Source organism: Arthrobacter sp. alpha11c (assembly GCF_054149985.1).
In genome coordinates this window covers 4,229,847-4,285,482 of the sequence record NZ_CP196747.1, presented here as the reverse complement: position 1 = coordinate 4,285,482, position 55,636 = coordinate 4,229,847, and the positions used below count along the sequence as shown (strand labels likewise).

57 protein-coding genes (2 of these 57 only partly in view) are annotated in these 55,636 nt (G+C 62.8%); 32 read left to right on the top strand and 25 right to left on the bottom strand.

The annotated features are described in order from the left end of the window. The 4 genes in view from ACTAQJ_RS19945 to ACTAQJ_RS19930 are tightly spaced (at most 8 nt apart) and all read left to right on the top strand, a layout consistent with a single transcriptional unit that may run on beyond the window. On the top strand, positions 1-1,011 hold the 3' portion of the coding sequence (locus ACTAQJ_RS19945; protein ID WP_498698762.1) for an ABC transporter substrate-binding protein. Its footprint begins 270 nt before the window's first position; 1,011 of the gene's 1,281 nt are visible here — the last part of the coding sequence; its start codon lies beyond the left edge, outside the window; its stop codon occupies positions 1,009-1,011. A gap of 8 nt (positions 1,012-1,019) precedes the next feature. After that, a complete protein-coding gene (locus tag ACTAQJ_RS19940; RefSeq protein ID WP_498698760.1) occupies positions 1,020-1,946 on the top strand; it encodes a carbohydrate ABC transporter permease in 927 nt (308 codons plus the stop codon). Continuing rightward, positions 1,946-2,887 carry a carbohydrate ABC transporter permease gene (locus tag ACTAQJ_RS19935; protein ID WP_498698758.1) on the top strand — a complete coding sequence of 314 codons (942 nt, stop codon included), beginning with the start codon at positions 1,946-1,948 and terminating at the stop codon, positions 2,885-2,887. Before ACTAQJ_RS19940 ends, ACTAQJ_RS19935 begins: the two co-directional genes overlap by 1 nt. Beyond that, positions 2,884-3,582 (top strand): DUF624 domain-containing protein, encoded by a 699-nt coding sequence (locus ACTAQJ_RS19930; RefSeq protein WP_498698756.1) that lies wholly within the window; start codon positions 2,884-2,886, stop codon positions 3,580-3,582. Before ACTAQJ_RS19935 ends, ACTAQJ_RS19930 begins: the two co-directional genes overlap by 4 nt. A gap of 156 nt (positions 3,583-3,738) precedes the next feature. Here ACTAQJ_RS19930 and ACTAQJ_RS19925 read toward each other — a convergent pair whose 3' ends face one another. Then, a complete protein-coding gene (locus ACTAQJ_RS19925; RefSeq protein WP_224089164.1) occupies positions 3,739-4,077 on the bottom strand; it encodes a hypothetical protein in 339 nt (112 codons plus the stop codon). Between the two features lie 109 nt (positions 4,078-4,186). On the opposite strand from ACTAQJ_RS19925, the gene ACTAQJ_RS19920 reads away from it, so the two are divergent. Next, complete coding sequence (locus ACTAQJ_RS19920) at positions 4,187-4,837, top strand: CG0192-related protein (RefSeq protein ID WP_498698752.1); 651 nt, start codon at positions 4,187-4,189, stop codon at positions 4,835-4,837. 85 nt (positions 4,838-4,922) lie between these two features. Then, positions 4,923-5,399, top strand: coding sequence for a hypothetical protein (locus ACTAQJ_RS19915; protein ID WP_498698750.1), 477 nt, complete (start codon positions 4,923-4,925; stop codon positions 5,397-5,399). A 37-nt stretch (positions 5,400-5,436) separates the two neighbouring features. Here ACTAQJ_RS19915 and ACTAQJ_RS19910 read toward each other — a convergent pair whose 3' ends face one another. The 3 genes from ACTAQJ_RS19910 to ACTAQJ_RS19900 all read right to left on the bottom strand — a co-directional run bounded on the left by ACTAQJ_RS19910 (position 5,437) and on the right by ACTAQJ_RS19900 (position 8,062). After that, positions 5,437-5,739, bottom strand: a complete 303-nt coding sequence (locus ACTAQJ_RS19910) for a DUF3040 domain-containing protein (protein WP_431116792.1) — start codon at positions 5,737-5,739, stop codon at positions 5,437-5,439. Between the two features lie 135 nt (positions 5,740-5,874). After that, on the bottom strand, positions 5,875-6,642 hold the full coding sequence (locus ACTAQJ_RS19905) for a carboxymuconolactone decarboxylase family protein (protein WP_498698748.1): 768 nt from the start codon (positions 6,640-6,642) through the stop codon (positions 5,875-5,877). A gap of 25 nt (positions 6,643-6,667) precedes the next feature. Continuing rightward, positions 6,668-8,062 (bottom strand): MFS transporter, encoded by a 1,395-nt coding sequence (locus ACTAQJ_RS19900; RefSeq protein ID WP_498698745.1) that lies wholly within the window; start codon positions 8,060-8,062, stop codon positions 6,668-6,670. 94 nt (positions 8,063-8,156) lie between these two features. On the opposite strand from ACTAQJ_RS19900, the gene ACTAQJ_RS19895 reads away from it, so the two are divergent. Beyond that, positions 8,157-8,555 (top strand): YybH family protein, encoded by a 399-nt coding sequence (locus ACTAQJ_RS19895; RefSeq protein WP_498698742.1) that lies wholly within the window; start codon positions 8,157-8,159, stop codon positions 8,553-8,555. Positions 8,556-8,561: 6 nt separating this feature from the next. Here ACTAQJ_RS19895 and ACTAQJ_RS19890 read toward each other — a convergent pair whose 3' ends face one another. From ACTAQJ_RS19890 to ACTAQJ_RS19860, 7 genes are all read right to left on the bottom strand, one after another. Continuing rightward, positions 8,562-8,984, bottom strand: coding sequence for a heat shock protein transcriptional repressor HspR (locus tag ACTAQJ_RS19890; RefSeq protein ID WP_431116795.1), 423 nt, complete (start codon positions 8,982-8,984; stop codon positions 8,562-8,564). A 10-nt stretch (positions 8,985-8,994) separates the two neighbouring features. Next, a complete protein-coding gene (locus tag ACTAQJ_RS19885) occupies positions 8,995-9,969 on the bottom strand; it encodes a DnaJ C-terminal domain-containing protein (RefSeq protein WP_498698738.1) in 975 nt (324 codons plus the stop codon). A gap of 266 nt (positions 9,970-10,235) precedes the next feature. Next, on the bottom strand, positions 10,236-10,895 hold the full coding sequence (locus tag ACTAQJ_RS19880) for a nucleotide exchange factor GrpE (protein WP_223934639.1): 660 nt from the start codon (positions 10,893-10,895) through the stop codon (positions 10,236-10,238). Between the two features lie 2 nt (positions 10,896-10,897). Further along, positions 10,898-12,763, bottom strand: coding sequence for a molecular chaperone DnaK (gene dnaK / locus ACTAQJ_RS19875; protein WP_216926739.1), 1,866 nt, complete (start codon positions 12,761-12,763; stop codon positions 10,898-10,900). 310 nt (positions 12,764-13,073) lie between these two features. Then, entirely contained in the window at positions 13,074-14,009 is a 936-nt protein-coding gene (locus ACTAQJ_RS19870; RefSeq protein ID WP_498698735.1) for a DUF817 domain-containing protein, read from the bottom strand. After that, the gene (locus ACTAQJ_RS19865; RefSeq protein ID WP_498698733.1) at positions 14,002-14,808 is read right to left on the bottom strand and encodes an oxygenase MpaB family protein; all 807 of its coding nucleotides are present in this window, start codon (positions 14,806-14,808) and stop codon (positions 14,002-14,004) included. Before ACTAQJ_RS19865 ends, ACTAQJ_RS19870 begins: the two co-directional genes overlap by 8 nt. 26 nt (positions 14,809-14,834) lie before the next feature. After that, positions 14,835-15,587 carry a TetR/AcrR family transcriptional regulator gene (locus ACTAQJ_RS19860; protein WP_498698731.1) on the bottom strand — a complete coding sequence of 251 codons (753 nt, stop codon included), beginning with the start codon at positions 15,585-15,587 and terminating at the stop codon, positions 14,835-14,837. Between the two features lie 139 nt (positions 15,588-15,726). On the opposite strand from ACTAQJ_RS19860, the gene ACTAQJ_RS19855 reads away from it, so the two are divergent. Further along, on the top strand, positions 15,727-16,659 hold the full coding sequence (locus tag ACTAQJ_RS19855; RefSeq protein ID WP_498698729.1) for an NAD-dependent epimerase/dehydratase family protein: 933 nt from the start codon (positions 15,727-15,729) through the stop codon (positions 16,657-16,659). 73 nt (positions 16,660-16,732) lie between these two features. Here the strand turns inward: ACTAQJ_RS19855 and ACTAQJ_RS19850 are convergent, their stop codons facing one another. Both ACTAQJ_RS19850 and ACTAQJ_RS19845 read right to left on the bottom strand, forming a co-directional pair. Further along, the gene (locus ACTAQJ_RS19850) at positions 16,733-17,566 is read right to left on the bottom strand and encodes an alpha/beta fold hydrolase (protein ID WP_498698726.1); all 834 of its coding nucleotides are present in this window, start codon (positions 17,564-17,566) and stop codon (positions 16,733-16,735) included. Positions 17,567-17,662: 96 nt separating this feature from the next. Next, positions 17,663-18,733: a PDDEXK nuclease domain-containing protein gene (locus ACTAQJ_RS19845; RefSeq protein WP_498698725.1), complete on the bottom strand. Its 1,071-nt coding sequence runs from the start codon at positions 18,731-18,733 to the stop codon at positions 17,663-17,665. Between the two features lie 57 nt (positions 18,734-18,790). Here ACTAQJ_RS19845 and ACTAQJ_RS19840 point away from each other — a divergent pair, with 57 nt between their 5' ends. The 14 genes from ACTAQJ_RS19840 to ACTAQJ_RS19775 all read left to right on the top strand — a co-directional run bounded on the left by ACTAQJ_RS19840 (position 18,791) and on the right by ACTAQJ_RS19775 (position 32,849). After that, entirely contained in the window at positions 18,791-18,949 is a 159-nt protein-coding gene (locus tag ACTAQJ_RS19840) for a hypothetical protein (protein ID WP_498698722.1), read from the top strand. Then, on the top strand, positions 18,946-19,959 hold the full coding sequence (locus ACTAQJ_RS19835) for a hydroxyacid dehydrogenase (RefSeq protein WP_498698720.1): 1,014 nt from the start codon (positions 18,946-18,948) through the stop codon (positions 19,957-19,959). The genes ACTAQJ_RS19840 and ACTAQJ_RS19835 overlap by 4 nt, the downstream gene beginning before the upstream one ends. Before the next feature lie 55 nt (positions 19,960-20,014). Then, a complete protein-coding gene (locus ACTAQJ_RS19830; protein WP_498698718.1) occupies positions 20,015-20,752 on the top strand; it encodes a hypothetical protein in 738 nt (245 codons plus the stop codon). A gap of 37 nt (positions 20,753-20,789) precedes the next feature. Then, on the top strand, positions 20,790-22,223 hold the full coding sequence (locus tag ACTAQJ_RS19825; RefSeq protein WP_498698716.1) for a phage tail sheath family protein: 1,434 nt from the start codon (positions 20,790-20,792) through the stop codon (positions 22,221-22,223). 1 nt (position 22,224) lies between these two features. After that, the gene (locus tag ACTAQJ_RS19820) at positions 22,225-22,704 is read left to right on the top strand and encodes a phage tail protein (protein WP_159708998.1); all 480 of its coding nucleotides are present in this window, start codon (positions 22,225-22,227) and stop codon (positions 22,702-22,704) included. A gap of 1,175 nt (positions 22,705-23,879) precedes the next feature. Next, positions 23,880-24,638: a CIS tube protein gene (locus tag ACTAQJ_RS19815; RefSeq protein WP_431116825.1), complete on the top strand. Its 759-nt coding sequence runs from the start codon at positions 23,880-23,882 to the stop codon at positions 24,636-24,638. After that, a complete protein-coding gene (locus ACTAQJ_RS19810) occupies positions 24,635-26,155 on the top strand; it encodes a phage baseplate assembly protein V (protein ID WP_498698713.1) in 1,521 nt (506 codons plus the stop codon). Before ACTAQJ_RS19815 ends, ACTAQJ_RS19810 begins: the two co-directional genes overlap by 4 nt. A 3-nt stretch (positions 26,156-26,158) precedes the next feature. After that, positions 26,159-26,497 carry a hypothetical protein gene (locus ACTAQJ_RS19805; protein WP_498698711.1) on the top strand — a complete coding sequence of 113 codons (339 nt, stop codon included), beginning with the start codon at positions 26,159-26,161 and terminating at the stop codon, positions 26,495-26,497. A gap of 13 nt (positions 26,498-26,510) precedes the next feature. Further along, the gene (locus tag ACTAQJ_RS19800) at positions 26,511-26,945 is read left to right on the top strand and encodes a GPW/gp25 family protein (RefSeq protein WP_498698709.1); all 435 of its coding nucleotides are present in this window, start codon (positions 26,511-26,513) and stop codon (positions 26,943-26,945) included. Further along, positions 26,942-29,575 (top strand): baseplate J/gp47 family protein, encoded by a 2,634-nt coding sequence (locus tag ACTAQJ_RS19795; RefSeq protein WP_498698707.1) that lies wholly within the window; start codon positions 26,942-26,944, stop codon positions 29,573-29,575. Before ACTAQJ_RS19800 ends, ACTAQJ_RS19795 begins: the two co-directional genes overlap by 4 nt. Next, complete coding sequence (locus ACTAQJ_RS19790; RefSeq protein ID WP_498698705.1) at positions 29,562-30,113, top strand: hypothetical protein; 552 nt, start codon at positions 29,562-29,564, stop codon at positions 30,111-30,113. Before ACTAQJ_RS19795 ends, ACTAQJ_RS19790 begins: the two co-directional genes overlap by 14 nt. Then, positions 30,110-30,586, top strand: a complete 477-nt coding sequence (locus ACTAQJ_RS19785; RefSeq protein ID WP_431116831.1) for a hypothetical protein — start codon at positions 30,110-30,112, stop codon at positions 30,584-30,586. Before ACTAQJ_RS19790 ends, ACTAQJ_RS19785 begins: the two co-directional genes overlap by 4 nt. Before the next feature lie 54 nt (positions 30,587-30,640). After that, on the top strand, positions 30,641-31,570 hold the full coding sequence (locus ACTAQJ_RS19780; RefSeq protein ID WP_498698703.1) for a PASTA domain-containing protein: 930 nt from the start codon (positions 30,641-30,643) through the stop codon (positions 31,568-31,570). Between the two features lie 52 nt (positions 31,571-31,622). Continuing rightward, the gene (locus ACTAQJ_RS19775) at positions 31,623-32,849 is read left to right on the top strand and encodes a pyridoxal phosphate-dependent aminotransferase (protein ID WP_498702231.1); all 1,227 of its coding nucleotides are present in this window, start codon (positions 31,623-31,625) and stop codon (positions 32,847-32,849) included. A gap of 77 nt (positions 32,850-32,926) precedes the next feature. Here the strand turns inward: ACTAQJ_RS19775 and ACTAQJ_RS19770 are convergent, their stop codons facing one another. Continuing rightward, on the bottom strand, positions 32,927-33,964 hold the full coding sequence (locus ACTAQJ_RS19770; protein WP_498698701.1) for an alcohol dehydrogenase catalytic domain-containing protein: 1,038 nt from the start codon (positions 33,962-33,964) through the stop codon (positions 32,927-32,929). A 94-nt stretch (positions 33,965-34,058) separates the two neighbouring features. Here ACTAQJ_RS19770 and ACTAQJ_RS19765 point away from each other — a divergent pair, with 94 nt between their 5' ends. Next, on the top strand, positions 34,059-34,517 hold the full coding sequence (locus ACTAQJ_RS19765) for a carboxymuconolactone decarboxylase family protein (RefSeq protein WP_498698699.1): 459 nt from the start codon (positions 34,059-34,061) through the stop codon (positions 34,515-34,517). Positions 34,518-34,534: 17 nt separating this feature from the next. Beyond that, complete coding sequence (locus ACTAQJ_RS19760; RefSeq protein WP_498698698.1) at positions 34,535-35,428, top strand: sigma-70 family RNA polymerase sigma factor; 894 nt, start codon at positions 34,535-34,537, stop codon at positions 35,426-35,428. Positions 35,429-35,522: 94 nt separating this feature from the next. Here the strand turns inward: ACTAQJ_RS19760 and ACTAQJ_RS19755 are convergent, their stop codons facing one another. The 5 genes from ACTAQJ_RS19755 to ACTAQJ_RS19735 form a co-directional block, all read right to left on the bottom strand. Then, a complete protein-coding gene (locus ACTAQJ_RS19755; protein WP_498698696.1) occupies positions 35,523-36,335 on the bottom strand; it encodes a hypothetical protein in 813 nt (270 codons plus the stop codon). Next, complete coding sequence (locus tag ACTAQJ_RS19750) at positions 36,310-37,614, bottom strand: APC family permease (RefSeq protein WP_498698694.1); 1,305 nt, start codon at positions 37,612-37,614, stop codon at positions 36,310-36,312. The genes ACTAQJ_RS19755 and ACTAQJ_RS19750 overlap by 26 nt, the downstream gene beginning before the upstream one ends. 173 nt (positions 37,615-37,787) lie before the next feature. Then, positions 37,788-38,231, bottom strand: a complete 444-nt coding sequence (locus tag ACTAQJ_RS19745) for a hypothetical protein (protein WP_498702230.1) — start codon at positions 38,229-38,231, stop codon at positions 37,788-37,790. 13 nt (positions 38,232-38,244) lie between these two features. Further along, a complete protein-coding gene (locus tag ACTAQJ_RS19740; RefSeq protein ID WP_498698693.1) occupies positions 38,245-40,233 on the bottom strand; it encodes a primary-amine oxidase in 1,989 nt (662 codons plus the stop codon). Positions 40,234-40,340: 107 nt separating this feature from the next. After that, positions 40,341-40,973, bottom strand: a complete 633-nt coding sequence (locus ACTAQJ_RS19735; RefSeq protein ID WP_498698691.1) for an isochorismatase family protein — start codon at positions 40,971-40,973, stop codon at positions 40,341-40,343. Between the two features lie 134 nt (positions 40,974-41,107). Between ACTAQJ_RS19735 and ACTAQJ_RS19730 the strand changes: the two genes are divergently transcribed. Together ACTAQJ_RS19730 and ACTAQJ_RS19725 are read left to right on the top strand one after the other, a co-directional pair. Beyond that, on the top strand, positions 41,108-42,064 hold the full coding sequence (locus tag ACTAQJ_RS19730) for a GlxA family transcriptional regulator (RefSeq protein ID WP_498698688.1): 957 nt from the start codon (positions 41,108-41,110) through the stop codon (positions 42,062-42,064). 57 nt (positions 42,065-42,121) lie between these two features. Then, positions 42,122-42,712, top strand: coding sequence for a TetR/AcrR family transcriptional regulator (locus ACTAQJ_RS19725; protein WP_498698685.1), 591 nt, complete (start codon positions 42,122-42,124; stop codon positions 42,710-42,712). A 12-nt stretch (positions 42,713-42,724) separates the two neighbouring features. On the opposite strand, the gene ACTAQJ_RS19720 is transcribed toward ACTAQJ_RS19725, so the two are convergent. Next, positions 42,725-43,366 (bottom strand): LysE family translocator, encoded by a 642-nt coding sequence (locus ACTAQJ_RS19720; protein WP_498698682.1) that lies wholly within the window; start codon positions 43,364-43,366, stop codon positions 42,725-42,727. A 162-nt stretch (positions 43,367-43,528) separates the two neighbouring features. On the opposite strand from ACTAQJ_RS19720, the gene ACTAQJ_RS19715 reads away from it, so the two are divergent. Both ACTAQJ_RS19715 and ACTAQJ_RS19710 read left to right on the top strand, forming a co-directional pair. Then, positions 43,529-44,941 carry an aldehyde dehydrogenase family protein gene (locus tag ACTAQJ_RS19715; protein WP_498702229.1) on the top strand — a complete coding sequence of 471 codons (1,413 nt, stop codon included), beginning with the start codon at positions 43,529-43,531 and terminating at the stop codon, positions 44,939-44,941. Positions 44,942-45,054: 113 nt separating this feature from the next. Beyond that, positions 45,055-45,912 carry a prephenate dehydratase gene (locus ACTAQJ_RS19710; RefSeq protein ID WP_498698678.1) on the top strand — a complete coding sequence of 286 codons (858 nt, stop codon included), beginning with the start codon at positions 45,055-45,057 and terminating at the stop codon, positions 45,910-45,912. A 3-nt stretch (positions 45,913-45,915) separates the two neighbouring features. Here ACTAQJ_RS19710 and ACTAQJ_RS19705 read toward each other — a convergent pair whose 3' ends face one another. Genes ACTAQJ_RS19705 through arsB form a run of 4 tightly spaced genes read right to left on the bottom strand, consistent with a single transcriptional unit; the run spans position 45,916 to position 49,874 of the window. Then, positions 45,916-47,289, bottom strand: coding sequence for an FAD-dependent oxidoreductase (locus ACTAQJ_RS19705; protein ID WP_498702228.1), 1,374 nt, complete (start codon positions 47,287-47,289; stop codon positions 45,916-45,918). 27 nt (positions 47,290-47,316) lie between these two features. After that, positions 47,317-48,306, bottom strand: a complete 990-nt coding sequence (gene trxB / locus ACTAQJ_RS19700; protein ID WP_498698676.1) for a thioredoxin-disulfide reductase — start codon at positions 48,304-48,306, stop codon at positions 47,317-47,319. 28 nt (positions 48,307-48,334) lie between these two features. Next, positions 48,335-48,757: an arsenate reductase ArsC gene (locus ACTAQJ_RS19695; protein ID WP_498698673.1), complete on the bottom strand. Its 423-nt coding sequence runs from the start codon at positions 48,755-48,757 to the stop codon at positions 48,335-48,337. Beyond that, positions 48,747-49,874, bottom strand: a complete 1,128-nt coding sequence (gene arsB, locus ACTAQJ_RS19690; RefSeq protein WP_498698671.1) for an ACR3 family arsenite efflux transporter — start codon at positions 49,872-49,874, stop codon at positions 48,747-48,749. Before arsB ends, ACTAQJ_RS19695 begins: the two co-directional genes overlap by 11 nt. 110 nt (positions 49,875-49,984) lie before the next feature. Between arsB and ACTAQJ_RS19685 the strand changes: the two genes are divergently transcribed. The 3 genes from ACTAQJ_RS19685 (at position 49,985) to ACTAQJ_RS19675 (ending at position 53,242) form a co-directional block, all read left to right on the top strand. Continuing rightward, positions 49,985-50,377 (top strand): ArsR/SmtB family transcription factor, encoded by a 393-nt coding sequence (locus tag ACTAQJ_RS19685; RefSeq protein WP_431116846.1) that lies wholly within the window; start codon positions 49,985-49,987, stop codon positions 50,375-50,377. Positions 50,378-50,454: 77 nt separating this feature from the next. Then, positions 50,455-50,937: a GNAT family N-acetyltransferase gene (locus ACTAQJ_RS19680; RefSeq protein WP_498702227.1), complete on the top strand. Its 483-nt coding sequence runs from the start codon at positions 50,455-50,457 to the stop codon at positions 50,935-50,937. A gap of 46 nt (positions 50,938-50,983) precedes the next feature. Continuing rightward, positions 50,984-53,242, top strand: coding sequence for a PEP/pyruvate-binding domain-containing protein (locus ACTAQJ_RS19675; RefSeq protein WP_498698669.1), 2,259 nt, complete (start codon positions 50,984-50,986; stop codon positions 53,240-53,242). A 19-nt stretch (positions 53,243-53,261) separates the two neighbouring features. On the opposite strand, the gene ACTAQJ_RS19670 is transcribed toward ACTAQJ_RS19675, so the two are convergent. Beyond that, positions 53,262-55,433 (bottom strand): MMPL family transporter, encoded by a 2,172-nt coding sequence (locus ACTAQJ_RS19670; RefSeq protein ID WP_498698668.1) that lies wholly within the window; start codon positions 55,431-55,433, stop codon positions 53,262-53,264. 164 nt (positions 55,434-55,597) lie between these two features. On the opposite strand from ACTAQJ_RS19670, the gene ACTAQJ_RS19665 reads away from it, so the two are divergent. Next, positions 55,598-55,636, top strand: the 5' end (the start) of a protein-coding gene (locus tag ACTAQJ_RS19665) for a MarR family winged helix-turn-helix transcriptional regulator (RefSeq protein ID WP_498698666.1). Its footprint extends 471 nt past the window's final position; only the first 39 of its 510 coding nucleotides appear in the window; it begins with the start codon at positions 55,598-55,600; its stop codon lies beyond the right edge, outside the window.

Genomic DNA, 55,636 nt, shown 5'->3' with positions numbered 1-55,636 from the left:
GACACCACTGATGTGCTCACCATGAAGAACGTGATCGATTACTCCCGCTACGCCAACAACGGCCAGCTGCAGGAGATCAACAGCGTGGTGGACAAGGTGGGCAAGGACAACCTGGCCAGCATCGATGCCTTCGATATTGGCGGAAAGTACTTTGCAGCCCCCTACCGCCAGGACTTCTGGCTCTTGTACTACAACAAGGACCTGTTCAAGGCTGCCGGCATCGAAGAGCCCAAGAACCTGACCTGGGACAAGTACACCGAGATCGCCAAGAAACTCACCACCGAGGCCGGCGGCAAGAAGACTTACGGCACGTATCACCACGTCTGGCGTTCAGTGGTCCAGGCCATCGCAGCAGCCCAGAACGGTGCTGACCAGAACAGCGGCGACTACGGCTTCATGGAGGATCAGTACAACACCGCGCTGGACCTGCAGAAGTCCGGCGCGGTGTTGGACTTCGGCACTGCCAAGAGCCAGAAGACCAGCTACCGCACCATGTTCGAAACCGGCCAGGCCGCCATGATGCCCATGGGCACCTGGTACACCGCGGGCATCCTGCAGGCCAAGAAGGACGGCAAGACCACCGTCAACTGGGGCTTGGCTCCGCTGCCGCAGAAGAACGACGACGGCAAGGTCACCACGTTCGGTTCGCCCACGGCCTTCGCCGTGAACAAGAACGCCAGCCACTCCGATGAGGCCAAGAAGTTCATCGAGTGGGCTGCCGGAGAAGAAGGCGCCAAGGCCATCTCCAAGATCGGTGTTGTGCCGGCCCTGCAGAAGGAGTCCGTCACCGCTGAGTACTTCAAGCTGGAGGGCCTGCCCACGGACGAGCTCTCCAAGAAGGCCTTCGCTCCGGACGAGACCGCCCTGGAGATGCCCGTCAGCGACAAGTCTGCCGCTACGGACAAGATCCTCAACCAGGAGCACGACCTCATCATGGTCGGCGAGCGCACCGTCGCTGATGGCATCGCCGAGATGGGCAAGCGCGTCAAGAGTGAAGTCCTCGGCCAGTAAGAACCATCATGACTACAGAAACAATCACCCAGGCGCCTACACCCGTGCACAGCCGCGGCAACAGGAAGCAAGCCAGGCGTAACACGCTGATCGGCTGGACGTTCATCCTTCCGAACTTCCTTGGCTTCCTGGCCTTCACCCTCATTCCAGTCGTGGCCGCTTTTGCGCTCTCCTTCATGGAATGGACCTCGTTCAGCGCACCCAAGTGGGTGGGCCTGGCCAACTTCCAGCGCATGTTCGCCAGCGACTCCTTCTGGATCGCCCTGCGGAACACCGTTGTCTACGCACTCGGTCATGTCCCGCTCACCATGGCCCTCGCTCTCATCCTCGCGATGCTCCTGAACCGCAAGCTCAAGGGCATCGGTTTCTTCCGGGTAGCGATCTTCTTTCCCTACATCACGTCTCTGGTGGCTGTAGCGGTGGTCTGGAATATGCTCTTCAGCCCGGACAGCGGCCCCATCAACCAGTTCCTCGGCGCCATCGGCATCGCCAACCCGCCGGGCTGGACGTCCAGCTCCGACTGGGCCCTGCCAGCTGTAATCATCACCAGCGTGTGGCGCGACATGGGCTACTACATGGTCCTGTACTTGGCTGGCCTGCAGGCGATCCCCACCGAGCTTTACGAAGCCGCCGAAGTGGACGGCGCCAGCGCCTGGCAGCGTTTCTGGAACGTCACGATCCCGTCGCTGCGGCCCACCACGTTCTTTGTGGTGGTCATGCTGACTGTCTCCAGCTTCAAGGTGTTCGACCTGATCGTGGTCATGACCAACGGTGGCCCCGGACGCTCCACCACGGTGCTGTCCCAGCTGATCTACCAGGAGGGCATCGGCGAAGGTAAGTTCGGCTACTCCTCGGCCATTTCGCTGGTCCTGTTCATCATCGTGCTGACGGTTACCGTCCTGCAGTTCAAGATCCAGCAGCGGAGGGAACGCTGATGACCAACATGGCCGAAGACCTCAAAGCCACTCATTTAAGGGACGCCGCTCCGCTCCCGAACGGCGCAGCTACCGCGGAAGACCGCCGTCGTACTGACCGCAAGCGCTCCCCGCGCGAGCAGAAGAAGCGGACCGCGAACATCGTGATCTACGGCGTCCTGGTGGTCCTGGTGGCGGCGCTCATGGTGCCGTTCATCTGGATGCTTTCCTCGTCGTTGAAGGAGAACAACCAGGTCCTCACGGTCCCCATCCAATGGATTCCGCAGGAGTTCGTGTGGAGCAATTACACGGACATCTGGACCCGTATCCCCATGATGGGCTACCTGCAGAACTCGCTGTACCTTGCCGTGATCATCACCTGCCTGCAGGTCCTCACGGGCTCGCTGGCTGCCTACGGTTTCTCGAAGGTCCGCTTCCCGGGCCGCGACGTCCTGTTCCTTGCCTACATCGGCACAATCGCCGTTCCGTGGCAGGCCTACATGGTGCCGCAGTACATCATGATGCAGCAGCTGGGCCTGACGAACAGCTTCAACGCCCTCATTCTCTTGCAGGCGTTCGGTGCGTTCGGGGTGTTCCTGATGCGCCAGTACTACATGACCATCCCGGACGAGCTCTGTGAAGCCGCCCGCATCGATGGCCTCAGCGAATACGGCATCTGGGCACGCGTGATCTTGCCCCTGTCCAAGCCGGCCCTCGCAAGCCTGGCACTGCTGACCTTCGTCAACACGTGGAACGACTACATGGGCCCGTTCATCTACCTCACGTCCAACCGCCTCTGGACTGTCCAGCTGGGCCTGCGTTCCTTCGTTGGCCAGTTCGACGCCGAGTACGCCATGATCATGACCGGCTCGGTGATCTCCGTGATCCCGATCCTCATCATCTTCCTGATCGGCCAGCGCTACTTCATCCAGGGCATCGCGACGAGCGGGATGAAAGGATGAGTGCTGTGGCGGGGCACAAGCGACGCCGGTGGGCCGGGCTTGGATTCGAAACCTTCGGGAGCATCTTCGGGTTCATCTACACGTTCCTGGCCGGCAACATCCTGCTCGCCGTGGCCAACGCGCCGCTGGTGCTCAGCCTCGCCCTGGTGGCGGACCCCGCGGCCGCCTGGCCCTTCTTCCTGGCGCTTTCGGTCACTATTGCGCCATCCCTCGCCGGCATCTTCGCGTCCTTCCGCGCATTGAACGACGACGGCGGCGCGGTCAAGCCGGTGGCTGCTTTCCTTCAGGGATACAAGCGCAGTTTTGGCAGGACTGCCATGCTGGGCCTGGGCGCTGTTGCCATGCTGATGTTCCTCGGTGTGGATCTGGCCGTCGTCCAGAGCATGCCCGAAATGGGGATGCTCGTGCCGCTGATCGTCGTAGTAGCCGCCCTCACGGTGAGCCTTACCGCCACGGCGATTGCCGGCGTCGTGCTTCTGCCCGAGGCGAGGATGAAAAGCATCCTGAAGGCATCGCTCTATCTGGCCGTGCAGCGCTGGTATCTGAGCCTGGCCATGCTGGTCCTGCTGGGAATCATTGCCTCTGCAGCGGTGCTTCAGCCTGTTCTGGGGACGGCGTTGGCGCCTGCTCCGCTGCTGTTCGTGATCTGGAGCAACGCTTCATTCGCCTTCCACGCGGTGCTGCGCGAGGCGTAGCCCAGGGCGCGGCAGCGTGCCCGCCCTCCCGATGTTCTCTCACATCCTGACGTCTTTTCCCGAACCTTCTCTCACATCATGTGAGAGAAGGTTCCGGTTTAAGGGGTGTGATGTGAGAGAACATCCGGGGTTGTAGCCGTTAGGCCACGTGCGTCATCAGCCGCGGCAGAGCTCGCCGTACTTGGTGCCGGCTTCCTGGTAAGCGGCGGAGAGTTCGCCCATCTTCTTCTCGTCCGGGGATTCCTTCACGAGTTCATCCGAGTATTCAAGGATGGCAGTGACCACGGGCTTCATCTCATTGGAAGCAACCGGTTCAATCGGGCGGATGGCGTTTGCGACGCGAATGGTTGCGGTCTTGCTGGCGTTGCTCGGGAGGCTGGCAACGGCGACACCCACCCGGTCACACGTTTCTGCGGTGGTCAGCTGCGGCGAAGAGCAAGCTGAAGCCGTGGCAAGCAGCCCGGCAGCGATCAAGACAGTGGTGAGTTTCTTCATGATTCCCTCAATAGTCGGCGCGTCCCTTCGATTGTAAACAGTGCAAGGGCGAGGCCGCGCATCGGGACCCGTATCGAACCGGACCCTGCCCTGGCCTAGGCTGGAGAACATGGCGATTATTCACAAGGCAACCCTGTCCCCGTCCAAGCTCGAACTCATCGCTGGATACCTGCCGACGCAGCCCTGGTTCATCCAGGATGGCGCCCCGGAGCTCATTGGGGCCTACCGTTTTGATGACCCCGCCGGCGAGGTAGGGCTTGAGACGCATGTCGTCAGCGCCGGCGACCGCATCTACCAGGTGCCCCTTAGCTACAGGGGCTACGAACTGGCTGGCGCCCAAGAATGGCTCATCGGCACCATGGACCACTCCGTCCTTGGCAAGCGGTGGGTCTACGACGCCTGCGCCGACCCCGTTTACGTCAAGGCCCTCGCCACCGCCATCCTCACCGGCCAGGAAGAGGCGGCATTGATCGTCGACGGCGAGCCCGAGCCCCGGCCGAGCACGGTCAACGTGAAGGGAAGCGGAACGCTCGACGACGGTGTTCCCGCCTTGAGTGCCTCGGCCCCGGTATCTGGCAGTGGCGTGACCATCATTGACGCAGGTGAGCTTCGCTTGAAGGTTGCCCGGGTGGTGGATGTCGCCGCTGATTCTTCGGCCAGCTCCGCTGCATCTTCGGAGCTCCACAGCGAATTGACCCTCACCGGCAAGTGGGCCGGACTGGAGAAGCCCGTGGAGCTGGCCGCCGTGATCCCGGCCTGAAGGAACGGTGTGTTCGGGCACCTTTTGGTCCTGCAGCCCGCAGCGTAGTCTGGCAAAGGGGCCATCTACTCCGTGAGGGGTTCACATGTACAAAGCACAAAACATCATTCCCGCAGTGCAGGATCTCGCAGCCGAGTGGGTGAAGCACGCAGCGGAGGGCACGTCGTCTCAAGCTGACGCAGTTGTGGGGTGGGCGTTGTCCCGGATCAACCACGCCGATGTCCCGTCTGTGGTGCACGGCGTAATGCTCACGCTGACCGGGAACCGTAAAGCCGCAAAGAGGGCTCAGCGCACCGCGGCCAGAGCGGTCAAGAGGACAACGCAAACTTTGAGTCGTCGAACCAGCCAGCGGAACTCTCCGCGTGCCGGGTGGTTGGCTGCCTTGGCAATCGCTGGCGTCGGGGCAGGCCTCGTGCTCGCATGGCGAATGATGGTGCCTCCCGGAGAACCGGTCCCTGCCAAGCCGCCCACGCCGGCCACGCCGGCCACGCAGACAGCGAACCCTTCCACGCCGAATGACCTCGCGGCTTCGTCTACGGATGTGCCCCCCGAGACGTACTGAAGGCAGCCGGATTTCTGCAGACTAGCCCGCGGCCGGGCTAGTCTGGCTTGCCTTCATCGTGTCGTCGCGTCCTTCTCCTGAGGACCATCCTGCTGAACAGTAAGTAGGCGCCTGTTCCAGCGAGCAGGAATCCGACCACGCCCACAATGACGAGTTGCGTGATGATCCCGGCAATGACCATGGCAAAACCGGCCAAAACCGCGAGGACACCAAAAAATGAGCGCGCCACCGCACCTCGCGGGCGCCCCGACTTCAGCTGGAGGTCCAGGTCAGGATCCGATGAAGCGAGATCCCGCTCAAGCTCTTCCAAACTCCTGCGTTCTTCATCCGACAACGACATCGGAATCTTCCCTCACTACACGCGCGTGGGGCGCTTTCCAGCGCCTACACGCCAACCACTAGCACGTGCCCTTCTTGCCGTGCCATGACTTTATTATCGTCCTTTTATGGCTACTATCCACAGCTGAAGCCAGCCCTACTCTGCGTTGGATGCCGGCACTGTCTCGTTGAGTACGCGCAGGGCGTTGAGCGTACGGGGATACCCGATGTACGGCAGCAATTGCGTGATGACGTCGAGCATCCGCCCGCGGCTGTTACCCACGTTCAGATTGGCCAGAACGTGCCCCTTGACCTGTGGTTCGCAGCCGCCAAGGGAAACAAGCATGGCCAACGTGAGTAGTTCACGCCTTGGAACATCAATGCCGGTGCGTGTCAGATAATCGCCGAAGCAGTTGCCAGCGAGGTACTCCTGGAAGTGCATCTCATCAGCTGACGCAGCGGCGCGCATATCGTCGATGCGTTCTGCGCCTGCGATCTCCCTCTGGATAGCCAGGCCTTTCTCCCCTCGGTCTTTCGGCGTGGTGGTGGACTGGCCGGGAACAGGTAGCTCCACCCCGTACTCCTTGAGGATTTCATTGGTGGCGTGCAGGAAATCCGAAACCTTGCCCATGCCGACGTAGGGTACTGCTTGGTAGACAAGCTCCTTCACTTCCACCGGGGTCACCCCCACCGTAAGGGCCGCTCCGAGCAACGCACGGTACTCCCGCGTTCCTTGTGAAGCGATAAGAGAGGCGAGCTGAACCATGAGCCTCGTCCGTGTATCCAGTTTTCCGTGACTCAAAACCTCGTCGAAAGCGAAGTTGTTGAAAATCTCCACGAGCTCGGGGTCTGTAACCGCCAAGGCTGGAAGCTGACCGGGGAAAAGTTCGTCGTGATTCCGTCGTGCCGTTTCGCTGGGTGCCATCGGGGGCCTCTCTTTCACTGATTCGTTAGGCGATGTCATTATTGGTCCGGCGGATGAAAGCGCTGGCGATCGCCGTCACCAAGAGAAGCAGCGCAGCGATCAGCAGGCTCACTTGCAGACCGGGCACAAATCCGGCCGGGCCAGCGAGCAGCGCGCCGAAGACCGCAACTCCCAGGGCTCCGCCAAGTTGCCGAAACGTATTGAAGACCGCACTGGCCGTACCCGATCGGTGAGCCGGGACGCTATCCAGAACGTGCGCCGTCACGGGAGGCATGGCCAACGCTCCACCCACCCCAATCGGCACGAGCAATATGGTCACTGCCATCAACGATCCCAAAGGAACTGCCAGAAGCATTCCCAGAAGGCCTACCACCATCAACAGCTGCCCAATCATTGCCGGAACCCTTGGTCCAAACCTCGCGGCCATGCGCCCCGCAGCGACATTGCTGACGGCGATGAGGACGGATGCGGGAAGAAAAGCCATTCCAGCAAGCAAAGGGGACAGGCCTAGATGCTGTTGAAGGAACAGGCTGATGACGAACACCATTCCGTACCAACCAACCATGAAGCTGAAACCCACCGCCAGGGCGATTCGCAGCCCGGATGACTGGAACAGGTCCAAGGGCATCATGGGATGTTGGCCCCGGGCCTGGGCCAGGAGGAAAAGGGTGATCGCAAGTACTGCGCCGCCCAGGGAAAGCATGACCCCAGGGTCCGCGAACCCAAGAACCCCTCCCTCGATGAGCCCGAAAATGAGGGTGGCCACGCCTATGAGCGCGGCTATCTGTCCCAACCAGTCGAACGTTGCCGGCCGCACCGGGGACACAGGAACCTTGACCAGTAATGCGACGGCGACGATGCCCACTGGGACGTTGATCAGGAAGACGAGGCGCCAGTCCACGGTTGTGAGCAGACCACCTAGTGCTGGTCCGGCCGCAGCTGCTACCGCTCCCCCAAGCGCCCAGATTCCAATGGCCCGCGCGCGTTGGGTTGCGTCCGGGAACGCTTCCCGGATCAGGGCCATTGACGGCGGCAACATCAGTGAGGCTGCGGCACCCTGAACAAACCTGGCGACGATCAACACCCACAGAGCTGGGGCGACGGCGCAGGCAGCCGAGGCCAGAACGAAGAGCACCAGCCCGAACGTAAAGGCCCTTTTTGCGCCGATGCGGTCAGAAAGGTTGCCGGCAAACAGCAACAAGGACGCAAACATCAGCGTGTAGCCGTCCACGATCCACTGTTGCCCGGCGGTGCCTCCACCAAGTTGCGAACCGATCGTAGCCAACGCAACATTGACGATCAGTGCATCGAGGGTGATCACGAAGAACCCGAGCATCGATACGGCAAGGGCGAATCGACCGGATGTGGAAGTCTTCGGGGGCAAAGCCGTGATTTGGCTGGGATTGCTGGTTGAGGTCACCTATCAATGACACTCCTTTTGGTGGCGGCGCGGGAGTGTCCGCTGTTACGGGTTCTGGCAGTACCTCCTTATGGTGCGGGAGCATACTGAGGATATGACTGAGAGTGATGACTTCCTGGCTTGGATCAGGACTACGCTTTACCACGCTGAGGTGGCCCTCCTCAATGGAGACTCCGCCCCGCGTCGGGCCATTTGGTCCAGCCACGAGCCCGTGAGCGTCCTGGGCGCCTGGCGCAACGCCGTCGGGCAAGAAGAAGTCGGGCAGCTTTTCACAGACTTGGCCAACAGGTTCTCCGACTGCACCGCCTACTCATTCGAGCTGCAGTCCTACGACATCGTTGGCGACATGGCCTACACCGTTGGTTTGGAGCGGTCCTCAATCTCGGTCACCGGGCAGCCGGTGAGCCAGGTCCTGAGGGCCACCCAGGTCTACCGCCATGAGGATGGCGAGTGGAAAGTGGTCCACAGGCACGCTGACACGGTCCTGGAGTGAGGTGGCCTACTGCTCGGGCCGCGGCCGCCACACCACAACGGCTTGCGACCGCGCACGGGGACGTTGACCGCGGGCCAGACTGACGACGTCGCCAGCCGCTCCCGCCGCGAAGATTCGTGCGTCCAAGGGATTCCGGCGCCGGGTCAGTTCTTCTGTCAGTTCGGCCACCCGGTACTGCAACGCCGCCACCTGGTTTTCAAGGTCCAGGATGCGCTTGATGCCTTCAAGCGATACGCCGGACTGCGAGAGGCGCTGGACCTCCCGCAGCTTGTCGACGTCGTTCTGGGAGTACCGCCGGGACTTGCCGGGGGCACGGCTGGGCGAGACGATGCCCAATCGGTCGTATTGGCGCAACGTCTGCGGATGCATGTCGGCAAGCTCCGCGGCGACGGAGATGACAAAGATCGGCTGGTTGACGTCGATTGCCATGACCGTCTCCTTACAACCGGGCCTTCGCGGCCAGATCGTGACGCGGGTTGGCGTCGGTGGTCGCGGCAGCAAATGCCTTCACGGCCTCCTCCGCTTCCTTGTTCAGGTTCTGGGGGACGGCGACGTCGATAGTCACCAGCAGGTCACCGGTCGCCTTGGACGTTTTCACGCCTCGGCCCTTGACGCGGAGGGTACGACCCGACGGTGTCCCGGCCGGGACACGCACCTTGACGGTGTCGCCGTCGAGCGTTGGGACCTCAATGGTCGCGCCAAGCGCAGCTTCCGCGAACGTGACAGGCACGTGGATGCGGATGTTGTCGCCGTCGCGCTGGAAAAACTCGTGGGGCTTCACGTTCACCGTGATGATGAGGTCACCGTTTCCGGCAGGACCCGCGTTGCCCTTGCCACGTTGCCGGACCTTCTGCCCGTCCTTGATGCCTGCGGGGATCTTGACGTCGATCACGTGGCCGTTGCTTTCACGCAGGCTCACAGTAGTGCCCTTGATGGAACCAGCAAAGGAGATGGACGTCGTCGCAGTGCGATCCGAGCCCTTCTGCGGAGCACGCTGGAACCCTGTCTGGCCTCCACCAAAGCCGCCACCAAACAGGTCAGCAAACTCCGGAGGAATACCACCGGCACCCGAAGGCTGTCGCCCGCCGCCACCAAACAAACCACCGAACAGGTCCTCAAACCCACCGTTGGCGCCAGCACCACCACGCCCGGCGCCGGCACCCGGAGCGAACCGGGCACCACCCATGGCGCGGATAGCGTCATACTGCTGCCGGTCCTCAGGGTTCGACAACACCGAGTAAGCCTCGGAAATGTCCTTAAACTTCTTCTCCGCAGCTGCATTCCCCGAGTTCGTATCCGGGTGGTACTGCCGCGCCAGCTTGCGGTAAGCCTTCTTAATATCCGCGTCGGACGCGTCCTTGGCGATACCAAGGATCGCGTAAAAATCCTTTTCAACCCAGTCCTGGCTGGCCAAGAGCGTTTCCTTTCGTTGTATGTTGCGTTGTGCTACGTGGAATATGGGCCCCCGCCCCTACGCGTGGCGGCTCGGTCCTTTCGGACCAGAGCCGCCACGCTCCGGCAGGCCCGAAGCCACTCCCGGGGCCCATATTCCACTCCGCGCTGCGGTCAACTCACCTCAGGCGAGCTTACAGCGGGCGCGAAACCGGATATGGGGCGGCGGTGTGGAGGGCACCGCGAAGCGGGCACCGCCCCATATCCGGTGTAGCGGCAAGGTGAGACCTAAGCCGGTACAGCCACGATTACCTGGGCCGCACGCAGAACCCGCTCGCCTGAGCGGTATCCCGAGCGCAGCACCTGGCTGACCGTGTCCACCTCGATGTCCTCGCCGGGCTGCTGGATGAGTGCCTCGTGGATGGTGGGGTCGAATTCGACACCGGTTTCCGCGATGCGTTCCAGTCCGTACGTCTTCAGCGCATTCTCCAGTTTGGTGGCGATGGCGGCGAAGGGGCCGTCTTCGAGGTCACCGTGCTGGCGTGCGGCGTCGACGTCGTCCAGCACCGGGAGCAGGGAGTTCAGGACGCCGATGACGGCCATTTCCCCTGCTACGGCGCGGTCGCGTTCGACGCGCTTGCGGTAGTTGACGTATTCAGCCTGAAGGCGAAGGAGGTCGTTGCGGAGCTCCGCTGCCTGGGCTTCGGCCGCGGCGCCGGAGGCTACCGATTCCTCGGCAGGGACCTCAACCCCGTTGAGGATTTCCTCAGCCTGGGAGAGAGCGTCGCCTTCCGTGGGAGCGGCGTTGCCTTCGGTGGGAGCAGCAGCTTCGCCTTCGGGGTGGCGGGCAGCCCCGGTTTCCGGGTCAACCTTGCGGTTGTCCCGGATTACCGGCTTGCGCGGCTCGTTTCCTTCAGAGTGCTCTGCTTCGTTGCCGTGGTGGGGCATGGCTACTTCTTCGCTTCGTCTTCGTCGATGATTTCAGCGTCGACGATGTCTTCGTCGGCAGCAGTCTTCTCGCCGGCCGGAGCGCCTTCAGCACCGGCACCCGGAGCGTCAGCTGCGGCTGCCTGAGAGTAGATGGCTTCGCCGAGCTTGGTCTGGGAAGCCTGCAGCTTCTCGAACGCCGTCTTCACAGCGGCGTCGTCGGTGCCTTCCAGCGCGGACTTGAGGGCGTCGACGTCGGCCTTGACCTCGGTCTTGACCTCTTCGGGCAGCTTGTCGTCGTTGTCGGCGATCAGCTTGTCCACGGAGTAGGCGAGCTGCTCGGCGGAGTTGCGGGTGTCCGTAGCTTCGCGGCGGGCCTTGTCCTCTGCGGCGTGCTCCTCGGCTTCACGGACCATGCGGTCGATGTCTTCCTTGGACAGTGCCGTGCCACCGGTGATGGTCATGGACTGTTCCTTGCCGGTGCCCTTGTCCTTGGCGGACACGTGGACGATGCCGTTGGCGTCGATGTCGAAGGTGACCTCGACCTGCGGGACGCCGCGGGGTGCCGGAGCGATGCCGGTCAGTTCGAACGTGCCCAGCGGCTTGTTGTCGCGGGTGAATTCACGCTCGCCCTGGAAGACCTGGATGGCCACGGACGGCTGGTTGTCGTCTGCGGTGGTGAAGGTCTCGGAACGCTTGGTGGGGATAGCCGTGTTGCGCTCGATGAGGTGCGTCATGACGCCACCCTTGGTTTCGATGCCGAGGGACAGCGGCGTGACGTCGATGAGGAGGACGTCCTTGCGCTCACCCTTCAGGACACCGGCCTGGAGTGCAGCACCGACGGCTACAACTTCGTCCGGGTTGACGCCCTTGTTGGGCTCCTTGCCGCCAGCAAGTTCCTTGACGAGTTCGGAGACGGCGGGCATACGGGTGGAGCCACCGACGAGGACGATGTGATCGATGTCGGAGACCTTGATGCCGGCTTCAGCGATGACGTCGTGGAACGGCTTCTTGGTGCGGTCCAGCAGGTCCTTGGTGAGGTCCTGGAACTTGGCACGGGTCAGCTGCTCGTCCAGGTGGACCGGGCCGTCGGGGGTGACGGACAGGTACTGGAGGGAGATGTTGGTGCTGGTGGAGGAGGAGAGTTCCTTCTTTGCCTGCTCTGCAGCTTCACGGAGACGCTGGAGGGCGATCTTGTCCTTGGAGAGATCGATGCCCTTGATCTTGAGCTGGTTCAGCAGCCACTCGACGACGCGGTTGTCCCAGTCGTCGCCACCGAGGCGGTTGTCACCTGCGGTTGCGCGGACCTGGATGGTGGAGAAGTTGTCTTCGTCCTTGCCGACCTCGAGGAGGGAGACGTCGAAGGTACCGCCACCGAGGTCGAAGACCAGGATGAGTTCGTCTTCCTTGCCCTTGTCCAGACCGTAGGCCAGTGCGGCCGCGGTGGGCTCGTTGACGATGCGGAGGACGTTGAGGCCTGCGATTTCGCCGGCTTCCTTGGTGGACTGGCGCTCGGCGTCGTTGAAGTATGCCGGAACGGTGATGACAGCGTCGGTGACCTTTTCACCCAGGTAGCTCTCGGCGTCGTTCTTGAGCTTCATGAGGATACGCGCGGAGATTTCCTGCGGCGTGTACTTCTTGTCATCGATGGCGACTGACCAGTCGGTGCCCATGTGGCGCTTGACGGAGGCGATGGTGCGATCGATGTTGTTGACGGCCTGGCGCTTTGCGATCTCGCCAACCAGGACTTCGCCGGACTTGGAGAACGCAACGACCGACGGCGTGGTGCGGCCGCCTTCTGCGTTGGCGATGACGGTGGGCTCGCCACCTTCAAGGACAGAGACCACGGAGTTAGTGGTTCCGAGGTCGATACCTACTGCACGTGACATATCTTGTTTCCTTTCAATGGCCGATGTTCGAGATTGCCTCCGGCACCGGTCCGCTGGGCGGTTGGGTTTTCGGGAGCCCACTCAACAATCGGCTAGTTGAGCGTTCTGCACTCAACTGTACTCAGCCTCGTTTCAATGTCAATCCAAAGTTGAGTGAAGTACGCTCAAGTTTGGCTTTCGTGCTCAAATTTACCCCGGAAGTACGCGGCTCCGAAGGCTGGTTTCGCCCTGCGTGAACTGGCAGACTTGCGCGATGGAGTTCGCTGAGTGCGGCCCGGGGGAGGCGTGGTGACACGCTAACGGATGAGCGTCACTCCGGCGGTCGGGCGACACGGATATCCGGGTGTCCCTGACGAATTTGCGTGGCATCAGGGTTTTGGGTGGCGCCAGTGGAGCTGGCCAAGGGCGGCTCGGGTTTATACACCCACGCCACAAGCACCACGGAAATGATCATCAGCAGGAACCAGGCCAGGAGCTTATCGATCGAGACCGCCTGCCAGCCATTTACCTGGTTGGGGTAAAGCCACGCATGGGACCACGTGCCGATGTTCTCGGCGAACCAAATGAACAGCGCCACCAACAGGAAAGACACCAAGATGGGCATCCGGAAGCGCTTACGGAACACCCGGAAGTGCATTACACAACGTCCGTAGACAAGCACGACGGCGGCAAGCAGCACCCAGCGCGCGTCAAAGATGTAGTGGTGCGAAAAGAAATTGACGTAGATCCCGGCCGCCACGAGGGCGGTGATCCATCGCCAGGGGTAGTTGTCGAAGTGGAGGTCAAAAAGCCGGAACACACGAACCATGTACGAGCCCACAGCCGCATACATGAAGCCACTGAACAATGGGACAGCACCGATCCGGAGGAAGCCCTCGGCCTCGTACGACCACGAGCCCACATCCGTCTTGAACAGTTCCATGACCGTTCCCACCGCGTGGAACAGGAGGATCACCCGCAACTCGCGCAGTGTCTCCAACTTGAAGCTGATCATCAGGATCTGAATGGCGACTGCCGCGATGGTCAGGAAGTCATTCCGCGCCAGGCCGGCGTCGTCCGGATACCAGAGGCGGGCTGCGATGATCACCGCGAGCAGTGCTGCCCCGAAGACGCAGGCCCATGCCTGTTTCAGTCCGAACACTACGAACTCGGTCAGGCGCATGCGGAGTCGGCCGCCTTGGGCGTGCTGCAGATAACGGTGCGCGAGGTCGTCGATGTCTTGTTCCACCGAAGTCGAATTACGCATTGTGCGACCTACCATGGGTCTTCGCCGGGCTGGTTTCCAGCCGGCTCAGGTAGTAGTCCCTGGGCCAGTGCCGTATCCGCTGCGGAAGCCGGGGATAGACGCGTCCGAGCCACCGCATGGTCCGCTCGAAGCGGCGGTCATCACGGGGCGTCCATGCCAGGCCGAAGCCTTCGCGCAAGTGGTCCGGAAGCAGGCCGGCGGTCAGGAAGCGGGCAAGCGGCATAACCAGGCGCATGAGTGCCGGTCCACCCGCCGGATACAGCAGATCCTTGGCTATCTTGCGGGCTTTTTCATCAGCTCGAAGCAGGTCCACGTGCGATGACCAATACCTAGCGAAGGCCGCACGATCGGGCGGCCACATGTTCGCCGGAAGCTGCAGCGCCGTCCCAATGCGCGCATAGTCGCGGTACATGCGGTCGGCGGTCTCGTCGTCGAGCGGTCCGTGCACTTGCTCGTAAACGGTGACGGCGGTGTCATAAAGGGTGGCGACAACCCAAAGCTGCGACTCGGGGTCGAAAGCGTTGTAGCCCTTTGTTGCATCGTCAGGGTTCCGGCGCACCGGAGCGTGGGCGCGGTTAACGGCGCGACGAACCGCAGCAACTTGCTCGTCTGAACCATAAACAATCGCATAAACGTAAGTCAGCGTGGCCCGTAAACGATCCTGTGGCCTTTGGGCTAAGTCGCTGTGATCGGCGACGCCATGCCCCACCCTTGGATCAGCAATCTGAAGGAGGATGGCGCGACCGGCACCGGCGAGCAATATGCCCTCCGCGCCAATGTCAGCAAGCCCTCGAACCATCTTGATACTTTACCGTCTACTGCTGGTCACAGCCCCGCCATGCCCTGGAGCACGAGCAGTTGGTGCTCGAACAATTCCTCGCGCGCGGAAAACGTATCGCGCCCGTACTGGCCGAACACTTCGAAGCTCACAGCCCCGAAGACGGACGTCCACGCCAGGACGCCCCGCGCGAGCGCGGACTCGGGCACCTTGATCCCAAGTTCAGTCTGGATGTTCCCCATATCTGCTGCCAGAGCAGGTGGAATCACGACGGCGGGACTCACCGCAGTCTCCAAAGCACCCGCCCGATGGGCTGCGTCAAAGATGCTCACGAGGCGAAAGATGACACGTGTTCCGGGAACCGTGGTTCGCTCACCTGGTGCCTGATAGCCGGGAACCGGGCTGCCGAAAAGCAGGGCGTAGCTGGCTGGTTCCTTGAGCGCCCACGCACGAACAGCCTTACCCAGGGCACGGAACCGACCTGCGAAATCATTCTCAGGAACCGCCGCTACAGCTGTATCCACTTCGTCGCCGAGCTCGTTGTAGCCGTCGATGAGCAAGAGCGTGAGGAGTTCGTCCCGGCTTTCCACGTAGCGATAAACGGCCGAAGAAACGACGCCAAGGTCCCGGGCAACAGCCCGCAGCGACAGCCCCGCGGCGCCATGTAGCGCCAAGTGTTCCCTGCCAATTCGCACAATATCGGCGATGGTCTGTGCCCGTGCACGCTCGCGGGGAGTTGGCTGTTTGGCTTTCGGCTGGGCCTTAGGGGCAGCTTCGGCGCTGGGCGCTGTGGAAGGCATGAAACCAGCTTGCCACAAGAGAGAGCACCATCAACAAGTGAGAGCAGTGCTCTTGACTTTGCCATTGTTGAGGGTCATTCTGAATTTAGAGAGCAGTGCTCTCGCTTTCGTTCAATGGACTTCTAGGAAAGAGATCAGCATGTACGTCGTCACAGGAGCAGGACCCGTTGGCTGGACCGTCGCCGGACAACTCGCTGAGCAGGGGGAAGACGTTCGCATTCTGACTCGATCCGGCAGCGGCCCGGACCATCCCCTCATTGAACGGATGCGCGTCGACGTCTCCGATCCCAAGCAATTAAGCCAAGCACTCAACGGCGCCGCCGCGGTCTTCCATTGCATTCACGGATCCGCCTATCGTGCCGCAGTATGGGCGGCCGAACTCCCGCAAGCCGAACAAGTGGTGATGGATGCAGCGGCAGCCGCGGGCGCCGTCGTCGTATTTCCAGAGAGCCTCTACTCCTACAGCGAGCCGGACAGCGCGATGACCGAAGCGGGTCCACGGGCGGCGTCGGGCGGCAAACGAGGCATTAGAACCCAGTTGCTGAACGCTCGGCAGATGCATGCTGCGAATACTGTGAGCGTGGTGGCCGGCGACTTCTTCGGCCCGCTGGTCCGTACCGCGCATGCAGGCGAACGCATGGTCCCGCTGGTTGTGGAGGGAAAGTCGGTCCAGGTGATTGGCAGCGCTCGGCAACCGCACTCGTTCACGTATGTCCCTGACCTGGCGGCGGCCATGATCGCCGCGGCGCGGAACCCAAAGCTCTGGAACACCGTGCTCCACGCACCGACCGGCCCGGCGCTAACCCAACGCGAGCTTGCGGCGGCGTTCGCTGAGGCTGCTGGCGTTGCTGTTCCGAGGGTGAGTGCTATTCCGGGATGGGTGTTGAGGACCGCAGGTCTCGTTTCGACCGACATGCGGGAGCTTGCAGAGATGCTCTACCAGTTCGAGCGGCCGTTCGTGATGGATTCCTCGCAAAGCCAGCGCCTCCTGGGCTTGGAACCGACGCCCCTCCCGGAAGCTGCCGCAGCAACAGTGGCGTGGTGGCGGGACGCTGTCCGGCAAGTGAAGTAGGAGGCAGCGTGCGGTCGAGCGCGTATGTCTGATTTCAGGACACGGAACGTCTCACACAAACCCCTCCGGCCAATCACTGGTCCTTCCATGCGCCAGGCCGTGGAGCGTCCAGAAAGGTTGTGACGACGTCCTGCACCAGCGCGGTCCTCGCCAACCCGAAGAAATGCGTGGTGCCGGGAAACACAGCGAGTTGCGATGCGGGTACGCCTTCGAAGTCGCCATTCACGTCTCCTCCCCTCAGTTGGAGGAACCGCACGGCATGCTCGAGCTTGACCATGTCGCAATCTCCCACCGTGATCAACGTTGGGGCTGCGATTCCGCGGATTTCGTCATCGCTCCATCCGGTGGAGCCAGCGTCATAGCTCCCGAGTTTGTCCAACAGTCCCTGCAGGTGCTCGCGATCCGGATGCGGTGAAACCGCAAGATAGCGCTGCTCCATCGGGGTGCCGGCGATCATATCCACGGTCATGGAGGCAACAGCTTCGGCATTTCCGCCGCGATCGCCGTCGGGCCGGAAAGACACCGAAGACACGATGAGTTTGCGGACAAGGTCAGGGCGTTTGATCGCCAAGTGCAGGGCCACGGCACCGCCAACGCTGAAGCCGAAGACATCAACCTCGCCGGCGTCCAGGTGCTCCAGAAGGCCAACGACGTCCGAGGCCAAATCAGCGGTGTTCAGTGGACGGTCGATGTCGTTGGTTCTACCGTGGCCTTGGAAGTCCGTAGCGATAACCTTGCGTCCATTCGAGAGCGCCGGAATGAGCGCGCCGAATTGCTGTTCGATGTCGAACAACCCGCCATGCAGGAGCAGCAACGGTGTGCCACCGGAACCGTGCAGCTCGTAGTACATCTGAAGTCCGTTGACCTCTGCGTAACCGGTCTCCGGGGCTGGTGTCGGCTGGTCCATCGTTTGTCCTCCGCCCTGTACGAATCGCTCTACGTTGCGCGTCATCCTAGCCCGGCGGCGGAGCTGGCGGAGGGTCGCAGGGTGGGCTGAACGCGGCTAATTTGCGAGCGTCTCCTGGCAGACGTTTCGCTGTTCCTCGACTGGTTCTACCCATTCAAGGGCCGCGACGAGGTGCCCTTCGTTGGGCAATGCCTGTTGCTCGGCCGCTGGGAGTTTGTCGTATGTATAGGCCGCGACGGCCATGGGTGAGGTTGAGCGCCCGAGGCTGTACCTTACGCTGCGGTCGTTCTTGGTGCCGCAGATCAAGATGCCAATCGTTTCGTTGTGATGTTCACGGCGAAGCATGTCATCGACAAGGGCAACGTAGAAGTTCAGTTTGCCGGCGTACTCGGGCTGGAACTTTCCTGTCTTGAGCTCGATGACCACATACCGGTTCTGGTCCATGTGGAAGAACAGCATGTCGATGTAGTAGTCGTCGCCGTCGACATCGAAGTGGACCTGCCGGCCAACGAACGAAAATCCGGGTCCTAGTTCCCGCAGGGTTTCGGTGATTCGGCTGGTCAGGGCCAGTTCCAAGTCCCGTTCGGCGACTTCCCCCGAAAGGCCGAGAAACTCGAAGCTGTAGGGGTCCTTGGCGACCTGCTGGGCCAGCTCAGAATCCAGTCCAACAAGCCGTTGGACAAAGTTCGACGGCGCCGCGCCGGTCCGTTCCAGGGTCCTGTTCATGATCATGTTCAGGAGGACGTTGCGCGACCATCCGTGTTCAACTGCGGCGCCGGCGTACCAATCTCTATGCTGTCGAGTGTCTGCCTTGTCCAGAAGAACGGTGACATGCCCCCACGGCAATTGTGCAACGGCTTGTTGCACAATTGGGTCCGGCCATGCGGCCGCAAAGGCTCGCATGTAAAAGAGGTTCCGTCGCGACAGGCCCTTCATCTCCGGGAACTCTGCCCGGAGATCTTCAGCCAGGCGCCCCATGACGCCGCTCCCCCATTGCTCGACCTGCTGGCGCTCCAACACAGTCTTCCCGATCGACCAATACAACTCGATCAGCTGTGTGTTGACGGTTCGAAGGGCGGTCTGACGCGCGGCCCGGACCCGTTCCTTAAGCGCGGCCAAAAGATCGGTGTAGCCTGCGGGCAGGGCCAAGGCGCGCGAATCAGTCATGCACGCAACCCTATTGGCCTCCACTGACATTCAGCCCCAGAGCAACTCCCGGTCAGTGTGGGTATTTCCATCTGGCAGGGGTATTCCGTTCCGCAGCCGGAGTTCACCCCTATGGTCATCACGGGATCGCTGCTATCCATCCTTCCGCTGCTGGTTGCCTTCATCATGCTCCAGCGTTTCTGGAAGTCCGGCCTCACCGCAGGGAGCGTCAAATGACCACCAGCAAACTGAACGTCGCCCTGGCGATGGGTCCCGGCGTCGTATCCCGGGTCTTTCCCGCACGACGACTCGGGTCCTTGGCGCCCGAACTGCAGTTGTTGAGCCCGGAGCCAATGGAGGACTTCACATCTCCACGTTCCCTGAAACTCCTGGCCGATACAGACATCCTCATCACCGGCTGGGGCTGCCCGCGGCTCGATGCCGCCGCTTTGACGGCGGCCCCACGGTTGAGTCACGTCCTGCACGCCGGCGGAACCGTCAAGCATCACGTGGGCCAGGAATGTTGGGACCGCGGCATCGAAGTCAGTACAGCTGCTGATGCCAACGCCATCCCCGTAGCTGAATACACGGTGGCCATGATCCTGCTGGCCAACAAGAGGGTCCTGCAGATCGCCCGGAAACTGCACACGGAAAAAACGGAAATCGAGCCCGACCAGGTGTTCCCGGATATGGGCAACTTCGGCAAGCGTGTGGGCATCATCGGGGCCTCGAAGATTGGCAAGCACGTCATCAGGCTCCTGCAGCCCTACGACGTCCAGTTCGTCGTCGCCGACCCCTACCTCGACGATGCAGCGGCAGCAGAGCTCGGCGTCGAGCATTCCACGCTGGACCAACTGGTGGCGAGCTGCGACGTCGTCAGCCTCCACGCGCCGTCGCTCCCCTCCACATTCCATCTGATCCATGCGGGACTGGTGGATTCCCTCAAGCCCGGCGCCACGTTCATCAACACGTCCCGCGGCGAGCTGGTGGACCAGGACGCGCTGCTGGCCCGTATTGAACGGGGTGACCTGTTCACTGTCCTGGATGTCACCACTCCGTGGGTGCTCCCCGCCGAATCCAGGTTCTACACGCATCCAGATGTCCTGCTTACTCCGCACCTTGCAGGGTCCTTGGGAACTGAACTCGAACGAATGGCCGTCAGCGCCATCGAAGAAGCGCTGCGCATCTCCCGTGGCGAACCACTCCTCCATAGGTTGCATGCAAAGGATCTCGCCTTCACGGCGTGAGCGGCAGTTTCCCCACCTGCACATTCAATCGAATGGAGTTACTCCTGATTCCCCAGTGACTACACGCAACAGCGGGAGTAACCTAGTCCCAGTTGCAATTCTGGTCACCTTTCGAGTTCTGGGTTCTGCCGTGGGCTATGTGCGTTCGTCGTTGACCGACCTTCTGGGGGTACTTTCCGACGCCGTCGCTCCCCAGCGCGTAAGGTTCGACGACGGTTCCCCAGACGCCGTCGTTCCCACCCCTGACGCTCCGGTCACCGTCCATGCCGTCACGCTCAACCGCGTGGGAAGGTCGCGTCGCGATGGTCCGGTCCTGGACCTCGAACTGCGGGTGGCGGTGGAATGCCACGGCCCCGAACAACTGGACAACATGGAGCAACTGCTCCTGGCCGTGGAACGCCACAGCCAATACTCGGTAGTTTCCACCGGCGAGTTCCGTCCCGAGGAGTACTCCGGAGCTATCCGGCAAGGGCTCGGGTTCCTGGTCCGGATCCCCGTGGCGCTGCGCTTCGAAGAGCCTTCCGGGCCGCCAGTCCTTGAGCCGCTCATTGCCAAGACCGGCGTTGCCCGCCGGATCCACGGACGGCTCGTGGACGTCCACAACAAAGGTATCCCCGACGCTTACATCCATGCCCATTCTTCCGCCACGGCAGTCGTCAGCGATGCGACCGGCCACTTCGAGGTCCTGGCCTCGGCGGATGAACTCCAGCACTTTGCCGTAGCAGTACGCGGCACCGAAAAGGAAGTCTCGGCCAGCACCAGCAGCCTGCCGGTCATCATCCGGTGGCAGTGAATCCGCGGACTACCGCGGGCAGGAAAGGGAGCGCACCATGGCGAACTATCAGGCGCCAGGCGTTTATGTTCAGGAAGTGCCCAGCGGGGCACGCGCCATCGGGCAGGTCAACACCAGCATCGCAGCGTTCGTAGGCGTGGCTCCGAACCAGGACGCCTTGGTGGATGAGCTCCGTGTGCTGGACAACTGGACGCAGTTCGTGGACCAATATGTCGGCAACGCGACAGCGGGCACACCGCTCTCAAACGCTGTTTACGGCTTCTTCTCAAACGGAGGGAGCCGTTGTTATGTGGTGAACGTTGGGGCCAACGGCAGCCTCACGGGCACAGCCACCAAGCCCACAGGCCTCACGCTTTTCGAGGCCGTGGACGACATCTCCATGGTGGCAGCCCCCGGCTTCGCGGACGCTCAATCCTATGCGGCATTAGCGGCGCATGTGGAGCACCCGCTCCGCCAGGACCGCATGGCCATCCTGGATACGGTGGAAAAAGTAGACGACGTCGGGGCACTCACCAGGGCTGCGACGTCCGGCGTTCCTGTGGGTGCGCGGGATTCGGACTCCCAGGAAGAGGACACGACGACGGACGCTGACTCGGGTGGCGACGCTGGCTCGGGTGATGCCGACGAAGCCGAAGACGCGCCTGAAGAACCCGTAGGCACAGAAGACAGCGACAGCCCGCCGTCGTCGGCTTCTTCTGCATCCTCGGTCTCCTCCGACGCCCCCGACTGGCCCGACTCAACCCGTCCCCCGGCGAGCCGGGCGGCTGATCCGGATACGGAAGCCAGCGACCAGCAGGACCTCGGTGCCCCGCAATCCCCCGGCGGTTACACAGCACTGTATTTCCCGTGGATCGTGATGATCGATCCCGTGTCCGGCAAAAAGGTGACGCAGCCGCCGTCGGGCCATATTGCAGGCGTGTGGGCGCGAGTTGACGCGACCCGCGGCGTCCACAAGGCGCCGGCCAATGAGCCCATCCAAGGCGCGATCGATCTTGTGCGGCGCGTGAGCCGCGGTGAGCAGGAGGTCCTGAACCCTGCCGGCGTGAACTGCATCCGGTACTTCCCGGGCGAGGGGATCCGGATTTGGGGCGCCCGGACCAAGGCTCCTGAAGCGAGCGAATACAGGTACGTGAATGTGCGGCGGCTGACCAACATGATCAAGGAGTCGGTAGCGGACGGGACGCGCTGGGTGGTGTTTGAGCCCAACGATCACACGCTGTGGAAGTCGATCCGGCGCGACATCGGGGCGTTCCTGACCAACGTGTGGCGGGACGGCGCCCTGCTAGGGACCACTCCTCAACAGGCATTTTTCGTGAAGTGCGACGAAGAAACCAACCCTCCAGAGGTCCGCGACGCCGGGCAAGTAGTCACGTTGATCGGGATCGCGCCCGTGAAACCGGCCGAATTTGTGATCTTCAAGCTCATGCAGTCGGCGGACAACACCAGCGAGACAGAGAGCGCAGGAGCCTGACATGACAACCCCAACACCTGCCGCCCAACCGGGCAACGTGGTGGACCCCTACCGGGCCTACAACTTCAAGCTCGTGATCCAAGGCGTGGTTCAGGGCCACTTCACCAAAGTGGAGGGCCTCGGCCTGAAAATCGACCGGATCCTCTACCGGTCCGGCGGCGAAAACAGCACAGTGCGCGTCATCCCCGGGCAGGTGGAGTACACCCCAGTGACGTTGAAGTACGGGCTCACTGACTCCACCGAGATGCTGCAGTGGCTCTTCAAGGCAGTAGACGGAAAAGTGGAACGCCGCAACGTCTCCATCGCGATGCTCAACGACGCCGGCTCCGTGGAAGTCCGCCGCTGGAACCTCCTGGGGGCCTGGCCGTGCGACTGGTTCGGCGCACCCCTTGACGCCTTGGGTAAGGATCTCGCCATCGAATCCCTCAGCATCGCATACGACCGCCTGGAGCTCGACGATGCCCGCGCTCCCGTCGCCTGAGCCTGGGTTTTCGTGGCGGCGGGCGGCTGCGCACCGTTTGCGAGGTGTGGCTGCGTGGCTGGAGCGCGGGTCGGGCCTGGGCTCGGGTTCTCCGGGAGCTGGTTCATCGGGTGCGGGCGCATCGGTTGCTTCGGCTTCGGCGCCTTCTTCATGGGAAAGTTCGACGCCGGTGCGCGGCCTGAACGTGGAAGGCGCACCGGAGCACTGGGTTCAGTTGCTCCGCGACGCCGGGTTGGTTCCACCTGCCGCTCCCACCAACATCCCTCCCGTTGCTAGGCCCACTCTGCGTGCCTGGGGACGCTCTTGGCGAGCAAAGCAGGCCCCACAACACACCCCGAGCACCACAACACCCCTCGTTGCGAGGCCTGATGTGCGCGCTTCCGGGCCAACATGGGACGCAGAACGGGCCCCACACCATACCCCTGTGCTGGGCCTTCGCACGGATCGATCCGAAACACCCCTCGTTGCGGGGTCCGATATGCGCGTTTCCCGGCCAATATGGGGCGCAGAGCAGGCCCCGCAACACACACCCACCCACGTTTCCGGGCCGGATGTGCGTGCTTCCAGCCCATTATGGGACGCCGAGCAGGCCCCACAACACCAGCCCAACGCGACGCCCTTCGTTGCCGGGCCCGATGTGCGCGCTTCAACCCAAGATTCGGGCGCAGAGCGGGCCCCACAACACGTACCCATGCTGCGCCTTCGCACGGATCGGCCCGAAACACCACCCGATGCAGGGCCCAGTGTGCGCGCTAAAACCCAAGATTGGGACGTAGAGCGGGCCCCACAACGCAAACCCATCCCCGGCACGACACCCCCAGTTGCGGGGCCTGATGTGCGTCCTTCGGGGCCAAGTTGGGGCCTAGAGCAGGTCCCACAACGCAAACCCACCAGCCCCACCCACGCCCAAGACACCCCCGGCACAACACCCCCAGTTGCGGGGTTTGTTGTGCTTGCTAAACCCCAAGAATGGGGCGCAAAGCAGGCCCCACAACCCCAGGGCCACGTCAGCGCGAGCACGCCCCATACCCCCGCGCCGGCGCTCAAGGGAGACTGGCCGGAGCTCGCCCCGAGGCCCACTCCTACCGCCAATGAATCAAGCCCAGCAACCACCCCGGTAACCGAAGCTATCGCCCGCCAAGCCCGCCTCACAGACGAACACTTGGCGGTCTGACATGGAGCGTGTCGCTTTCCTGATCGAGGACACCGGGGAACACCTTGGCTGCCTGCTCAACCCGGAAACGGTGGTGATGCAGCGCTCGGCCGGTGTGGAGCCCCGGAGAAGTGCCGGCGGCAAACTCAGCGGCAGCGGACTGGCGGACGACCCCCTGCTCTTCACGGGAGGCGGCCACACGGAGCTGAGGCTGGATCTGCTCTTCGACGTCGACCTCGCGCCGGCGTCGCTTCATGTGCAGGATGTGCGGCAAATGACCAGGCCTATCTGGGCGCTCGCCGAGAACAGCGCGGAGGTGGAGCGCCAGCGGAGGCCGCCGTCGGTCCGGTTTGTCTGGGGCCGCGCATGGAATGTGCCGGGCATCGTGACCGAGGTGGCGGAACGCTTTGACCGCTTCGCCCCGGACGGTTCACCGCTCAGGTCATGGATGCGAATGGTATTTGTTCGCGTGGGCCAGTCTGCCGACGAGGAAGGCGGCGAGAATTACGAGCTCGCCCAGCGACTCCCTGCCGTGGATCTGACGGCCCCACCCGTGGACACGCTGGCGGTCACGGGCGATGGCAGCACGGACAGGGACGCAGCAATGCCCGACGGCGGCGAGTTCCTTCCCGAGGTGCCGCCGGCTGAGTTGGGGCGGCTTTCCGTTGAAGCCTTCGGGACACCCCTGCTCTGGAAGCTGCTCCTGGAGTACAACGACATCGACGACCCCGCGCACTTCAGCGGACCACTCGCCGTCCCGCCAGTTGGTGAAGCATCATGAGGCAAGTCCAGGGCCTCCCCGAACTCATCGTCACCCTGGGGCGGCGCAGACTCAGCACTGCCGAAACGGCGGCGATAGTGTCCGTCCAGGTGCTCACTTCACTCGCGAGGCCAGCCCAGTGCCTGATCAGCTGGCGGCCCGGTCCGGGCAGGACAGCTGCGGCGAGGGGTGGCGTGGATCCCGCGCCCGGTGATGCCCTGAGGGTAGAGCTCGGCGGTCACCGGATCCCGCTCTTCGTGGGTGAGGTGACTGTGGTTGAGTACAGCTACGGAGCCAACCTTGGTCAGGAAATCCGTATCAGGGCCTACGATGCCCTGCACCGGCTGAGGAAGCGGCAATTCACCAGGCTTCACGAGGACGTGGATCTCGCTGCGTTGGCAAGGAAACTCTGCGAGGGCACCGGGCTGGACGTTGTGGGCGGCGGCGAGAAGCTGGGGCTGGTGTACCAGTGCGCCCGCACGGACCTGAGTCTCCTGGTCGAACAGAGTGCCCGCGTGGGCGCCTACCCCGTGGTCCATGACGGAGCCCTCAGGCTCACAGGACTCGACGGCGAAGGCGAACCCCTGGAGCTCACCCTCGGCGCATCCCTGCATTCGGCAGAGATCGAGGTCAGCCAGGAACCCGCCTACGCGTCCGCAGCAATCAACGGCTGGCGTGCGGAGGACGCTTCAGTCCACCAGGCCGAAACGAGCAGCAGCGACTCCAAAGCCCGCGTCACAGCCGACCCAACATTGGCCAGCGTGGGTGCAGGCGGCGAACTCCGGCGAGACAACGAAGTGCTCGAGTCCACCCAAGAGGCTAACGGATTGGCGCAGTCCGAGCTGGACGTCAGGATAGCCGGACAGGTCACGGCAGTGTTCGTGGCTGAGGGCAATCCCGGGCTCAGGGCGGGTGGGCGCGTGAGGATCAAGGGGGTAGCGCCGGCCATCGAGGGAACGTATCTGATCGCGAGCGCCTCACACCGTTTGGACGGCACGGGCTACGAAACCACGCTTACCACCCGCCCACCGAGCTCTGTCCAGGAACGACGCCCGGACGTCTTCACGCTCGGCATCATCACGGACGTGGATGATCCCGAGGCCCGGGGGCGTGCCCGTGTGCAGCTGCCGGCTTACCCGGATCTCCAGACGGCGTGGGCTCCCGTGCTCACGGCGTCCGCCGGTCCCGGCAAGGGGATGATCACCCCGCCTGCGCCCGGCGATCACGTCCTGGTGCTTCTTCCCGCCACGGATCCGGCCCAGGCCATCATCCTCGGCGGTCTGTACGGCAGTGAACAGACGCCCGACAACCGCGTCAATACACCCAGGGAGAGTCGCTACACGTTCCGTAGCGCGGACGGCCAACAAATAGTGCTCGACGGCGGTGCCCGCACCGTGAGTTTCACGGATGGCCACGGCTCGTCGGTGGAGCTGGGGCCGGACAAGCTCCGCATCACCGCTGCAACGGACCTGGTGCTGGAAGCCCCGGGCAAAGCCATGAAAATCCGTGCGAAATCCGTCGACTTCGAGGAGGCCTAAGCCATGAGGATTCTGGTCAAGGAGGCCATCCTGCGGTGTGGGCATGACGGCAAAGTGGAGAACGTACCCTCGCAGGAGTGGGTCCGTGTCAAAGGATCGCCGGTGTTGGTGGACAACGATCCCCAGGGCAGGGATATCAGTATGTGCCCGAATGTCGGCATCAACATCAAGCCGTGCAATAAGACGTTGCCGGTCACCAAAGGCTATTCAACTTTCGTCAGAATCGGGGGCAAGGCCGTCTGTCTGGACACTGTGGAGGGCTTCACCGACGGCACACCCCCGGGCGCCGTGAAGTACAACGTGCGGCGGCCCGGGCAAACGTTGGTGGGGTCGGGTTCATGAAAAAAGGACAGTCATGAGCGCGCCACGCTACACATCGATTGCTTTCATCCATCCGGATTTCGACGCAGCAGCGGGCGTCCCCGGTCTACGCATCACTCCGGCAGGCAGGATGGCGACTGTTACGGACGCGGCCTCCATCCGTCAGGCCCTCCTCCTCCTGCTGAGCACCAGGCCCGGCGAGCGCGTCAACCGCCCGACATACGGCTGCCATTTGTTCCGTTTGGCATTCGCTCCGGCGGACGACACCACAGCCGGGCTCGCCATCCACTATGTGGCCCGCGCGGTGGAGCAGTGGGAGCGGCGAATCACGGTCCTTTCCCTGGATGCGTCACGCTCGCCGGAGGACCCCGAAGTTCTCGAGGTCCGGCTGAAATACCGCGTCCGCACCACCCAGCTTGAGGATGAGATAGCCATCGCCCTGCCCGTGGAATCCGGAGGTGCACTATGAGTATCCCCGTTCCCAATCTGGACGATCGCAGCTTCGCGGACCTCGTGGCCGGCGCCCGCGAACGCATCCAACAAATCGCGCCTGAGTGGACGGACCTCTCGGTCCACGATCCCGGCATCACCATCATGGAGGCCTTCGCCTACCTCACGGACACGCTCATGTACCGGCTCAACCGCGTGCCGGACAAGCTTTACGCCGTCTACCTGAACCTCCTGGGCACGTCGCTGTACCCACCGAGCACCGCCGAAACGATGCTGGAATTCAGCCGCACATCCGTCTCAGGCACAACCGCAGACCAGGAGATCCGCATCCCCCGTGGCACCCAGGTCAGCTGCCCACCGGGCGTTCCCGGTTCACCCCAGCCTGTATTTACGACGACGGCGGCAGCCACTTTGGCTCCCGGCATGAGCAGCGTCCTGGTCCCCGCAGCCGATGTCACCATCTACGACGCCGTACCGATTGGTACCGGGACCGGAAGACCAGGCCAGAGCTTCGTGATCCCCAACGCGCCGATCGTCTCGGGCGCAGGGCTGGCGATCGCCGTCGAAGTTCCGGCAGGGACGCGGCTGAGCAGTGGCGAGGCAGTGCTGGTAGACGGAAAACCATTCCGGTACTGCCAGGAAGTGGAGGCGTTCGCCGACGCAAGGCCAGGCGAGATGCCGGTGCGGATCGACCGAAGTGCCGGCGTCGCGATGTTCGCATGGTGGGACGAAGAGTCCAGCAAGCGGACGGAGGCCGGACAAGGGCCGTTAGTGCCGGGCGCGGGCGCCGAAGTTCGCGCCTGGTACCGCAGCGGTGGTGGTTCGGGCGGTAACGTCGGCGCGGGTCACCTCACGGTGCTGCGTTCCCCTGTCCCGGGTGCCAAGGTCACTAATCCGGAGCCTGCAACGGGTGGCCGCGATGGCGAGTCCTTGGAGAACGCCCTGAAGCGCGCACCCCAGGATTTTCAATCCCGCGACCGCGCAGTTACTGTCCGGGACTACGAGGTCCTGGCGCGTCGGCACGGCGGTGTGGGCCGTGCGCGGGCTTTCACCCGCAAGGATCTGTGGGCATTTGCGCGGCCGGGGGAAGTGGAAATTGTGCTGGTGCCATTCGTTCCTGACGGTAGAGCAGGCGCGGCCAAACCATTACGGGCAGCGGACCTTACGTCACACGCACGCGACGAAGTGCGGATTGAAGTGGAACAATATCTCCGCAGGCGGTCCACGGTTGGCGCCGAGCCTGTAGTGCGCTGGGGCCTCTACAAACAGGTGCTGGTGGATGCGCGGATCGTAGTTCGTCCCGATGAGGATGCCGAGGCCGTGAAATCCAGGATCGTGGGCCGCCTGTCTGAAGGGATCAGTCCGCTGAGCCCGGATTCGTCCAGTTACGGATCCGGCTTTGGGAAGCCACTGCGTGTCTCCAATCTGTATCGCGCTATGGAGGAGGCCGAGCCTGGCGTTCAGTACGTGGACCGGGTCAGGCTGGAAGTGGACAAAGTTCCGGACAGTGATGCCGTGTCCTTGGTCCAGGCTGAAGGTCAGGACAAAACATGGTTCGTGGCCCAGGGCGGCACCCTGTTCCGCACCACCAACGCCGCCGACGGCTGGGAAGCCTGTGCGGATTTTGGAGATGCCTCCGACGGCGACCAGACGGAAGAAACCGTCCGCGGCATCGCCCCGTTCCGTTCCCCCGCACCTGGCCGGGTGGGTCCGGAGCGCCACCCGGGCATGGTGGCTGTCAGCACGGTGACGGGTACGGGTTCCCGTATTTACATCAGCGAGGACCTCGGCGAATCGTGGCGCAAAGCAGCCGAACTGGGGTTCGTCGTCGCCGATTTGTGTTGGGTGGACCGCCAGGGTGAGCCGTTGCTGTTGCTGGCAGGCGAGCGCGGCCTTTACGAACTTCCGATGAGCCAAGGTGCCATTCCCGTGCAGAACGTGGTGGACACGTCCCAGCCGGATCGTGGTTTTTACGCCGTGGACGCCTTGGTGGACGTCCGCGGACGGACAGGTGTTGTGGTGGCCGCCGAGGCCTCGGCCGGCGTCTGGCTCTCCCCCGACGCCGGTACCGCCGACAGCTTCAAGCAGGTCAAGGCCTCCGGCGAGGATATCCGCTGCATGACCATCCAGTACGACGGCGGTGCGAGCTATGTGTGGCTCGGCCGCGCAGTGCCGGAAGGGACCGGGACGGGATGTCTGCGGCTGAAGATCGATGAGCTGGGCCGCACGGATCTTGATGAGTCCTTCATGAATTCCTGGGAGGAGTTCAGCACTGGCTGGACCGGGGGCAGTTGCTGGGGTGTCCACGTGATGGGTGACGCTGCCTACGCCGCTACCCAGAGCGGCGGGGTGTTACGGCTGCAGCTGGGGCAGGCGTCGGCGCAGTGGAGTGTGCCGGACGTTAACTGCAATCTGCCGTTGAGGGACCGCACCCGGTTCGAGCCTGTCCGTTCGGTGTCCGGCGCGATCCTTGACGGCAAGCCCCTGGTCCTGGCTGCCGGCCCCAAAGGCGTCTATCGCAGCACGGACAACGCCGTTCAATGGGAAAGCTGCACCCGGCGAGTGGTGGACGACGTCGTAACGCTGCCCGATACCTGGCTGTTCTGCTCGGGCGACCACAGGATCGAGGTGGTCCATGGCAATGGCTGAGTCCATGGGGCCCCAGAAGTCCAAGCTGCTGAAGGTCCTGCCGGAAGTGTTCCAGGTGGCCGCCGATACCAGCTCTCCCTTGCAGGCCCTTCTTGCTGTGGCCGAGGATATGCATGGGCCCGTCCGGCAGGTCCTGGACCGCATCCATACCGTTCCCGATCCTGGCCGCGCGCCGTCGTCGTTGATTCCCTTTCTCTCGCGCTGGGTGGATCTGGACTGGTTGACGCTTCCCGGTCCGGAGGGCGGCACTGGATCCGGTGGTACAGCGACCGGCGCCATTCCCATATCTCGGCAACGGGACCTCATCGCGGCCGCGGCGCAGCTCTCTGCACGCCGCGGCACTGTGGACGGGCTCACCCGCTTCCTGCACCTGGCCACGGGGGTGCCCGGGTTCGACGTCGAATCCGTGCCCGGCGCCTTCCATATCAAGGTGCTGGTTCCTGCGGAAGCGGGTGGGCAGCTGGAGTTGATCCGGCGGATCGTCAAAGGCATGAAGCCCGCGCACGTGACGGATGAGGTTACGGTGCAGGCAAAATGAATAAGGAGAACCGCACGCCAATTCTTGTAGTGATTGCCTGTGGGGTGATCGCGCTGTTAGTGCTCGTGTTCGGCGTCAGTTGCGGCGGCGGGAACAACGATGCGGCACGGGACTGGCAGGGCGGTTTCTCCAGCGCAGCCGCGGGCGCGAAACTCACTTCAGCAGACCTGTCTGCCCGGGGCGGTTCGTGTTCGGCGTCGGATACCCAGCTGGTGGTGACGGGTGCGTGCGTGTTCGATGTGAAGGAATTCGGCGGGGGTTTGTTCTATTTCGGACCTCCCACCAAGCGGGCAAGGCTCGCGCCGCAGCAGGCGGTCACCGTCTCGCTGTTGGTGCAGGGCACGCGGGCTGAACAGAATTCAGGCCCGGGGAAAACCGTGGACCTGACCTTCGGGACCTCGGGCGGACAGCTGGGAATCATCTGTCCCGGTCTGGGGACCTGTGTGTTGCTGATCCAGGAAGCCGGAGGCTGAGATGTGCTGCTGTGCGCCGAAATTACAAACCGCGATCCCAGGAGTTGTTGTGCCATGACTGCCATCACCATGACGTTGAGCTCCCCGGACGTGGTCCTTAAAGAGGGGAAGGGATCGCTGACAGCGTCCGTCACCAACGGCTCCACCACTTCGGAACGCGTAGTGCTCGGCGCGTTCCCCGGGCAGGTGACCAATCCGCCGTCGAAGACTTACACCACCATCCCCAACCCGTTGCGGACCATCGCTGCCGGGGCCACCGAACAGTACGTGGTCAATTTCGACACCGACGGGGCTTCCGCGGGCAGCTACCCGGTGAAGTTGATCGCCTACTCCGCCGACGACGCACCCGAGGACTACGCGGACCAGGCGCATGTGGTCACACTGACTGTTCCGGCGGCTGAGAAGCCGAAGCCCAAGCCGGGATTCCCGTGGTTGTGGGTGATCATCGGGGGTGTGGTGCTGCTGGCGGTTATCGGCGTGATCCTGTACTTCATGTTCAAGGACGCCAACGTTCCGGACGTGAAAACCAAACCGCAAGCTGAAGCGGTCAAGATCGTGACGGACGCCGGTTTCAAAGCGGCCACAACGGAAATCGAAAGCGCGTCGCCTGAAGGAACGGTAGTCAACCAGAGTCCCGCGGGCGGCGAGAAGGTAGGGCGCGGCAGCACGGTCAACCTGGAAATCGCGGTTCCCGTGAAGGCCACCGTGCCCAGTGTCCTGGGATCACGGATCGAAACAGCCCGCAACGCCTTCCAGACGGCGCAACTGCAATTGGACTTCACGCAGGGTTCCGCCTGCCAAAGCTCGCCTCCCCTCTCCCTGATGAGGTGCGTAGTGGTGGGCGTGAATCCCGACGTCGGGTCTAAGGTCAACGTCAACGCACTCGTTTTGGTGCGGACTGAGTTGAGGTCCAGCATCATCCTTGATCCGGTGAACATCTGCCTCAGCAACCCTCAACTCTGCGAGGTGCGGCTGAACCCGTGATTATTTCCGGACACGTTTGCCTGCCTGGGCAGCTGCCATGAAAAGATCAACCATGCGTCCCATGCAGCACTCCAGCAAACTCCAGAATGTCCGCTACGAACTCCGTGGTCCCATCCTCCAGGCCGCCAAGGCCATGGAAGCCGAGGGACACCGCATCCTCAAGATGAACCTTGGGGACACAGCGCCGTTCGGGCTGGAGGCGCCGGAGTCAGTGGTGGTGGACATGATCCACCACATCCGTGGGGCACAGGGTTACAGCGATTCCAAGGGCATCTTCTCCGCCCGGACCGCGATCTCGCAGTACTACCAGACGCGCGGCCTGATGACGATCGGCGTCGAGGATGTCTTCATCGGCAACGGCGTCAGCGAACTCATCTCCATGACCCTGCAGGCGTTCATGGAAAACGGTGACGAGATCCTCATCCCGGCACCCGACTACCCGCTCTGGACCGCGACCGTGACCCTCACAGGTGGCAAAGCTGTGCACTACCTCTGCGATGAGGACGAGAATTGGTGGCCGGACATGGCCGACGTCGAAGCGAAGATCACGCCGCGCACACGGGGCATCGTGATCATCAACCCGAACAATCCCACGGGTGCCGTCTACCCCCGGCACATCCTTGAGCAATTCGCGGCATTGGCGAGAAAGCACGATCTCGTCCTGTTCTCCGATGAGATCTACGAGAAGATCCGCTACGTCGACGCTCCGCACATCCATACCGCCGCGGTGGCAGACGACATCCCAGTTCTGACATTCAGTGGACTTTCCAAGGCCTACCGCATGCCCGGCTACCGTGCAGGTTGGGTTGCCGTGACGGGGCCACTGACCGCAACGGCTGCCTATCGGGAATCCTTGGAACTGCTGGCCTCGTTGCGGTTGTGCTCCAACGTTCCGGCCCAGCACGCCATCCAGACCTGTCTGGGTGGATACCAGAGCATTGAGGCACTCATCCGTCCCGGCGGGCGCCTTCGTGAGCAGCGGGATCTGGCGTTGAAATTATTGACGGCAATCCCAGGCGTTTCGTGTGTTCCCGCGGCCGGCGCAATGTACCTGTTCCCTCGGTTGGACCCGGAGATCTACCCCATCGAGAGCGACGAGAAGTTCGTCCTCCAACTCCTGCAGGAACAGAAGATCCTCGTCTCGCACGGAACGGCCTTCAACTGGCCCACGCCGGACCACTTCCGCTTCGTGATCCTGCCGACCGTGGAGGACATCGAGGAAGCCGTGCGCAGGATCGAACACTTCCTCGCCGCGTACAGGAACCGCCCGGCGGACTAACCCAAGTAGGTCGCATTTGTGCGCGTTTTGAGCCGTCAAAACGCGCACAAATGCGACCTACTTGGGGTGCCAGGCAGTTAGCGCGCAGGGTCGATCATGGTCATCCCGGCCACGGTCGCTGTCTCGAAGGTTGGCAACAATAACGCTGCTTCTTCCAAGCCGATGGTGCGTTCAATCAGCAGCTGCGGTTGCAGCAAGCCTTGTTCGATGAGCGCCATCATGCCTGGGTAATCAACTGCGGCCATGCCATGGCTGCCGAGAAGATCGAGCTCCCATCCGATGACCCTGGCCATGGGCACCTGCGGGTTTCCGTCGATGGCCGGCAGCAGACCGATCTGGACATGCCTTCCACGACGACGAAGGCTGAGGATGGCGTCGGCGCAGGTCTGTTCACTTCCGACGGCGTCCACCGCCACGTGGCTGCCCCCGCCGGAGAGGACGTTGACTGCGGCGGGGATGTCCGCGCCGTCGGCGAGCACTGTGTGATCCGCACCCAAACGTGCAGCCACAGCCAGGGCCTCCGGGTTCCGGTCCACGACGATGACCCTGGCGCCCATGGCTTTGGCGATCATCACAGCGCTCAGCCCGACGCCTCCGGCACCTACAACTGTCACCCACTCACCCGACGTGACCCGGGCCCGCGCGGCAAGGGCACGGTAAGCAGTGGCGAAGCGGCAGCCGAGGCTTGCCGCCGTCGTAAATTCGACGCTTTCCGGGATGGCAACCAAGTTGCTGTCGGCAGCGTGCAGGGCCACGTATTCGGCGAACGATCCCCAATGGGTGAAGCCGGGTTGTTGCTGTTCCGGGCAAACCTGGGCTTCTCCTGCCAGGCACCACTCACATTTTCCGCATCCACAGACGAACGGAACAGTTACCCGGTCGCCTGTTTTCCAGCGCTGGACACCTTCGCCGACTGCCTCAATGACGCCAGCGAGCTCATGGCCGGGCACGTGGGGAAAAGCGATGTCGTCGTGTCCAGCCCAGGCGTGCCAGTCGCTGCGGCACATGCCCGTGGCTTCGACTTTCACCACCACTCCACCGGCCGGGGCCTCAGGCATGGTTACTTCCCGCACTTCAGGCTGGGCCCGGACGTCATCAAATATCACTGCTCGCACGCACCGACTCTAACAAGGTCCTGAAAGCTGTCACACTTCCGTCCCCCCTTACGACATCCCTGATGTAAGGCACCACCACAGAAGGGGAAACAGCATGACCCGCATCAATATCGGCCGCAGCAACAAGCTCGGCTACGCCGCTGTCATCGGGCTGGAAGGTTACGCCCGGAAGTCGGTTGATCCCGACTTGTACGAAATCATCAAGCTCCGCGCCTCCATCTTGAACGGCTGCGGTTTCTGCGTGGACATGCATGCCACGGACGGCCGGAAGCGCGGGATTCCCGCCCGCAAGCTGCATGCCGTGGCGGCGTGGCAGCATTCGAAGGTGTTCTTCGACGCCCGCGAGCAGGCGGTGCTGGCCTTGACTGACGCCATAACCCAGCTGGGGCCGGACACCGTTACTGACGAGATCTGGAATGCGGCCGCCACCCATTTCGACGACAGCCAGATGGGAGGCTTGGTCCTGGCCATCTCCACGATCAACGTGTGGAACAGGATTGCCGTGAGCACGCAGATGGAGCCGCCGGTAGATGAGAAGAACCCGATCGTCTGAGGGGTAGCGTGGAGGGCATGAGTCTTGCGGTATCGGCCACGGCCGCGTGGCAGAGCGAACGGAATCGTTTGCTGGGAATCGCCTACCGGATGTTGGGAGATTTCGGCCATGCCGAGGACGTCGTCTCCGAGGTTGCCATCGATGCCGTCCGGCAGGAACGCAAGGCCGATGGCCACAGCGTGGAATCCTGGCCCGCGTGGCTAACCACAGTGTGCGTACGGCGCTCGGTTGACCGGGTGCGCCAACTCGCCGCTGTGCGTGAGGACTACACCGGGCCTTGGTTGCCGGAGCCGGTAGACACCTCCAGGCTTCCGGAGGAAACCGTGGCCAACCGCGAGCTCCTGTCCTTGACCTTGCTTCATCTGGCTGAGCAGCTGGCTCCGGAGGCGAGGGCCGCACTGGTGCTCCACCGCGCTTTTGGGATGTCGGCGCCGGAAATCGCGGACATCCTGGAAAAGACCCCCACTGCGGTACGCCAAATGATCTCCAGAGCCGAGCGCCGCTTGGACATCGACCCCGACGCTCCCGCTCCCAGGACCAAGGATCGCGCGGCCTTGGAGAAGCTGGTACGCGCCATCGAGCACGGCGACATTGACACAGTAGTTTCGATGCTCGATCGGGACGCAGTGCTGTGGGCCGACGGCGGTGGCAAGGTCAAGAGCGCCATGAATCCCGTGTTCGGGGCGGAGCGGATCGGGCGATTCTTCGCGGGTATCCTCGGCAAAGCAGCCGCCTTCGATCCCGCACAGCCGGTCCGTTCCCGGATCATCGAGGTCAACGGCGAAGCTGCTGTATTGCTATGGCATCAGGGCCGCTGCGATGTCTTGTTGATCGACGGCGGCCTCGACGGGAGCGTCCGGGAGCTGCGCCAGCTTGCCAATCCAGACAAGCTGACCCGGCTTTCGCTGTGAGTTGGCTCGAAGTAGCGGGAAAGCTGCTCGTTCGCACGGAAACTTCCATGCGAATTGGCAAGATTCCCGCGAAGTCACCGGACGGGTGGCAAAGCTAGTCTCCCGCCGAACCACTCACGCGCAGGGCGTTGATGATCGCCGGAATGGACGCAATCAGCATGATCAGCGCCCACACGAGGGCAACCACCACAGTGATCAACGCCCAGAACTGATCTCCAATGGACACCAGCGGTCCGGGCAGGAAGCCGTGGATCAGCCCCAGGATCATCTGAAGCAGCACGGACACCACCAGCAGCACCACCAGCCCCGTGACTTTGAGGAACTTCGGCTGGCTGAGAATCAGCAACACCGCGAACACGATTTTCAGCACCAGCAGCAAACCCAGGATTGCCGCTGCCTGCCCTTTCGGAAAGCTCCCCCACAGCGCCAGGTACGCAATGGTTCCAAACGGGGTGGCCACGAACAACCCGATCATCAGGAACAGCTTCGCCAAAGCCAACATTGCCGTGAGGAACGCCGCGATAACCCACAGCAACGTCACGATGAACGTCGTGAGGCCCTGGATCCGGCCATAGGTTCGCAGGTCGATGGTCAGGCTAAGCCCCAGCATCACCACCGTGAACAGCAGCAGCCCATCCAGGAATGCGAGGAATCCAATGCCCGCGCCTGGCGGTTCGGCATCGGCGCGCTGGGTCTTGAGGAAGACATCCAGCGGTACGCCCAGGTTGTTGGCATCGCTTGCGGAGACGGGGTCGACGGCGGTCTGCCCCAGCAGGAGCGACATACCCACCTCGGCCAGGACTACCAGGGCAAAGACAACGACGGCCGCAATGAAGAAGGGACGGCGCAGGGCATCAGGGTCAGGCCCGCTGCGGAACCCCTCACGAATTGACCACGCTGCGGCCATGGCTCAATTGTGGCACCGGGGGTTTCAAATACAAGCGCCCCACCAACAATGCCACAGCACCCAGCACGGCCGGGACCAGCAGCGCCCAGCCGCTGAAGAGCAAGACCACGAGCATTACGACGGCGGCCACGATCACGCCGTACCAGGCCGCGGTTCCGCGGTGCAACAGGAGTACGCCCGCGGCCAAACCAAAGGCGGTCACAGCCGTGAAGCAGGCCGAGGCGGCGCCGATCTGGAATTCCATGTTGAGGAACCCCACAGCTGCGAGGGCAAAGGAAAGTGACGTCATGACAGCGAGTGCCGCCAGGCTCACGGAAGGTACCTCCCCGGCGCCCACGCCACGCGCCAAAGGCCGCGGCAGCACGCCGTCGGACGCCAACCTGGCACCCAGCTTGCTGGCCCCGGCCACGAAGGTATTCAGTGGCCCGAACGTCAACACGGCCGCGGCCACCGCCGTCACCGGAGCGGCCGCCGGTCCCAGTCCTTTCGCCAGCAGTTCCGCCACCGGGACGCTGCTGCCTGCGAGTCCGGGACCGAGGACGGCGACGCACGCCGCCACCAAGCCGATGTAGACAACACCGACAACGACGAGCGTCAGCCAGGTGGCCCGCTTCAGGTCGCGTTCGGGGTGACGGAACTCGCCGGCCAGATGCGTCACGGCCTCCCAGCCGGCGAAACAGAAGAAGAGCAGGCTGGCTGCGCCGCCCACTGCCCAGTAGCCGTTCGGCGCGAAGGGAACGAAGTTTTCAGCCTTGGCGTAGGGCGCCGCAACGGCTACGGCGAGTGCAAGCAACGCCACGAGTAGGACCATGAGGAGGAGTTGGAGTTTGCTCGAGACGCGGATCCCCACTGCATTGCTCAGGAAACCCGCCGCCAGGATGAGTCCTGCCGCGATCAGGGCCGTTTCCCGCCCACCGCCCAAGGCATGCGCGATGTACTCCCCGCCGATCACTGCGGTGGCGGGCGCCCCGAACGGGATGGCGAAGTAGAAGAGATAGCCGGCCACAACTGAGGCTCGCTGCCCGAAAGCGCGGGTCACGAACGTGGCGATCCCGCCGGCGTCGGGCTGTTGCCTCGACATTTCAGCAAAACTGAACGCCACGGGGGTGCAGAAGACCAACAGCAACGCCCACGCTAATAACGACGCCGGTCCAGCAACTTGGGCGGCGATGGCCGGCAGAACCAGCACGCCTGAGCCCAAAATGGCACCTATATAGATCCCCGTGGCCCTGAACACGCCAAGGCCCACCTTGCCCGAATTACTGACAGCTCTACTCACCCTTCTACTGAACAGTGTTCGGGACAGATGCAACAAGCGGGAAAACTGCCTGCTCGGGGCAATATCCTGCCGAATTCCTGTTGGGCTCGTGCTTCCTGACCTTCTTTGGACTTTGGGCGGGCGCTGTGCAACCCAAAAGGGCTGATTAACACCCTGGCGGACGCCAAAGAGTGTCAGGAAGCAGCGGCCACTTGTACCCGACGCCTCAGCCGGGCCACCAAGGTAGCGGCGAGTAGCGCCGTCGTGATTTCCAGTCCGATCACCAGCAACAGTGCGGCAGCGCCGGTGGTATCTGCAACGCTCGACGCCGGCCCCCCACCATGCGCGTGTCCGGCACCTCCCGCTCCCAGCAGCAGGACGGAATGAAGGGCAATCATTGCCACAGCGGAAACCGTCACTTGGTGAAGAGCCCTGACGCGGCTGTGGCGCCAGATGTGAAAGGTGCACGGGACGCAGATTGCCGCCACCGCAATCATGAGGACGCCGAGCCACGCGCCGTGGTGTCCCCAGGCCGCGACCCAAAGGTGGACCAGGCACGAAACAGCCGTGAGGACTGCGCAGATCCGGGGATGGAGGACGGGCCCGGTTGACCGGACCCGTCCCGTCATCGTGGTCATTTCCAGGTACCGCTTAGTGGCAATGCCCATGATCTGAGCCGGACACATCGCCGTGTTGATCCGCAGCGGCGGTGGCAGAGCTGTGGCAGCTCGAGCCTGATGAGTTGGCGGGCACATCCAGCACAGGGCTGCGATCGAAGAAGCCTTCGGGGCGCAGCTTGAAGCCCACCGTGTCCACGGGCATGATGGGCCAGTCCTCCACGCGGGGGAAGTGTGTGAGGCCGAAGGTGTGCCAGAGAACGATGTCCTGGCCGTCGATGTCGCGGTCCTGGGAAACGTAAGCCGGCAAGCCTGCTCCGCCTGAGTGCTGGTTCACGAAGTCACCGGTGGGGTAGCGTTCCTCGTCGGAGTATCGCGTAACCCAGAGGTCCTTCGTAGCGAATGCGGCGCGCTTGGCGATGGAGGAACCTGGATCGGCCAGCAGCGTGGGCTGGTTTTCGGCGTGGAGCTTGTAGCCAACCGGCTCGCCCAAACGGTTTCGGGACTCGGGGTTGGAGATGATCCACGTCCTGCCAGCGCGTGCATCGGCCTCACGGACGCCATCAGACTCTTTTGTCAGGACTGTGCGTTTGCGGGAGAACGCGTTGCCGCGCTCGTTGCCCTCGCCCATGGCTTGACGGACAACGTCCTCTTCCTCCACGCGGTTGGTAAAGCCGTCAATGGCCATGTCCAGACGTGCGCTGAAGAGGTGCTGGTGGAACGGCGCGCCGAGTCCTGGAGCCAGCTGAGAGATGTTGTCCGAGCCACTCTCGGGGAAGGCGCTGGTGAACACGATGCCGGTGGCCTTGGCTTCGAACTCGATGGTGCCATCCAGGTAGAGGTACCAGTAGAAGCCGTAGTCGTAGTTGCCGATGGTGGTGAAGAAGGAGATCACCAGGCGACGGTTGCGGCGGGTGTAGGTGATCCCGGTCCAGAGGTCCGAGTGCTTGGAGAGGATGCCCCAGTCTTCCTCGTGCATGCAGATGCCATTGCGGATTTCCCGGGGGTTGCCGAAGGCGTCGCTGATGACAGGGCTGAGGTAGGTGATGTCACCAAGGCAATCGCAACCGAGTTCCAGGGAGTTGGCGTACTGGCCCACGAGGTATTCGCCGGTGTCGAAGTAGTTCTGCCAGGACCGGATAGGTGATGGATCACCGTAGGGCACCACCATTTCGGCGATGGAGGCCCGGTTAATGATGGGCCTAAGGCGGTCTCCGTCCTTGAAGGCAAGGTTGTGGAGGACAACTCCTTCGCGCACATCGAAGCCGACGTCCACGCTCCACTTTTCCCACTCCACATGATTACCGCCTGTGACGGTGAAGCTCGGCCCTTCGGGTTGGGTAATGCTGATGGGCTTTTGGGTGGTCCGGAGCGGGCCTGTGAGCTCGGGATCGGTGTAGTTTCCGTGCTCTTCCGGAATCGGCATGACGCCGAGATCGATCACCTGGGTGACTTCCTTGTTGACCACATCCACATACGCCACCAACCCATCTACGGGGTGCGCCCAAGCGCTGTCCTCCGGGAAATCCTGCACGAATGCCAGACCACGGAGGATGCGGCGGCCCCTCTCGTCGTCGTACTCAAACACGCCTGCGGACAGCGGAGCGACCCGCACCTTGGCCACCTCCAGGTCCCGCGCTGCCAGGGCGGCGAGCCACCGTTCATCCGCGGCAAGCAGCGTCTCAACAACCTCGAACTCTTCCTCCAGCACGGGAAGTTCCCCGGAGACTTTGGTGTCCAGTTCTGTTGCGGACAGGATCTGGCCGTGGGTCACGGACACCAGGACGTCGGTAGGAGCTCCGCCTGAGATGTCGTGGATGAAAACACGGAAGCGGCGGTCTTCTTGTGCTTGCCCGCGGGACGGATCCACAAGGCCCAGGTAGGCGATCCGCTGCTCGTGGCCAAGATGTCCGGCAGCCTGAAGGAGGCGCTGCACCTCGGAGATTTCAGCGCCTGTGGCCAGTCGATACTGGGTTTCCTCAACGGCTGCGTCAGTTGCTGTCTGGGTTGCTGTGGGCGTCATGGCTGCCTCTTGTCCGGGACCTGTGATGGGTCAGGATTTATTTTCTATAGGTGTAGAGAATAACTGACGTGTTAGCTCAGTCACAAGGCCTGGTCCACATATTGTTTCTAAGAAACTGCAGCACTCCCCGCCGTTGCCGAAGTGCCCAGATCACTCATTTCCAGTGCCCGCCCGGCTTGGAGTGCATCCGCCCATGCATCCGTGGAGGCAACAGCGGCCCAGTTGGAGTTCAACACCGCCATAAGCGTGGTGTGCACGGTCCTAGCGTCCGCCGCCCCTGCATCGTTGACGAGGTTGATGGCGCCAGTGGCATCTGAGAGGACTTCAGTGGTGAAGCCAAGGAACTCCGCTTCAACGGCCGAGGCAAGGATGCAGTTGTTCGTCATGTAACCCACCAAGGTGACGGTATCGACGTCGTGCTCCCCCAGCCAGCCAGCGAGGTCCGTGCCAGCGTAAACAGAGCCGTACTGCTTGATGACCTCTTTCCATGAAGCTGTCCTGCGCGCTTCGACATCGGGGTGGAGATCAAATTCCGGCGTTCCGGGGGCGAAGACCGGCGCGCTTTCTCCTTCGCTGTGCTGTATCGCCGCGATGGGGATCCCTGCGGCGGCCGCTGCATCGATGGCCTTCACGATCATCGGAAGTGATTCCTGGTGCTTCGGGTATTGGATCTCAAGGGGTCCGCTGAAGTACTGCTGCTGGACATCGACAAGGACAAGGGCGCGGCGGGGTGTGCTCATACTTTTCTCCCAAATAGCGGCTGGTTGCTCGCCAATTGGCGGCTCTTCCATCATTGGCGTCCCAGCCAGTAACCACCAGTGGCACAAATGCCCATCTACGATGGAATCAGGCCAATAACATAGAGGAGGGCTGCGTGCGGATCGCTGTCTACGCGTTCGATGACGTCACGATGTTTCATCTGGCGGTTCCGCAGATGGTTTTCGACGAGGTCACACGGCAAGGCCTGGCTGAATGGAACACGGTGCTCTTCTCGGACGAGGCGGGCCATATTCGAACCACCGAGGGCTATCAATTAGGGGAAATCCATGGCCCGGATGCCGCAGAGCAGGCAGACGTTGTGGTGGTGCCGTCGTGGTTCGCGGACGGACGCGAAACCAGCGAGACTCTACGCAAGATCCTTCAACAGGCTCACGGGCGCGGCGTAACTATCCTGGGGCTCTGCCTTGGCACTATCCCAGTCGCCGATGCCGGCCTCCTGAGCGGACGTTCTGCCGTCACACATTGGCAGGCCTTCGACGCCCTGGCCAACCGGCACCCCGATGTATTCCTCGATCAAAGAGTGCTCTACATCGATCACGGAGACGTGCTGACTTCCGCGGGGACAGCATCCGGACTGGATGCTTGCCTGCACTTGGTTCGAGCCCGTCTGGGAGCGGAGGCAGCGAACCGCATCGCACGCAGCCTGGTCATCGCCCCACACCGTGAGGGCGGACAGGCGCAGTACATTGAGCACCCCCTTCCACCACGCTCCTCGGATGATCCAATGGCGCGCCTGCTGGAGTGGGCCTTGGGCCGGCTGGGCGAGGACCTCAGCATCGATCGCCTCGCGGCCCAGGCCCACATGAGTCGCCGAACATTCGTCCGCACTTTCCGTGCCTCAACAGGGACGACACCTTCGGCATGGATACGCACACGACGACTCGATGCTGCCCGGCGACTACTGGAAACCACAGACTTGTCGGTAGATCAGATTGCTGCTGACTGCGGATTTGGCAGCCCCGTGACGCTCCGGCAGAACTTCGCAAGCGCGTTTGCCATCACACCCACGGAATACAGGCGCACCTTTGACGCTCAGTCAGCGCCCGCCTGAAACGTAAGATGAGACCCAAGACCTGTCTGCCATATATTTCTCCGGGAGCCCCGTAAAGTGCCAAAGATTGTGGACCACGATCAACGACGCCTCGAACTGGTGGACGCAACCTGGCGGATCATTGCAAGGCTGGGCATTGAAGGCGCCACTATGCGCGAAATTGCCGAGGAAGCCGGCTTTGCCAATGGCGCCCTCAAGCCCTACTTTCCCACGAAGGATCTGCTGCTGACGTCAGCTTTCGGGCACGTTTTCAACCGCACCAACCAGCGCATCGCCGCCGTGACCTCGGGCTTAGCCGGCATCGCCGCCCTGCGCGCCTTCTGCGCCGAAGTCCTGCCGCTGGACGAGGAACGGGTCAACGAAGCCCGCATCGTGATCCCGTTCTGGCAGAAGGCACTCAACGACGCCGAGATGGCAGCCCTGCACAGCGAGTCCATGAACCAGTGGCACAACACCATCACCGCACATGCGGCGGCAGCCCGCGCGGCCGGCGAGATTGCCGCCCCCATTGGGGACGCCGCCGTCGCCGATCATCTGCTCAACATGATGCTGGGCGCCCAGATCGTGGCAGCGCTGTCCCCCGCAGAGCACTTTGCCCAGGATCTTGAAGGGCAGCTGGACAACTATCTGAGGTTGCTGGCTGCCTAACTGCTGGGTGGGCTAGCTGGTGGCGCCCGACGCCACCACGCCGACGCCCAGTCCCGCGATAACCCCGCTGCTGACACGCTCGACGGCGGTACTCACCTTGGGGCGCTTGAGCCACCGCATCGCCCTGAACGCCACCACTGCGATCATCGAGAGGTAGGCGAAAGCAATGACGGCAACCACGATGCCCAGGATGAGTGACGTGCCCATAGTGTCGCCGCCATGCGGGATGAACTGTGGGACCACGGCCAGGTAGAACAGACCCACCTTCGGGTTGAGCATGGTGGAGAGCGCTCCTGCGCCCAGCGCCGCGAGCCGGCTGTACGGCAGGGGTGCCTCCGAGCCTGCTCCGGTGACTCCTGCCTTGGCCGCCTTCCGGGACTTGATGAACGAAGAAACGCCGAGGTACAGCAAGTACAAGCCGCCCGCGATCTTCAGCCACCGGAAGAGTTCGGCCGATTGTTCCAACAGCGCGGCCAATCCGATACCCACCAAGGCAGCCCAGACAATCGCGGCACCTGCCGATCCAGCCGCCGCAGCGATCCCGGCGCTTGGCCGGTTCAGGGCAATGCGCAGGACCAGGAACGTATCCGGGCCCGGGGTCACGGAGAGGACCAGGCAGAGACCGGCGAAGGCGGCGAGGGATGCAAGAGTCACCCGCCAAATTATCCGGTACGAAAGGGGCCGAGGGAAAGCGTTCGCTTCCCGTCAAGGGCTGTTCGTGCATAGACAAGGCGACTCAGCGTGACGCCAACCACACTGGAATCATCGCCGCGTGCCTCAACGGCCGCCAAGACTTACTACCCGAGCGGAGTACCAATGGAGACTTACGACGCCCTGCTGGCCTCGATCACCCCAGCCACCGGCCAGAACAGCCGCACGATTCTTGACCCTGCAACGGGTGAGGCTGTCGGCGAAGCCCCCGTCCACACCGTTGAAGATCTTGACGCCGCTGTTGCAGCTGCCGCAGCTGCACAGCCGGCCTGGGCTGCCCTGGGCCACGACGCGCGGTCCGCTGCACTCATGAAGGCCGCCGACGCCGTCGAACGCTCTGCTGAAGAGCTCGCCCAATTGCTCTCCCGCGAGCAGGGCAAGCCGCTGAACGGCCCGAACGCCCGCTTCGAAGTCGGCGCTTGCGCAGCATGGCTCCGGGCAACTGCCGCCACGCCGCTGGACCCTGAAACCGTGGTGGACGACGGCGAAACCCGCGCCGAACTGCACTACCGGCCCATCGGCGTCGTGGGTGCCATCGGCCCCTGGAACTGGCCCATGATGATCACCGTCTGGCAGATCGCGCCGGCCCTGCGCATGGGCAACGCCGTGGTGGTCAAGCCCTCCGAATACACTCCGCTGTCCGTGCTGGCGTTGGCCGCAATCATCAATCAGGAACTGCCCGAGGGATTGCTGTCCGTGGTGTCCGGTGGCCGCGACGTCGGCGAGGCCCTGGCAGCGCACGAGGCAATCGGCAAGGTCATGTTCACGGGTTCCACCGCCACAGGCAAGGCGATCATCCGCTCGTCGGCTGATACGGTCAAGCGCCTCACGCTGGAACTTGGCGGCAACGACGCCGGCATCGTCCTCCCGGATGCCGACCCCAAAGCCATCGCCGAGGGCCTGTTCTGGGGTGCCTTCATCAACACCGGCCAGACCTGCGCCGCGCTGAAGCGCCTCTACGTCCACGACTCGCTGTACGAGGCAGTGTGTACGGAACTGGCCGCCGTTGCCGCTGCGATGCCGATGGGCAACGGCTTGGACGAGAACAACGTCCTGGGCCCGCTGCAGAACCGGCAGCAGTACGACATCGTGGCCCGCCTGGTGGAGGCCGCCCGCGCATCCGGTGCCCGCATCCTGCTCGGTGGCAACCCGGACGCCGATCAGCCCGGCAACTTCTACCCCACCACGCTGGTAGCCGACATCGACAACGACAACCCGCTGGTGGCCGAGGAACAGTTCGGCCCCGCCCTGCCGATCATCCGGTACAGCACCGTTGACGAGGCCGTCGCCAAAGCAAACGCGCTCGACGTCGGACTCGGCGCCTCAGTCTGGTCCTCCGACCTGGCTGCCGCCCGCGAGGTTGCTTCCCGTATCCAAGCCGGAACCGTGTGGATCAACAAGCACGGGGCAGTGGACCCTCGCATCCCCTTCGGTGGCGCAAAGCAGTCCGGCTATGGCTTGGAGTTCGGCGCGGAAGGCCTCAAGGCCCTCGGCGTTCCGCAGATCATCAACGGCTAGGTTCCGGCCCCTGGCCCAACTGGGGGACAGATAACGTCGCTCTGAACCGTCATAGCGCCGTTATCTGTCCCCTAGTTGGGTTTGAGGGTGCTCCGCGTGAAAGCATGAGCACCATGGCCCAGAAGATTGCGTACCAAGGTGAACCGGGAGCCAATTCGGATCTCGCGTGCAAGGAAATGTTCCCCGAACTCGAAAGCGTGCCGTGCGCCAGCTTCGAGGACGCGTTTGAACTGGTTTCCACGGGCGAAGTCGAGCTGGCGATGATCCCGATTGAGAATTCCATCGCCGGACGTGTGGCTGACATCCACGTGCTGCTCCCCCAGTCCAAGCTGCAAATCGTGGGCGAGTACTTCCTGCCGATCCGGTTCGACCTCTTGGGCATTCCAGGCAGCACCATTGAAGGCGCAACAGAGGTTCACAGCCATATCCACGCTTTGGGTCAGTGCCGCAAGATCATCCGGGAAGCGGGCCTCAAGCCAGTTATCGCCGGAGACACGGCAGGATCAGCCAGGGAAGTGCGCGACTGGAACGATCCCCGCAAGCTTTCCCTCGCTCCTCCACTGGCCGCAGGCTTGTACGGTCTGGATGTCCTGGCGTCCGGCGTCGAGGATGACCCCACCAACACCACCCGCTTTGTGGTTCTTGCACGGGAACGCGAAATCCCCACCAAGGAGGAGCTCCCCGGTCCCGCAATCACGAGCTTCGTGTTCCGTGTGCGCAACGTCCCGTCAGCTCTTTACAAAGCGTTGGGCGGTTTTGCGACCAACGGCCTGAACATGACCAGGCTTGAGAGCTACATGGTGGGCAACGAGTTCGCGGCCACCATGTTCATCTCCGACGTCGAAGGGCACCCTTCGGACGCTCGTCTCCGCCGGGCACTGGAGGAGCTGGAATTCTTCACCACGGAGGTGCGGATTCTGGGCGTCTACGCCGCCGATGGCTATCGCGAACGGAACACCGTCAACGCTTAGCGACTAATTGCCGGAACGGCCGTGCGCGAGTCCGGTCGGGAAGCCGAGGAAAGCTGGTTCGGGTGAAGCACAGCAGCCCGAATCCGCTTCTTCGTTGATGACCGTGGCGGGGACATCGCAGCTGGTCGCGGCGTCCGTGGAGCAAACTCCGGTTTCGGGCAATTCCAGATGCACTGTGTCCGCCGCTTGGTGGTCACCGGCCAGTGCAGCGGCGACTGAACGGACCTGCTCATAGCCCGTGGCCAGCAGGAAGGTAGGGGCACGGCCGTAGGACTTCATGCCCACGATGTAGAAGTCTTTCTCTGGATGTGCCAGCACCTTGGCACCGTGTGGAGGGACAGTGCCGCAGGAGTGGAATTCGGGGTCAATCAGTGGGCCGAGCTCGGTGGGTGCCTCAACGGCAGGATCGAGGTTGAGACGGAGTTCTCGCAGGATCGCCAGGTCAGGGCGGAAGCCGGTGCAGGGAACGATGACATCGACATCCAGAGTGCGTCCGTCAACAGATTCAACGCTCACTCCGGAATCGAGCGTTTTCAGGCCAACTATGCCGAAACGTGTGTGCAGTTCGATGCTTCCGGCCTCGACGAGCCGACGAAGCCTGGCGCCGAGCTGACCCCGGGCGGGCAATCCGTCCGCGGCTCCGCCACCATAGACCTTATCTGCAGATCCGCCTCGCACGGCCCACAGGATCCGGGTATTGGGTTCGTCCTTGGAGAGATCGGCCAAATTGATCAAGGTGTTCGCAGCCGAGTGGCCAGCGCCCGCCACGAGGACACGACGGCCGGCAAAGCTGCTCCGGTCCCGCCCTGTGACGTCAGGAAGGGGCGAGGATATGCGGTCCACCGCAGTCTCTTCGCCAATGGCGGGCAGGCCAGAGGTGCCCAATGGGTTGCGCGTTGACCACGTTCCTGAGGCATCGAGGACGGCAGCCACAACGTGATCACGGGTTTCGCCGCCTGCGTGCTCCACCCTGACCAGGAAAGGAGTGGTGTCCCGGTCCCGAACGTGGGTCTTGTCCAGTCCGAGACGGGTGACGGCTATAACGCGGGCGCCCGTCTGCAACCGGGACGCTATGGCGGGCGTGGCTGCCAGCGGGGTGAGGTAGTTGTCGATGAGTTCCCCGCCATAAGGCAGGGCTGTGGGGCGCGGTGATTCCCAGCCTGATTGTTCCAGGAGGCGGACGGCGGCGGCATCGATGTTGAAACGCCAGGGCGAGAAGAGCCGGATGTGGCGCCATTGTTCAATGGCGGCACCTGCAGCGGGTCCAGCTTCAAAGATGACTGGCTCGAGGCCACGTTCGAGCAAGTGCGCTGCTGCGGCCAAACCGACCGGGCCGGCACCGATCACCGCGATGGGAAGGTTCTTCGCTGACTCCATGGTGTCCTCTTTCATCGTTGAAGATACTCAGGCGTGGGTGGGTTCTTCCACCAGTGCCGTAGCTATGCTGTCTGCGTCCTCAAGTGCCGCCAGAAATCGTTCAGCATCCAGCGCTGCAGCACACCCCGTTCCGGCGGCGGTGATCGCCTGGCGGTACCGGTGATCCACTGCATCCCCGCATGCGAAGACCCCGGAGAGATTGGTGCAGGTGGTGGGCGAATCGACCTTGATGTAGCCCTCAGCGTCGAGGTCTACCTGCCCGGCGACAAGCTCGGTGCGCGGCAAATGACCGATGGCAACGAAGATCCCTGTGGCAGCCTGTTCCCGGGTTTCTCCAGTGCGGGTATCAGTGAGAGTCACTCCGGTGACCTTTGTGTCGCCGTGGATCTTGGTGACGGCGGAGTTCCAGGCGAAGCTGATCTTGGGATTGTCCTTGGCGCGCTGGGCCATGATGCGCGAGGCACGGAGCTCACCCTTACGGACCACAACAGTCACGGACTTGCCGAACCGTGTCAGGAACGTGGCTTCTTCCATGGCAGAGTCGCCGCCTCCGACCACGATGATGTCCTGTTCCCGGAAGAAGAAGCCGTCACAGGTTGCACACCAGGACACGCCGTGTCCGCTGAGCTTTTTCTCTTCCGGCAGTCCGAGTTCCTTATAGGCCGAGCCAGTAGCGAGGATGACGGCGGGCGCTTCGTGCGTCTCGCCCGCACCGGTGACCACGCGCTTAAGGTGAGCTTTCAGATCAACTTCCGTGACGTCGTCGAACACGATGCGGGCGCCGAACTTCTCGGCCTGCTCCTGCAGTCCGTCCATCAACTCGGGGCCTTGGATACCGCCCGGGAAGCCGGGGAAGTTTTCCACCTCGGTGGTATTCATCAAAGCGCCACCCGCAGTGACCGAACCGGCCAGGACGAGCGGTTTGAGCCCTGCCCGGGCGGCATAGATGGCCGCTGTGTAGCCGGCGGGGCCTGAGCCGATGATAATCAGTTGTTCAGCGCTGACGTCATTACTCATGAGAATCTCTCCTATGCGGGAAGCCGGATTACTTGGACGCAGGGATGAGGGAGTCGATCAGGCCCTCGATGCGGGTCTTTATTTCATCCCTAATAGGCCGGACCGCGTCAACACCCTGGCCAGCGGGGTCTTCCAGGACCCAGTCTTCATACCGCTTGCCGGGGAAGTACGGGCATTCATCACCGCAGCCCATGGTGATGACGACGTCGGATTCCTTGACGGCTTCGGTGGTGAGTACCTTGGGGATTTCGGCGGACATGTCGATGCCCAGTTCGGCCATGGCCTCGACGGCGGCCGGGTTGACCTTGTCGGCGGGCTGGGAACCGGCGGAACGGACCTCGATCGCGCCCTTGGCGAGGGTGGTCAGGAACGCGGCAGCCATCTGCGAGCGCCCGGCGTTGTGGACGCAGACGAACAGGACGGAGGGCTTCTTGTTGGTTTCAGTGGTCATGCTTCTCCTCCAAGGGTGGGGCAGCGATCATCGCGGGAGTGAAATAGCGCTTGCGTGCCCAGAGGGCTACATAGACAAGTGCAACAAGTACGGGTACTTCAATCAAGGGCCCAACGACGCCGGCAAGCGCCTGGCCGGACGCGACGCCGAAGGTACCAATGGCCACGGCGATGGCCAATTCAAAGTTGTTGCCAGCCGCAGTGAAGGCGAGTGTGACGGTTTTGGCGTAACCGAGGTTCAGCCATTTGCCCAACGCGATCCCGGCCCCGAATACCACGAGGAAGTAAACCAGCAGTGGCAGCGCGATCCGGAGGACATCCAACGGTCGCGTCATGATATTTCCACCCTGCAAGGCGAAAAGCAGCGTGATGGTGAACAACAACCCGTACAGCGCCCAGGGCCCGATCCTTGGAAGCAAGTGGGCCTCATACCAGTCGCGGCCCTTCGCCAGTTCGCCCAGCCTTCGGGTGAGGAAGCCGGCTAGCAGTGGAATGCCCAGGAAGACCAGTACTGATGCCGTGATGGCCCAGAAAGAGAAGTCCGCGCTGGTGGTGGGCAGGCCCAGGAGGGCCGGAAGCCACTGGAGGTAGAACCAGCCGAGGCCTCCGAACGCGATCACTTGGAATAGCGAATTAATAAATACCAGCACGGCAGCCGATTCTCGATCGCCGCAAGCGAGGTCGTTCCAGATCATCACCATGGCGATGCAGCGGGCCAAGCCGACGATGATGAGTCCCGTGCGGTATTCGGGCAGGTCAGGAAGGAAAATCCACGCCAACCCGAACATGAACGCTGGAGCTAAAAACCAGTTGATCACCAAGGAGGTAACCATCAGCCGACGATCCGTCAGTACTCTGCCTGCTTGGTCGTATCGCACTTTGGCAAGAACCGGATACATCATGACCAATAGCCCGACGGCAATTGGCAAGGAAACCTCGCCAACTTTCACTGCTTCCAGCCACGAATTCAGGCCCGGGACCAGTCCTCCCAAAATCAGGCCCAGCGCCATGGCGGCGATGATCCACACCGGCAGCAAACGGTCCACTGCCGAAAGCCGTCCTACTACGGCGGCGCCGCCCTCAGGCTTACGGGCTGTGGTCTGCGTCGGCGTGCTCACTAGGCTCCTGGAATTCTGCCCGGCAACAGCCAAGGCATTAGATTGATGAAGTTCGATATAAGTATCAGCATCTATATCGATGATTGTCAATCTATGTGCATAATGGATGTATGGACTCCCCGCAAACCCTTCAACTGCTACACGCGGACGAACTCCCAGCCGTGGATAGGCCGGCAAGTGCTGGCGATGAAGCTTGCTGCGAGCCTTCAGCCCAGCCCTCCCTCGATGCCTATGAGGCCCAGGTCCGCGCTTCCGTGTTTAAGGCGCTGGCCGATCCTAATCGGCTCCGTCTGCTGTCCATCGTCAAAAGCGCACACGGCGGCGAAGCTTGCGTCTGCGATCTCACCGAGCCCCTGGACCTCGGCCAGCCGACAGTCTCACACCACTTAAAGATCCTGGTGGATGCCGGTCTTCTGCACCGCGAAAAGCGGGGCACATGGGCTTACTACTCCTTGGTCCCGGGTGCCATTGAGCGCACTTCCGGCCTGCTGGAGACCCTGTGACAAGGGAGACTGCAGGGACAAGGGAGGCTACAGAGACAACACCGTCGTTGGCCAACAGCGAGGTCCGGATCCGCAAAATGACCCCGCCCGATTGGCCGGTGGTCCGGGAAATCTTCGCTGAAGGCATCGAGTCCGGGAACGCCACGTTTGAGCCCGCTGCTCCTGAGTGGGAGCAATTCGACGCTACAAGACTCAAGGATCACCGGCTGGTGGCGGAAACCGAAGGCCGGATCCGCGGTTGGGCAGCCGTATCCGCCATCTCCTCGCGTGCAGCGTATGCGGGCGTCGTGGAGCATTCCATTTATGTGGCCGGTGAAGCCCGTGGTTTGGGTGTAGGCAAGGCCCTTCTCCGCGCGCTGATCACCTCCACTGAAGAAGCAGGAATCTGGACGATCCAGGCCAGCGTCTTTCCCGAGAATGAAGCGAGCATCCGGCTCCACATTGCGGAGGGCTTTACAGTTGTCGGCCGACGGAATCGGATCGCCCGGATGCCTCTTGGCCCACTCGCGGGGCAATGGCGCGACACCATAATGATCGAAAGACGCTCCGCGACTATCTAAAACCGCGACTGTCTGAAACCGGAAGTGTCTGCGAAGAGGGAGAGCCATGGCTATAAGCGAGTTTCCGCAGCTTGGCTCTGCGAGCGCAGACCGGGCGGTGTTGGGCAGCAAAGCAGCCACTCTTTCCGAGCTCACGGCAGAGGGTTTCAAGGTGCCAGCGGGGTTCGTCGTCACGTCGGAGGTGGTCGGGCAACTCGGCAACAACCTCGCGGGCGCTCTGAAAGTTGCTGCCGGCAGGATAGGTCCGGGGCCGTACGCTGTCAGGTCCTCTTCCGCCGCCGAGGACCTCGCCGGCGCTTCCTATGCTGGTCTCTACGAAACCTTCCTGAACGTTGAGCGGGATGACCTTGAGCAGGCTGTCAGGCAATGCTTGGCTTCGGCTGCGGAGAATAGAGTTGCAGCGTATGAGACTGCTCTCGGAGCAGCGGCCCGCGGCGATGCGGCAAGCCCTTCCATGGCGGTACTCGTTCAACAGATGGTCCAGCCCCATGCCGCCGGCGTTGCCTTTACTGCCAACCCACTGACCGGCGACCCTGACGAAACCATTGTCACTGCCGTCGCGGGCCTTGGGGAGTCGCTGGTGTCCGGTGAAGCAGTCGGAGAGCAATGGACAGTCCGCGCCAGCGACGCTACGTGCAACAGGGACGGCACCATCCTCACCTCGGACCAAGCACGGCTAGTAGCGGCGCTGGCCCGTCGGATCCACGAACGAGCGGGAGTGCCGCAAGACATCGAGTGGGCGCTGGACCACGACGGTGCCCTATTCCTTCTTCAGGCCCGCCCGATGACGGCGCTTCCCACGCCAGCAGCCTGGACGGCTCCGGGCGAAGGCCTGTGGGCACGGAACTTCAGGCTCGGTGAATGGCTTCCAGATCCCATGACGCCGCTGTTCGAGGACTGGCTTCTGCCCCGGATCGAGGCCGGATATCTCGACGGCATGGAAGACGATATTCAGGTGCGGGTGCCGTTTCGTTACGGCTCCGTCAACGGCTGGTACTACAACGCCCCGCCGATTCCGTCCCCAAGGATTGTGGCACCTTTGATAGTTCGAAGCCGTGGTCGCCTGCCATGGTTCCTTTTCAACGTCCTTCTCCGGGTCTCCCGCAATCCGGCTGCGGCGCACCGCGCTGTTCTCCATGGGCTGGAACTGAAATGGCGACACCAGTTGCTGCCCGACTATCGGGAACTCGTGCGCAGTGCCGAGCAGGAAGTGGACACCGCATCCCCGGCAAGGCTCATCGAGCTTGTGAATGCCATCGCCCAGCAGGCGGGAATCTACCTCTGGTCACTGGCCGTGGTGGGCGGATCTGCTTGGAAAATCGAAGCGGCCCTGGCCAGGTTCTGGCAAAAGCACCTAGCCGCTCCCTTGAGCGACAAACCCGCAGGGCTGCTCGGCCATCAGGCACTCCTCCGCGGCCTCACCGGCAGCAGCGGCCTTAGCGGCAGCACTGCGACACCATCGGAATCGGCCGTCTACTCCCTCGACTGGTACCACCCGACCTACGGCGAGGCCGGCATCCGTAGCCAAGAAGCGGATTCAACCACCGCAGGCAAGGAAGCGCTTGACGTACAGCGAAAGGCAGCCGAAGCCGCGGCCAGGGCAGTGCTGCTTGATAGTCCCAGGGCCTTCACCCGCTTTGATTCCCTCCTGACGATGGCCCAGTACTACGCCGCCCTACGGGAAGAACAGTCCCTTTACCTCACCCTGGGATGGCCGGTCCTGCGCCGTTGCGCCAAACGGCTGGGAGAAAACCTCGCTGCCGCAGGAGCCATCGAGAACCCGCAGGACATCCATTTCCTCCACCTGAGTGAGGTGATGAACGCGTCGGCGGACCTAAGGGAGCTGGTAGGAAACCGCCGTGCAACGTGGCAGATGCAACGGCGTCTGGACGCACCACTCATCATTGGCGAACCCGGCAGGTTTGGAGCTGATCCCGTGGCGAGCGCAGTTGAGGCAGCCAGGACAACCCGCGAGGTTCCCGCGGGTGCAATGGTTGGCCACCCGGCCAGCACTGGACGCGCCACGGGCAGAGTGCGGGTTATGTCAGGCCTGGACGAATTCGACAGCTTCCTCGACGGCGAGATACTCGTAGCGCGAACCACCGCACCAGCCTGGACGCCCCTTTTCGCTCGGGCCGCCGCGGTGGTCACCGACGGCGGAACCCTCGCCGCCCACGCGTCGCTGGTTGCCCGGGAATACGGGATACCCGCCGTCGTCGGAACCGGCAACGCTACGCGGCTGCTCAAGACGGGCCAACGAGTCACCGTGGACGGAGGCGCGGGCTACGTCGTCGCGGCCGAATGACGAACTACCGAATAAGGAACTACCGCACGACCGCCGTCCGTTCCTCCTCACGGGGACGCGTCACCGCATCAGGCTGGCGGCCAAGCTTTCCTGGCCACCAAATCCGGTGTCCGATGTCGTACGCGAGTGCGGGCACCAAAAGAGAGCGGACCAGAATTGTGTCCAGCAGCACCCCGAAGGCCACGATGAACGCCAACTGCACCAGGAACATGATCGGAATGACTCCGAGCGCGGCGAAGGTTGCAGCCAACACAACACCCGCGGATGTAATCACACCACCCGTAACGCCCAAACCCCGCAGGATTCCGGGTCGCGTCCCATGCTTCAACGATTCCTCACGCACCCTGCTCATCAGGAAGATGTTGTAGTCCACGCCCAGTGCCACCAGGAAGACGAACCCGAAGAGGGGAACCGTGGCATCGGCACCTGAGAATCCGAAGACGCCGTTGAACACCCACGCTGAAACACCCATTGCTGCCGCATAGGACAGGACCACGGACAACACCAGCAGCACAGGCGCCACAACGGAGCGCAGCAAAAGCATCAGGATGAAGAGGATGACTACCAGGACGATGGGGATGATGACCACCAAGTCGCGCTGTGCGGTGGTGTTGGTGTCCAACGCAGTGGCTGTGACCCCACCGACCAAGGCGCCAGCGTCGGCCTCTTTTACTGCCACCCGCAAGGACTTAACTGTTTCTTCAGCTTGAATCGAGTCGGCGGCAGAGTCGAGCGTCGCATTGATCAGCACCTTGCCCTCACGGACGGCGGGATCGGTCCGAGTGCCCGGGGCGCCGGTGATCGGCACATTTCCGTCAGCCAGGAGATAGGCGTCCCCCACGCCGTCGGCCGCTTTGACCTTGTCCAGCACCTCCTGCGCGGCACCTTCGGAGGCGACCACGACGGCGGGGCTGCCGCTGCCGGCGTCGAAATGCCGCGCCAGCGCGTCCTGGCCGTCCACGGCGTCGGAGGCTGAGAGGATGACGTCCGTTTGGGGGACACCGTTGGCCTTCAATTGCAGGACGCCTGCCGAGGCCACCAGGAGCAGCAGGACCGAAGCCACCCATACAGTCCGTGGCCGCCGGGAAACCAGGGAAGCAGTTGCCCGCCACAGACCCTTTTGCCCCTCAAGTCCAGTAACCAGCTCGGGTTCGCGTTCGTCGTCGGGCAGGAGCTTGGGACGGAAAGGCCAGAAGGCGGCGCGGCCCAGCAGGGCCATGAGCGCCGGGAGGAGGGTAAGCGCGGCGAAGAGCGAGCAAAGGATTCCGGCAGCTGCCACAGGGCCCAGCGCCTTGTTGGAGTTCAGGTCGGAGAAGAGCAGGCAAAGCAGGGCGATGATGACGGTCGCGCCCGACGCGAGGATCGGCTCGAAGGAGGCCTTCCACGCCGCGACCACGGCCCTCGTACGGTTGGTGGTGTGGGTCAGGGCCTCGCGGAATCGGGCCACATACAGCAGCGCATAGTCGGTGGCCGCACCAATCACCAGGATGGAGAGGATGCCTTGGCTCTGGCCGTTCAGCTGGATCCAGCCCAGTTTGGCCATTGCAAACACCAGGAGAATCGCTGCGCAAAGCGCAAAAACCGATGTTAGGAGGACCGCCAGAGGCAGCACGAGTGAGCGGTACACGAGCAGCAGAATGATAAACACGGCGCCGAGCGCGACGAGCAGGAGGATTCCGTCGATGCCGCCGAACGCGTTCACCAGATCAGCGGTCAGGCCCGCGGGACCCGTGACAAAGGCCCGCGTTCCCTCCGGGGCACCCGGCTGAACGACCTCTCGGAGCTCCTGGATCTTGTCGCGCAGCTCATCCGAAGACGCTATTGGCACAATGAACTGGACCGCTTTGCCGTCCTCCGAGGGAAGAGGCCCGACGACGGCGTCCCCCAGTTTGAGCGCCTGAATGTCAGCTTTCAGTTGGGCTGCTTCGCCAAGCTGGGCCGCGGTGAAGGCCGTCCCGTTCTCAACGATGACCACCGCAGGGATCTCTTTGGAGTCCCGGAACTTCGCCTGCCAGTTGCCTGCTTCCGTCGCTTCGGCGCCTGCTGGGAGGAACGACGCCTGGTCATTGGAAGAGACCTCGTCCAACCGCCCGAACGTTGGGCCGCCAACGCCGGCAATACCAAGCCAGATGATGACAAGCACCACCGGCACGAGCCATCGAAGCCAGAATGGTACCTTCTGCGGGTTCATGAGTCCTTCTTCCGAGACGTGACGAAGTCTTTATTCCACCACAGAATATCTCTATCATGGAACTATTCCAAGAGTGAACCATCTACTGATGTCGGGTTCCTGTTGGGCTGGGAGTAATATCCGACAGGGCACTAATCACGGTCGAACGCAGGTGGGAGGGCAAGATGGCTGAAGTTTCAGGCCCGCACCCCGGTGGCGAACGC

Excerpts from the sequence above, each read along its gene's own strand:
- ACTAQJ_RS19940 (WP_498698760.1), top strand. The coding sequence starts at position 1,020 with ATGACTACAGAAACAATCACCCAGGCGCCTACACCCGTGCACAGCCGC.
- ACTAQJ_RS19935 (WP_498698758.1), top strand. The coding sequence starts at position 1,946 with ATGACCAACATGGCCGAAGACCTCAAAGCCACTCATTTAAGGGACGCC.
- ACTAQJ_RS19930 (WP_498698756.1), top strand. The coding sequence starts at position 2,884 with ATGAGTGCTGTGGCGGGGCACAAGCGACGCCGGTGGGCCGGGCTTGGA.
- ACTAQJ_RS19925 (WP_224089164.1), bottom strand. The coding sequence starts at position 4,077 with ATGAAGAAACTCACCACTGTCTTGATCGCTGCCGGGCTGCTTGCCACG.
- ACTAQJ_RS19920 (WP_498698752.1), top strand. The coding sequence starts at position 4,187 with ATGGCGATTATTCACAAGGCAACCCTGTCCCCGTCCAAGCTCGAACTC.
- ACTAQJ_RS19915 (WP_498698750.1), top strand. The coding sequence starts at position 4,923 with ATGTACAAAGCACAAAACATCATTCCCGCAGTGCAGGATCTCGCAGCC.
- ACTAQJ_RS19910 (WP_431116792.1), bottom strand. The coding sequence starts at position 5,739 with ATGTCGTTGTCGGATGAAGAACGCAGGAGTTTGGAAGAGCTTGAGCGG.
- ACTAQJ_RS19905 (WP_498698748.1), bottom strand. The coding sequence starts at position 6,642 with ATGGCACCCAGCGAAACGGCACGACGGAATCACGACGAACTTTTCCCC.
- ACTAQJ_RS19895 (WP_498698742.1), top strand. The coding sequence starts at position 8,157 with ATGACTGAGAGTGATGACTTCCTGGCTTGGATCAGGACTACGCTTTAC.
- ACTAQJ_RS19890 (WP_431116795.1), bottom strand. The coding sequence starts at position 8,984 with ATGGCAATCGACGTCAACCAGCCGATCTTTGTCATCTCCGTCGCCGCG.
- ACTAQJ_RS19880 (WP_223934639.1), bottom strand. The coding sequence starts at position 10,895 with ATGCCCCACCACGGCAACGAAGCAGAGCACTCTGAAGGAAACGAGCCG.
- dnaK (WP_216926739.1), bottom strand. The coding sequence starts at position 12,763 with ATGTCACGTGCAGTAGGTATCGACCTCGGAACCACTAACTCCGTGGTC.
- ACTAQJ_RS19870 (WP_498698735.1), bottom strand. The coding sequence starts at position 14,009 with ATGCGTAATTCGACTTCGGTGGAACAAGACATCGACGACCTCGCGCAC.
- ACTAQJ_RS19865 (WP_498698733.1), bottom strand. The coding sequence starts at position 14,808 with ATGGTTCGAGGGCTTGCTGACATTGGCGCGGAGGGCATATTGCTCGCC.
- ACTAQJ_RS19860 (WP_498698731.1), bottom strand. The coding sequence starts at position 15,587 with ATGCCTTCCACAGCGCCCAGCGCCGAAGCTGCCCCTAAGGCCCAGCCG.
- ACTAQJ_RS19855 (WP_498698729.1), top strand. The coding sequence starts at position 15,727 with ATGTACGTCGTCACAGGAGCAGGACCCGTTGGCTGGACCGTCGCCGGA.
- ACTAQJ_RS19850 (WP_498698726.1), bottom strand. The coding sequence starts at position 17,566 with ATGGACCAGCCGACACCAGCCCCGGAGACCGGTTACGCAGAGGTCAAC.
- ACTAQJ_RS19845 (WP_498698725.1), bottom strand. The coding sequence starts at position 18,733 with ATGACTGATTCGCGCGCCTTGGCCCTGCCCGCAGGCTACACCGATCTT.
- ACTAQJ_RS19835 (WP_498698720.1), top strand. The coding sequence starts at position 18,946 with ATGACCACCAGCAAACTGAACGTCGCCCTGGCGATGGGTCCCGGCGTC.
- ACTAQJ_RS19825 (WP_498698716.1), top strand. The coding sequence starts at position 20,790 with ATGGCGAACTATCAGGCGCCAGGCGTTTATGTTCAGGAAGTGCCCAGC.
- ACTAQJ_RS19820 (WP_159708998.1), top strand. The coding sequence starts at position 22,225 with ATGACAACCCCAACACCTGCCGCCCAACCGGGCAACGTGGTGGACCCC.
- ACTAQJ_RS19815 (WP_431116825.1), top strand. The coding sequence starts at position 23,880 with ATGGAGCGTGTCGCTTTCCTGATCGAGGACACCGGGGAACACCTTGGC.
- ACTAQJ_RS19810 (WP_498698713.1), top strand. The coding sequence starts at position 24,635 with ATGAGGCAAGTCCAGGGCCTCCCCGAACTCATCGTCACCCTGGGGCGG.
- ACTAQJ_RS19805 (WP_498698711.1), top strand. The coding sequence starts at position 26,159 with ATGAGGATTCTGGTCAAGGAGGCCATCCTGCGGTGTGGGCATGACGGC.
- ACTAQJ_RS19800 (WP_498698709.1), top strand. The coding sequence starts at position 26,511 with ATGAGCGCGCCACGCTACACATCGATTGCTTTCATCCATCCGGATTTC.
- ACTAQJ_RS19795 (WP_498698707.1), top strand. The coding sequence starts at position 26,942 with ATGAGTATCCCCGTTCCCAATCTGGACGATCGCAGCTTCGCGGACCTC.
- ACTAQJ_RS19790 (WP_498698705.1), top strand. The coding sequence starts at position 29,562 with ATGGCAATGGCTGAGTCCATGGGGCCCCAGAAGTCCAAGCTGCTGAAG.
- ACTAQJ_RS19785 (WP_431116831.1), top strand. The coding sequence starts at position 30,110 with ATGAATAAGGAGAACCGCACGCCAATTCTTGTAGTGATTGCCTGTGGG.
- ACTAQJ_RS19780 (WP_498698703.1), top strand. The coding sequence starts at position 30,641 with ATGACTGCCATCACCATGACGTTGAGCTCCCCGGACGTGGTCCTTAAA.
- ACTAQJ_RS19775 (WP_498702231.1), top strand. The coding sequence starts at position 31,623 with ATGCGTCCCATGCAGCACTCCAGCAAACTCCAGAATGTCCGCTACGAA.
- ACTAQJ_RS19765 (WP_498698699.1), top strand. The coding sequence starts at position 34,059 with ATGACCCGCATCAATATCGGCCGCAGCAACAAGCTCGGCTACGCCGCT.
- ACTAQJ_RS19760 (WP_498698698.1), top strand. The coding sequence starts at position 34,535 with ATGAGTCTTGCGGTATCGGCCACGGCCGCGTGGCAGAGCGAACGGAAT.
- ACTAQJ_RS19755 (WP_498698696.1), bottom strand. The coding sequence starts at position 36,335 with ATGGCCGCAGCGTGGTCAATTCGTGAGGGGTTCCGCAGCGGGCCTGAC.
- ACTAQJ_RS19745 (WP_498702230.1), bottom strand. The coding sequence starts at position 38,231 with ATGACCACGATGACGGGACGGGTCCGGTCAACCGGGCCCGTCCTCCAT.
- ACTAQJ_RS19740 (WP_498698693.1), bottom strand. The coding sequence starts at position 40,233 with ATGACGCCCACAGCAACCCAGACAGCAACTGACGCAGCCGTTGAGGAA.
- ACTAQJ_RS19735 (WP_498698691.1), bottom strand. The coding sequence starts at position 40,973 with ATGAGCACACCCCGCCGCGCCCTTGTCCTTGTCGATGTCCAGCAGCAG.
- ACTAQJ_RS19715 (WP_498702229.1), top strand. The coding sequence starts at position 43,529 with ATGGAGACTTACGACGCCCTGCTGGCCTCGATCACCCCAGCCACCGGC.
- ACTAQJ_RS19710 (WP_498698678.1), top strand. The coding sequence starts at position 45,055 with ATGGCCCAGAAGATTGCGTACCAAGGTGAACCGGGAGCCAATTCGGAT.
- ACTAQJ_RS19705 (WP_498702228.1), bottom strand. The coding sequence starts at position 47,289 with ATGGAGTCAGCGAAGAACCTTCCCATCGCGGTGATCGGTGCCGGCCCG.
- trxB (WP_498698676.1), bottom strand. The coding sequence starts at position 48,306 with ATGAGTAATGACGTCAGCGCTGAACAACTGATTATCATCGGCTCAGGC.
- ACTAQJ_RS19695 (WP_498698673.1), bottom strand. The coding sequence starts at position 48,757 with ATGACCACTGAAACCAACAAGAAGCCCTCCGTCCTGTTCGTCTGCGTC.
- ACTAQJ_RS19685 (WP_431116846.1), top strand. The coding sequence starts at position 49,985 with ATGGACTCCCCGCAAACCCTTCAACTGCTACACGCGGACGAACTCCCA.
- ACTAQJ_RS19680 (WP_498702227.1), top strand. The coding sequence starts at position 50,455 with ATGACCCCGCCCGATTGGCCGGTGGTCCGGGAAATCTTCGCTGAAGGC.
- ACTAQJ_RS19675 (WP_498698669.1), top strand. The coding sequence starts at position 50,984 with ATGGCTATAAGCGAGTTTCCGCAGCTTGGCTCTGCGAGCGCAGACCGG.
- ACTAQJ_RS19670 (WP_498698668.1), bottom strand. The coding sequence starts at position 55,433 with ATGAACCCGCAGAAGGTACCATTCTGGCTTCGATGGCTCGTGCCGGTG.